The organism is Pseudoalteromonas sp. M58 (genome assembly GCF_042604605.1).
Taxonomy (GTDB): Bacteria; Pseudomonadota; Gammaproteobacteria; order Enterobacterales; family Alteromonadaceae; genus Pseudoalteromonas; species Pseudoalteromonas tetraodonis.
The window spans coordinates 806,397-864,067 of sequence record NZ_CP152390.1 but is presented as its reverse complement, the minus strand read 5'-3'; the positions used below and the strand labels follow the sequence as shown (position 1 = coordinate 864,067).

Genomic DNA, 57,671 nt, shown 5'->3' with positions numbered 1-57,671 from the left:
AAGGCGTGTTTACCAAGCAATTTTTTTAATTAGTATTGTTGCGTTTACCTTCTTATTTGCTAAAGAGGTAAAGGGCGCGGCAAACTTATTTCCGCATGTTGATAAAGTAGCGCATTTTGGTATCTTCTTTTTACTTGCCATTATTATGGATAAAGCGTTTAAACTCCCATTATATGCACAAATACTATTACTCGCTGGTTACGGTGCAGCAATAGAAATTATGCAAGATAGCCTTCCTTACAGACAAGCATCACTGGCCGATTTTGTTGCCGATTTTATTGGTGCAGCGAGCTACTTTTTAGCTAAAGCCCTGTTAACACTGCGTAAAAAGAAGCATTATGGCTAACATACTTGTTGTAGGTGATGGCGCTATTGGCTTGTTATTTAGCCATTTTTTAGCCAAGCATCACGCTATATATATACTTACTCGAAAAGGCACAGTTAATACTCGCTTTTACAGTCACAGTAACGCTGCGTCTGAAAAAATTAACGCCACTTTTATCTCACAAGAGCAGTTATCTCAAACTCCTGAATTTGATATTGTTTTATTCACGGTAAAAGCGTTTGCAGTGCAACAAGCCTATGCTCAAGTAAAACCTTATCTAGGCAATAATACCCATATTATACTGAGTCATAATGGCATGGGTAATGTTGAACAATTAAATGAACAACTAACAAAGCAGCAGTCGTTGTACTTTTTAACCACCAGCATAGCTGGATTTAAGTCAAACCCTAATATTGTGCAGCATACCGGAAACGGGCAAAGTGTATTAGGGGGCTATAATCAACTAGCTATTCAAAATATTCAACAGCTTAGTGCGCAATTACACACTATTCCGCAGTTAATTGTCAGTAACAATATTGAACAACTACGGTTTGAAAAGCTACTGGTTAATATTGCAATAAATCCATTAACCGCTCACCACAATATAAAAAATGGTCAGTTACGTGCACCGCAATACAGTAGTGCAATTATTAATTTATTAGCTGAGGCGTGCCACATTGCAACCGCGCTAAAACTCAATATTAAGCTTATAGATGCCCTAGAGCGGGCTTACAAAGTAATGAGTTTAACTGCCGAAAATTACTCTTCGATGCATCAAGATGTAATGCACAATAGACAAACAGAGATCATGGCTATTTGTGGCTATATAAGTGAGCAAGGAAAACTACACCATATTGCAACACCTTATAATGACGCCTTACTTGCTGAAATTTTGGCAAAAAAAAGCGCGGAATAAATCCGCGCATTTAGGGTCTGTTGACCTTTCAAGGTTAAATTTGCAGCAGTCTGTTTGGTATTTAGGTAAGGCAGAGCCTATGTGGTGTGGTTATTCCCCATAAATAGGCGATAACGCAGCATCAATGCCAAACAGGCGCTGCCCGAAGGGTTCTGCCTAGGGGCGATTTACTCTTTGTTGCTCGATTTTTACTTAGCCCACTAGGTTACAAACCTCGCGCCGCGATTAAACCGCCCCTAGTTTGAACAAATTATAATCCGCAAAGGTCAACAGACCCAATATCTTAAGCCATCAAGGACGATATACTTTTACGGTGTTAAAGCCTTCTTCGTGAAGAATAAGCGCTTGTAATTGGCTCATTACTCCTTTTTGGCAATATAAGTAATAATCTTTGCCTTTAGGTAAATCGCCAAACTTTGTTGCTAAGCGGAAAAACGGTAAGTGGATAACTTCAATACCTTCAATTTCCAGCGGCGCCGCATCTTCTTCTTCAGGCGAGCGAATATCAACAACAACCGCTCCTTCAGGTAACTCTGTAACTGATTCTGCCTCTTTAAGCTCTTGCTTAGCCTCAACATCAATATCGCGCACATCCATAACACGGGCGTTATCAATAACGGTATCTAACACATCAAAGTCAAACTTTTCTTCTTCTGCTTTAATCACTTCAATTTTGGCTTTAACTGTCGGCTTTTTAGAGATCACACCGCAGTATTCAGGCATCGTCTCTGCCATTTCTGCAGTGCCTATTTGGCGCGCTATATTGATGATTTCTTGCTTATCATGTTGGATAAGTGGGCGTAAAATGAGCGTTTCGGTTACGCGGTCAATCACACTTAAGTTAGCTAAGGTTTGACTAGACACCTGACCTATACTTTCACCCGTAACCAATGCTTGAATATTTAGTTTTTCAGCGACGGCACTACCCGCTCGCATCATCATACGTTTAAGGACAACGCCCATTTGGCTGTTCTCAACGTTTTCTAAGATTTCAGCAACCACTGGCTCAAAATCAACAGTAATAAACTTAACTTTGTGAGTAGAGCTGTATTGTTTCCATAGATAGTAACTCGCTTGTTTAACCCCAATTTCATGAGCAGCGCCACCTAAATTAAAGAATAAAAAGTGCGTGCGAGCACCTTTACGGATCATTTGATAACTGGCAACGCCAGAATCAAACCCACCAGACATAAGCGATAATACATCGTCTTGTGTTGGCAGTGGAAAGCCCGCCATTCCTAAATGCGTTTGCGTTACTATGTAGGCTTTTTCGTCTTTAATTTCTAAACGAATCGTTACTTCTGGGCGACTTAGCTTTACTCGAGCCCCTTCAACATGTTGATTAAGCCCGCCACCAACGTAACGCTCTAGCTCAGTTGAAGTAAAATCATGTTGACCTATGCGCTTAGCACGGACACAAAAGGTTTTACCAATAATAGTGTGACCAACTAGCTCAATAGTTTTTTGATAAATGTCATCAATCGTTTTAAAGTCTGTTTCAGTCACTTCAATAAACTGCACGATGCCAGGTATACGTTGTAAGCTGTCGATAAAATCAAGGCGAGTTTGAGCATCGTCAAGTTTTGTTACAACTGAAATGTTATCCCAGTTATTACGTACCTGTACTTTTTCGTCAACACGACGCAATACAATTTTAATGTTATTTTCTAACACTTTAGTAAAGCGTTTACGGACTGAACGGCTTTTAATGGCTATTTCAGGGTGAAGTTTGACGATAAATTTAAGCATAGTTTAACTCTTAGACTGCGGGAATTCGCGCACCCAGGTATTGGGCGCGGCGGATTATAGCAAAAAATTTAGCGCCTAGGAACTAACCAACTTAACGGGCTTAAGGATTCTGGGGAGCAGCATTTGCTAAAAGTGCGTACTTGTCTCTTAACTGATTAATTTTATTTGCGCTTTTTTCGGTGCTGTAGGCTTTAAATAAAGTCAGTACTTTTACAATACCAGGGTAAATATCTTGCTCAACCAGCACACCACTAAGCCTTCTTGCTTTCATATAGGGTGTCCAAAAGCTGACCGTTAATTTTAACGTATGAGCAAGTTCGATAGCATCTTGTTCATCAATAGCAATAATTTCGCTGTCGCGTAAGGCCAAAATGATGTTACGCACCTGCTCAAGTAACTCTTGCTGAAAATCAATGTAACCCTGTTTTAAATGACTATCGCGAGCGAGAATATCGCCAAGGTTGTCGTAAAAAAAATGATAGCGCCACATCAATTCAAATAGCGAATCTAAATAAGGACCTAGGTGTTCAAAAGCATCGTCGCCTTGATCGACCGGCTTAAAATGAGTACTTAAATGGTCACGATAAAGTGCAAATATATGGCGAATAATGTCTTCTTTATTTTTAAAGTGGTAGTACAGATTACCCGGACTCATACCTAAACTCGATGCGATATGATTAGTAGATATTGCTCTTTCACCATGTTCATTAAACAATGAAATACTGGTTTGAATTATTTTATCCTTGGTATTCATATACTCATTACTCAATTTTCGAAAATACGATGCTGCATTAAAATAATCCGCCTAGTATAAACAAATCATTGCATTTGTAACACTGCGCAGCTGCAGTTATATACAATTTACTCACAAGGCTGCTTTGCACACTAAACACTGCTACACTACGGCTAAAAATAATAACACAGTAAATATTATGAAAGTGACCGCAATCTACCCAGGCACATTTGACCCTCTTACCAACGGCCACACTGATTTAATTCAGCGTGCGGCTAAAATGTTCGATACCGTTATTGTGGCTATTGCTCATAACCCAAGTAAAAAACCGTGTTTTACTTTAGAAGAGCGCGTTGATTTAGCAAATGAGATTTTAAGCCATTTAGATAATGTAAAAGTCATTGGCTTTTCAGGGCTACTCGCCGATTTAGCCCGTGACCATAATGCTAATGTACTGATCAGAGGCATAAGAGCGGTTTCTGATTTTGACTACGAGTTTCAGCTCGCGAATATGAACCGCCGTTTAAACCCTGATTTAGAAAGCGTATTTTTAACGCCCGCCGAGCGCAATACTTTTATATCATCAACACTAGTAAAAGAAGTAGCACGCCATAACGGGGATGTGAGTGAGTTTGTTGATACCATAGTAATGAAAGCCCTGCAATCAAGGCTTGGGAAAACTAAGCATTAAATAATTTTTTCAGAAAGTAGCGTATAAATGAGACGCTACTTTTAAGCACCTAAAATAAAACGGCCTTTAAATCTTTTCACTAACCAGAGTATTTTTAACACGTCTTTATTTATGATTAAAACTACCGCCATAACACAATCACTGACAACTTGACCTATGGCATAAAGTGCCCAAAACCACCAGTAATCGGTATTATCCTGCATGCTGACATCGTAATGCATACCTAAAAACATGAGTGCATTAAAGCTAAGCCCTACAATAAGGTAATAAAAAGCAACAGGAATAATTTTGCCCTTAATAAAGTATCCCCAAATAACTAGCAAAACAATAGTCACTATATCAAACATAAACATTTTAAGATGAGGTGTTTCTGTAGTTGGATCAATGAACATGCTTGAAGTGTAAGATAGCATCATAATAAAAGAGAGAAGCAAAAGGTTTTTATTGTGATTGTTTATACTTGTCGATAAATTATACAGAAAAGCGATTACAAATAACCAAGTTATAAAAATCGACATATAATCAAAAATCGCGACTAACTGCCAAAGAAAATCAGCCATTAATAATAGCTCTATTAATTCTAATTTTTACAAGCCAATTTTTAAATTTCACTACTCTCAAAAAGTCTTTATTAATAAAGAAAATAGCTATCATCATAAAGTCCATTAGGTTAATACTCATTGAATAAAACGACCAAAACCACCACGGTGTGCTGTTATTAAAGACTAGCACGTCTATGTGCATACCAAAAAATAACAGTGAGTTTATGCTTAACCCTAATAATAGATAAGTAGATATAACATTTTTAGTTAAGAAGTTGCTTACAACCAAAATAACCAAAATTGTTACTAAATCAAAAAGTAATAATTTCATATAAGAAATATTTTGGATATCAATGAACAGGCTTGAAGAGTATGAAACCGACATTATTAGCGACAGCCATAAAGCCTCTTTTTTGGGTTTATTTATACTCGTTACTAATGAGTATAAAAAAGCCATTAAAAAACCCCATTGAACAAATGCGCCTATATAAAGAGATACATATGGACTAAGCAAAAAATCATCCATTTGAGACACCATTTTTAACCATAGGTTTTAATGCTTTTGCACCTTGATTGATATTTACATAATCTAAGTTTATTACCAAAGAAGCTATCATTAATATATCAATTAAGTTTATAGAAATAGAGTAAAAACTCCAAAACCACCACTCCTGAGTATTCCCTAGAATGTATAAATCATAATAAATAAAACCAACTAATACACTATTTATGGTTAAGCCTACAATGATGAAATATGCAGGTAAAGAGGGAGTAACCTTTACTCTTTTAATCGCAAAAGCAATAAAGGCAATGGTTAAAAAATCGTAAACTATCCAATTAAAATACACATGCTCTACTATATATAGATAATCACTTAATACATATGAACACAGCATTGTTGCAGCTAAATATAGAGAAGATTTATTTGGAGTATTTATACTTTTTACAAAACAATACAGGAAAGCCATTAGGAAGCCCCACTGAATGAATGCGCTTACATATTCACCAAGGGTATAGCTTATATACATGTTTATGAGAAGTTGTTTTCAGGTTGAATACTTGAGCCTTTGAAGAATTTGTTTTTTAATTTATGAAGACCAAGGAAGTCTCTATCTACAATTAGAACAATAATCATAATTAAATCAATAAGATTAACTGTAAATGTGTAAAGATCCCAAAAAAACCAAGGTTCTTGATTCTTATATATATACATATCTAAATACATACATAAAAAGAAAATAGAATTTATCGATAGCCCCAGAACTAAATATAAAAAAGAAGGCGTTGTTTTTCTGATAAAGATATAGACTAAGATCAAGCCTGCAATCGTTGCAAAATCATATAAAGCCCAATCAAGATACAATGTGTTTTGAATAGACAACCAAGTAAAGAAGTAATCAGATAAGGTATAAGATACCATCATCACAAATGAACTGAGCAATAGGGTTGTACCTCTTTTTACCTCTAAAGTGTATACAAACACATTAAAGAAAAAAGCCATTAGAAATCCCCACATCAAAAAAGCGGATAGGGAGAACAACCCAAAAAACTCAGTTAAAAACATCAAAGACCTTAATTATCACTTTGGTTTGACAGGAACAACAATAGCACCGCCTCGCTGAAGATCTGCACCTGCAGCATTCATTGCCTCTTGAGAGATACTTACTGTATCAGATTGTAGGGTTTTAGGGCTAGCAGTTTGTTCCATTGCAGGCTTTAATTGTTGCGTTTTATTGTATGCTTGCATTTGTACTTGGCTATTAGCTGAAATTTGCATGTGATTAATCCTTTTGAGTATTAAATTTTTATTATTGGCGTAAATTTAAATCACACCATCTGGAGCAGTTACTAAATAACTTCTGTAACGTATTGCCTTCGTTGATTAATTGACTCAACAACACACTACAGAACTATAAATGCAACCGATATGCCAACTTTAAATTCATAGCATGTTAATTTAAAAATTATTTTATTTTACTCAAAAAAAACGCATCGGGGTCACCGTGCGTTTTTTATCCTAGGGATTGCTCAAGCCACGTTTTTACAAGGGATCTCCATGCTATTACTTGGCTTTAACATATATTCCATTGCGACTTCATCACAGTTTTCTTTACGTAAACATAACTCACAATCTTTCATGACTTTTTCAGGTAGGCTCTCTTTATTACAGAAACTAAACCGCTGATTTTCGAAAAAGTCAGGTACACGAGTCAGAACGATGACACGATTGAGTGCCAATTTTTTGGCTTTTACTAATAAATGTTCTACTAGCTCTCGCCCTTGTCCTGTTACTGCGCTTTTAGGGTCAATACCTAATGAGCGTATTTCAGCTAATCCAGTGTCATAAATGTATAATGAAGCACAACCTGATACCTGACCGTTTATCTCGGTTACAGCAAACTCATTAATTGAGTGCACCATGTCACTTTTAGCGCGCGGTAAGTTTTCGCCGACTGTTGCCCAGTGTTGCACGAGTTTAGCGATTGCTTCCACGTCATCTAGGTTTGCATCACGAACTGTTATTTGCTGTTTTTTTTTCGCGTCTTTCACCGCTTTACTTACTTGTTCTAATGAGGTTCCGCCAAGTGCTTGACGTGCTTTAATACAGGCATCAATTTCAAGTACCGGATACACATCATCTTCAAACACGGGGTTTACTGATTTATACTGCTCAAGTGAAAGCTCCTCTAACGTTTTACCTTCACTAATAGCTAATTGCACCAACACGCCAACAATATGATGCCCTTCTCTAAACGGTACACCTTTGGCGACCAAATAATCAGCAAGCTCGGTTGCATTTGCGTGGCCACCTTTTGCCGCTGCTAAGGTTTTGTCTGCTTTAACTGTTACACCCTTAATACACGCTTGCGCCATATGAATACACGCAAGCCACGTTGGCATAGCGTCAAAAATGCCTTCTTTATCTTCTTGCATGTCTTTATTGTAGGCAAGCGGCAGTGCTTTTAGAGTCATCATCATTGCACTAAACGCACCAAATACCCGCCCTGTTTTACCACGAATTAGCTCTAATGCATCTGGGTTCTTTTTCTGCGGCATCAAAGATGAGCCCGATGTAACATTATCAGCCAGTTCGATAAACCCAGCTTCTCCTGAGTTATAAAAAATCAAGTCTTCAGACATGCGTGATAAGTGGATCATAGAGATAGACGCACAGCTTAATAGCTCAACCACAAAGTCACGATCAGATACACCATCAAGGCTATTTTTAGTCGCGCCTGTAAACCCTAATCCTTGTGCAAGTGCGTGACGGTCAATCGGATAGGCAGTTCCCGCAAGAGCGCCACAGCCGAGTGGACAATAGTTCATTCGTGATTGGGCATCTTGCAACCGGCTTTCATCACGCTCTAACATTTCTACATAAGCCATACACCAGTGACTAAATAACACCGGCTGTGCACGCTGTAAGTGCGTATAACCTGGCAGTATTGTGCCAAGCTCACGTTCAGCCAGACTAATAAATTCAGCTTTTAATTGTGCAATTGCTTTTAAGATATGATCGGCAGTATCGCGACACCATAATCTAAAGTCGGTAGCAACTTGGTCGTTACGGCTTCGGCCTGTGTGTAATTTTTTAGCTAAATCACCCACTTTTTCAATTAGTGCGGCTTCAACATGCGAGTGAATATCCTCAGCACCTGAGGTGGCAACAGCGTGTGGATCTGCTTTTACCTCTTCAAGTAATTCATATAATGCCGATACCAGCTTTTGGTGTTCGTCATTAGATAACACGTTCACTTGTTCAAGTGCGCCAGCCCATGCAACAGAGCCAATAATATCTTGCTCTGCTAATTGATAATCGAAGGGAAGTGAATCGTTAAATTGTTTAAACGCTTCATCTGGACCCGTAGAAAAACGCCCGCCCCATAATGCCATGAAATCTCTCCAAACCCGATAATAGCCCCTTAATTCCAAGGGGCTTAAAAAATTACTTTTTAGCTAATGCTGAAATTCTGCTTGATAGTGAGAATAAACGAATAAAGCCTTCTGCGTGCGATTGGTCATAAACATCGTCTTCACCAAAAGTAGCAAAATCTTCGCTGTATAAACTGTTAGGTGATTTTTTCTGGACCGCTGTTACTTGCCCTTTATAAAGTTTAAGTACCACTTCACCTGTCGCTAACGTAGAAAGCGCTTCTGCACCGGCTAAAATAGAACCTTTAAGCGGCGTAAACCAACGACCGTCGTAGACTAAATGCGAAAATTCACCACCGAGTACCTCTTTCCATTTACGGCTTGATTTATCAAGAACGAGCTCATCAATTGCTTGAAGCGCAGCCATGATCACTGTACCGCCTGGTGTTTCGTAACAACCGCGTGATTTCATGCCCACTAAACGGTTTTCTACAATATCAACACGACCAACACCATGCGGGGCTGCAATGTCGTTTAGTTTAACTAAACAGTCGTAAGGCTTTAATTGTTCGCCGTTTACAGCAACCACTTCACCTTCTACAACTGATAAAGTGACATGCTCAGCTTTATCGGGCGCTTGCTCTGGTGAATTAGTCCAGGTCCATACCTGCTCACTTGGCTCACACCAAGGGTCTTCAAGCTCGCCGCCTTCGTGGGAGATATGCCATGCGTTAGCATCACGACTGTAAATTTTAGTTGCTGATGCAGAACACGGAATATCACGCTCAGCTAGGTAATAAAGCAATGATTCACGACTTGATAAATCCCACTCACGCCATGGCGCAATCACCTTTAAATCAGGAGCCAGTGCTGCAAAACATGACTCAAAACGTACTTGGTCGTTACCTTTACCCGTACAGCCATGAGAAAGTGCATCTGCCCCCACTTTACGGGCAATTTCAACTTGGGCTTTGGCGATGATTGGACGTGCCATAGAAGTACCTAGTAAGTAGGTCCCTTCGTATATAGAGCCTGTTTTAAGTGTTGGGTAAATGTAATCACTTACCATTTCATCTTTCAAATCAACTACGTAACATTCAGATGCACCCGATGCAATGGCTTTTGCTTCTACGCCTTCAAGTTCTTCTGCGCCCTGGCCAACATCGGCAACAAAGGCAATAACTTCACAGCCGTAGTTTTCTTTTAACCATGGCACAATAGCCGATGTATCAAGACCACCTGAATAGGCTAAAACGACTTTTTTAATTGAACTCATAGGTGTTCCTTAACAAAATTTGGATTTAATAATGTAACAAGCAGAGCATTTTGCGCATGCATACGATTTTCTGCTTGTTGAATAATTTTTGATGCGGGGCCATCCATTACCTCAGAGGTAATTTCAAACTCACGGTGTGCCGGTTGGCAATGTAATACCGTGGTAGCCCCAGTTTTTTTAAGTAATGCCTGATTTAATTGATAAGGCATGTATTTTTCTTTCACTTGCTCAAGCGGTGTGGTGTCTCCCATAGAAACCCAGGTATCAGCGTAAACTGCGTTAGCACCTACCGCAGCCTCAACTCTGTCACTTACCATCACAGACGCCCCATTCATTGCGGCAATTTGCTCCGCTTTTTTAAGAATTTGCGAATCGGGCGAACTGCCTTTTGGCGTCACAGCAACAAAATCAGTCCCTAAAGTTGCTGCAAGTAGCATCAGTGAATGCGTTACGTTATTACCTTCACCTAAATAAGCCAACTTTAGCTGACTAACATCACCGTGCACTTCTTGAAGCGTTAAAAAATCAGCTAAGGCTTGGCATGGGTGATATAAATCACACAAACTATTAACCACCGGAACAGACGAATACTCACCTAAGGTAGTTAACGTACTGTGCTGATTAACCCGGGCAACGATACCATCAGCCCAAGTTGAAATATTCAAGGCAAAATCTTTTATTGATTCACGAGCTCCCATCGCGCCGTTTTGTTGATCAAGATAAACCGCATGACCGCCTAAACGGTTTATACCAATATCAAACGATAAACGCGTACGTAAACTTTGCTTTTCGAACAGAGTAACCACTGACTTACCAGCTAACACTTGGCTGTACTTTGCAGGGCTTTCTTTAATATCTTGCGCTAATTTTAATAAATTAAGGGCGCCTTGTTGGTCTAATTCTAGACCCGTTATAAAATCTTTAAACATATTCAACCTATGGTGTCACTTTAGTTCCGACGTGCTCGCCTTGCAGCAAAGCCGTTAAATTTTCTGGCTTTTGCCAGCTGGAAATGTACACACCGCGTCGTAAATGTTGGGCAGCGTGAAGGCTGGTCTTAACTTTGACCTCCATCCCGCCCACAATTACTCCCTCTGCAATTAAAGTATCAATGTGTTTTGTGTCAAGTTGATGTAGTGGATGCTTATTCACATCAAGCACCGCTTCTACATCTGTCATAAAAATAAGTTCGGCGTTTAAATTACTCGCAATCGCGGCTGCTGCTTCGTCAGCATTGACGTTGTACCAAAGCCCTTGCTCATCAAAACCGATGGAGCTGACTATAGGTAAACGCCCGCCACTGAGTAATTCATTAATAATAGAATCATCATTACTATGGCATTGACCTACTTGCCCTAGCGCTTTTAATTTTTGTGATGCTGTTATTCCAGCTTCATATAAACTCAAGCCAACGGGTTTGTGCCCAGCAGTCATTGCTTGCGCCATTAATTGTTTGTTTGCTGCTCCCGCTAATGCTCCTACAATATAAGGCATCTGTTCTTTAGGGCTGATACGCAAACCTTGGTGTTTAGCACTGGCAAAACCGGCTTCTGCTAGCCAATGGTCAACTAATGAGCCACCGCCATGAACAATTACAAATTGTGCATCATGTTGCTCATTAAGAACCTCAAAAAGCGCTTTAGCGGCATTTTCAGTATTGAGTACTGCGCCACCGAGTTTAATAACCCACGTTTTACTGCTCATTTAAACGCTCCTACTAAACCTGTAGTGTGAGGCAAACCCATTGACAAATTAATACATTGCAGAGCCTGACCAGCCGCCCCTTTTAGTAAATTGTCAATCGCTGCCATCACTATTAATTGTGAGTCTTGCTGCTGCCATGCAATATCAACATAGGGTTGTTTTGCTACCCCTTTAATGGAGGGAATTTTGCCACCAAGCAATCGAATTAACGGCTCATCTGCTAATACTTGATACGCTTTAGTTACTTGCTCACTGGTCACACCCGGTTTTAGCTGTACATAAATGGTTTCTAAAATACCGCGCGGGAAATTACCTAAATGAGGAGTAAATAACACGTTATGGCCAAGATACTGCTGTATCTCAGGCCCATGACGATGGTTAAACAAACCATAAGCAGCTAGCGATACTTCGCAAAAATGCGTGCCAATACTTGCTTTACGACCAGCCCCAGTTACTCCCGATACAGCATTAATAATAATCCGCTCATCACTAAGTAACCCAGCTTGCTGAAGAGGTTTTAATGCGTTTAATGCGGCAGTTGGGTAGCAGCCAGCTACAGCAACTAACTGCGCCTTTGCAATGGCCTCACTATTCCACTCTGCAAGGCCATATGCAGCTTCATTAAGAAGTTCTGGATGCTGGTGTTCAAAACCATAATAAGTGACGTAATCTTCATTACTTTCAAGACGGTAACCACCCGAAAGGTCAAATACCTTTTTGCCCATCGCTAAAAACTGAGGGGCTAAATCAACACTTACTTTATGGTCAGTGCATAAACACACATAGTCTGCTGAATGAGCTATATCACTCAATGCACTCTCATTAAGTGGTTGCAAAGGTAAGTCAAGTAACCCTAAGTGCTCAGGGTATAATTCACTGAGCAGTTTATGTTTATCTAAGCTTTGTGCTGATACATAACATGCTGATAATGTTAATGCTGGATGTTTGGCAACTAAGCTAGCCAATTCTGCGCCGCTGTAACCGCTGGCACCTATAATTACTACGTTCATTATTTACTCTTTATATAAAATTAGTGACTAAATTCCATGTTATTTACTTACACTAGGTTGCAACCTAGCTAAACTGATTAAATTAATGAGTGATAACTATCGTCGTATTATTTTCATGGCGTAACTTTAATATATTTATGCTTAAAAAGTGAATTGATATTCATCATAAATACTTTTATATTGTTATGCAATTAAATTGAATACTTATTTTGGGTTTTTTATGTCTCTGCCGTCATTTATCTCGATGTATCAGCAATTGATTGCTGCCCCCTCTATTAGCGCTATTGAAGAGCATTTGTGTATGAGCAATAAAAGCGTGATTGAACTACTCGCTCAGTGGTGTGAAAGCTTAGGTTTTACCTGTGAAATAATAGAGTTAGAAGGTGGTAAAGGCCGCTACAACTTATTAGCAAAACGCGGACAAGGCGATGGCGGGTTAATGCTTGCGGGGCACACCGATACGGTGCCGTTTGATGATAGCCGCTGGAATCAAAACCCATTTAAATTAACTGAACTTGATAACAAATTATATGGTTTAGGCAGTATTGATATGAAAGGCTTTTTTGCTTTTGTACTGCAAGCTATTAGTGAGCTAGATGAAAAGCAACAAACTCAACCTATTTTAATATTAGCGACCGCCGATGAAGAAACCACTATGGCTGGCGCACAGCAAATTTGTAAGCACCCAAATTTAAAGCCAAGCCGCTGTATTATTGGTGAACCCACTGATATGACACCAGTATTTACCCATAAAGGCCATATGACTACAGCAATCAGAGTCGTTGGTCGCTCAGGACATAGCTCTGATCCCGAACGGGGCCTTAATGCCATCGAAGTAATGCATAAAGTGATTACAAAATTACTGATCTTAAAAGAACAACTTAAGAATAAATATTCAATAAACCACTTTGAAATTCCTTATCCAACACTCAACTTAGGCAATATTCATGGGGGTGACAATGCCAACCGAATTTGTGGCTGCTGTGAAATGCACATTGATATGCGCCCTCTTCCCGGTTTAAGCGTGCAAGAGCTTCAAGCACTGGTACTTGATGCAACCTACGATATAAACCAGCAATACCCTAACTCTGTGAGCGTAATTGATTTGCATGAGCCAATTCCAGCATTTTCGGGAAGCACAGATAGCGCGTTAGTCAAATTAGCCGAAAATATAGCAGGGCAAAAAGCAGTGGCTGTTAACTACTGTACCGAAGCGCCATTTATACAGCAACTCGGTTGTGAAACCATCGTAATGGGACCAGGCTCTATTAACCAAGCGCATCAGCCCGATGAGTTTTTAGCAATGGAAAAAATCAAACCTTCTCAACAAATTATCAGCAACCTTATAAAGGCGAGTTGCTTTTAATCAGCAACAAAAAAGACGCTTAATCGCGTCTTTTTTGTCATTGCATTTGTAATTGTAGTTACATATATTTTCGTAAATACTTTTTAAACACCGGATCAGTTTGTGCCAGTTCTTTCTGCTCTTCTAATATCTCTTTTAATATAGCACCTGAGGTAAGCGGGTTTGCCAGTACCACTCTAAATACCACGGTTGGTTGGTTATCATATTGAACTGGCGTTAAACGCGTACGCGATACAAATGAGCGACCCGATTCTCGTTGGCGTTTTTGCATACTGGCAGTAAAACGATTAAGCGCGGCAAAAATGTCTAAACGGGTTTGTGCATCAGCTTGGGCTATCGCATGTTTAATTTGTTTTGGTACATAGCGATAGGTCAGTAAGCAAAGTTCTGGCTCTGATATTAACTCAAAATCTTCATCGGCTTTTATTAAATCAGCAAAATAACGCGCTTTTTTAATACTGCGATCGATAAGCATTTCATAGCCTTTACGACCAATAACACGTAAGCAAGCATGCACTAACATCGCCATCCCAGGGCGACTTCCCTCAAGAGTATGGCTGCCTAAATCTTTAGAGCCTTTTCGTAAAATATATTCAGCATGATGCTCGATGGCATCAGTTGCAGCAGGGTCTTTAAATAAGACTAAACCGGCCCCCATCGGCACATACATTTGCTTATGCGCATCAATGGTGATTGAATCTGCATGCTCAATACCTTTTAATAAATGCCTATGGGTATTAGACAGTAAAGTTGCTCCGCCCCACGCTGCATCAACATGAAAATGACAATTAATCTCTTGTGCTAAATTAGCCATATCTTCAAGTGGGTCAATATTACCGGTTTCAGTGGTTCCTGCGACTCCAATAATTGCCATCACTTTAATGCCTTGTGTTTCAAGCTCTAACGCTTTTTCTCGCATTGCACTAACATCGACTTTATTATCGGCAGAAGTTTTAATACCAATTAAATTTTCACGACCAATACCTAATAAATCAACCGATTTACCAAGCGAATAATGACCTCGTTCAGAAATTAAAACTGCCAGCCCTTTGTAACCATAGTGAAGCATTCCTGCAACTAAACCTTGTGCAGCAATACCTTTAAAATTGCCATCCGCTTTTAATAAGCGGTTTCGAGCTATCCAAAGTGCAGTAATATTTGCCACGGTGCCGCCAGAGCAAAATGCACCTAACGAGGTTTTTGCACTGTGCATCCATTTAGAATAAAAACCATCACTTTGGCCATAAGCTAAATGATGCATCATCCCTAAAACTTGACGTTCTAATGGGGTAAACGCTTTCGAGGTTTCAATTTTTACTAGGTTTTGATTTAACCCAACCATTAATTTCGATAACGGTAGTAAAAAATGAGGCAGAGCCGAGGTCATATGGCCAATAAAGCTTGGCGCTGCGGTATGAACAGAATGAGCAACCAGCTGCTCCATAATATCTTGAGCATAGCAAGACACAAACGTCGGTTCTTCAGGGATTGCCGCCGATTGAAAATCTTTTTCTATTTCATGTAATGGTTTTTCAATTGCCGCGATATTTTCGTTTAAGAAACCTGCTAAATTACTCGAAATTTCAAGCTCTATTTTGCTCAAAGTTGAGTCTGGCGCCTCTGGAACGGTGAATATCCGTTTAAGGCTTTCTTTAGAGGCGACGGCACAACGCTTTTGATCCATCTTCATACCTAGTGTGTGACTAAAACACCTGTTAGTTTGTAAAACACGCTAATATAAGGTGTTTTTTAAGCAACGGCATTTCTAAAAAATTGCGCTAACTTTACTGCAATATGACAAAAATGTCTCGTTTTAAGCCATAAAAGACAATACTAAATAGATAACATTTCACTATTTTCTAAATTTAATACAAAGGGTAATTAAAATATTGGGCATTTATAATTTTTAAGTATAATAAAATCAACAAAAATAAGGATAATACATGCTCAAAGGAAATCTAAAATTAACACGGTTGGCGCTTGGGACCGTCTTTTTTTTGGTCAGCTTAATCATTTATGGTTACTACACTTACTCTGCCATTCAAGGTGATGTAATGCGCAGCATTGACAATCGCTTAATAAATGCCGCCACCAGCGTAAAGTATATTTTAGGTAGTGATTACCACGACAAAACGTCGCAAGAAATTAGCTTTGCAAGCTATCAAAATAAGGCCGAACAGCTTTCTGCTTTAGCCAATGATTTAAATATAGATTATTTATATTCAATGATATTAATTGATGAAAATATTTATTTTACTGCCTCCAGTTACACCCAAGATGATCAAAATAACGGTAAAGTTACCCAGTATTTAGATCTTTACCCAGAAGCGACGCCAATTAATATGGCGGCATTTTTATCAACGGCCCCTATTTTTGAAGTGTCAACGGCGCATCGTGGTCATTCTAAAACGGTGTATATTCCTCATATAGCAAAAAATGGCAGAACCTATTTAACTGCAGCTGATATTAGCGTCGATAAAATCAATACGGCTTTAATAACACGTTTGAATCAAGCCCTGCTTCATTTTAGTTGCGTACTGTTCATATTGTTACTGGTTTATATTCTTTATTGTTTTGGGGTACGCCGCTCACTAATGAGGGATCATGCTACGGGGTTTGAAAATCATATTGCCTTGGAAAAGCAGCTAAAAAAAAGTAATGAGCATCATCTACAAATCGCGATTATTTTGGTTAACGAAATTGATAGTATCAGTCGCTTTTTTGGCACAAAAACAGCCGATGAAGTGATGAAAAAACTACTTAGTCACTTTAAGCAGCAAAACCGTCTGCAATCACGTATTTATCGTATTGCGACCAACAAGCTGGCCATTTTAACCAGTAAAGAAACACCTTTTGATGAGCTTTACAGCATTATTCAATCCCATAATAAAAATACACCTTTTATTACAGACCCATTTATTTATATTACACTCAACGCTGGAGTCGCAAGAGGGAATAAGTCATTACTGCTTAAGAATGCCCACATTGCTTTGCTACAATCAAGGCAAGGTGTTCAACCCATAGTAAACTACTCAGAAGCGATTAACGACGCTAAATCTCTGTATTTATACAATGTAGAAATAGCAAAGGAAATTCGTGAAGCGTTTGATGCCCATCGCGTTGTTCCTTATTTTCAACCTGTTATAGATACCAATACCAATGCCATTATTAGGTATGACTGCTCACCAAGAATAGTGACCTCACATGGGGAGATTTTAACCCCTGATACCTTTTCTAATGCAGTAAATAGGCTGCGTATGGATGGGATGTTAACACGTACCTTATTTACTCAATGCATTTCGCGCTTTCGCAAATCAGCAATCAGCTGGGGGTTAACTGTATGCGCTGAAAATATTGCAGATCCCACTATTTATGATCACATAGCGTATGAGCTTCATCGCTACCCCAACCCTGAAAACATTACTATTTCAATATTAGAGTCGCAGGTCATTACACACTACTATGAAATAAAATCATTTATTGCGATGGTGAAAAGTAAAGGGGCAAAAATCGTGATGCATTGTTGGGGTAATGAGTTTATTAATACGCTCAATACGTTAAAGATTGAGGTAGATGGCATTAAACTCGATGGTGCGATCACCAAGCAACTGGTAAATGATGAAAATACGTCGCTATTTATCGCCTATATTGCTGATATAGCCCAGCAGCTTGAACTTGAATTGGTTGTTGAGGCGGTAGAAAACAACACGGTTGCCGAGCTACTCAATAAACTAAATGTGACGCTGATGCAAGGTAGTTACCTTGGTAAACCAACGCCACATGTGACTCACTTTAAGCAACAATTGGCTATTTAAGATTTATAACAAGCCGGTGGCTTTGCTGGCCACTGGCCCAGTACTTACGTTCAAAAGGGGTAATTGCTTCGTCTGACTCAAACAATTCGGTTTCACATGGATGCCCCGCTAATTCAAGCGCTCTGGCAAACTCTTTAACATAAATATCCCAATTACTGCGCACCTCAAGTAAACCACCTAACTTTACAATAAACGGGAATATAGCCGCCCCATGCCAGCGCCTTTGTATGTGTTTAGACTTAGGCCAAGGGTTAGGGTAAAGCAAATAGTGATGCGTAGGCTGCCAATTAGCAGCCACCGCTAAACGCCAAAAGTCATTTAAGTCAGCTTGCACTAAAATGTATTGACCACTTTCACTTTGTTTATATTCAACATCATGCTTATCAAGTCGATGAGATGACTTATCAATACCTATGACTAACGCTTCAGGATGACGTTTTGCTAAATTAGCGGTGCTCTCTCCGACCCCACAACAGGAGTCTAAAATAAGCGGCCCATTAAAGGCTTGCACTTTAGCATTAACTTCATCAAATGCGGTTTGCGTATGCGTTGCAATTGGCTTTTTAAACTCAGCCTGTAAGTGTTTATTAACTATTTCATCAAGCTTTTCATGAAGTCCCGCTTGATTAGATACAATACTACGTGAATTTGCATCGCTCATTAGTGTCTTAGCCCCACACCTTTTTTAATTAGCGTCAGTGCTAAAGTAAATAGGACGCTGATAAACACCAACAACACACCCATTGCGACCGATAAATCTACATCCGAAACACCTAAAAACCCATATCTAAATGCGTTAACCATATAAATAATTGGGTTTATTTGCGACACCATTTGCCAAAAATCAGGCAGTAAAGTGATTGAATAAAACACCCCGCCTAAATAGGTCAACGGCGTTAAAATAAAGGTCGGAATAATACTTATGTCATCAAAGCTGTTTGCATAAATAGCGTTAATTAATCCACCCAAGGCAAACACCGCCGAGGTGAGAATAACAGTGGCTATAATCACAAAAATATTATGTATTTGTATATCTACAAAAAATAAAGAAACGCACGTTACGATAAAACCAACCATAATGCCACGGGTCATACCTCCGCCCATATAACCCAGTACAATGATGTAATTAGGCACAGGTGCAACTAATAACTCTTCAATACTTTTTTGAAACTTAGTTGAGTAAAAGCTAGAGGCAACATTTGAATAAGAGTTAGTTATAACTGACATCATAATAAGGCCAGGGACAATAAACTCCATATAGCTAAAACCGCCCATGTCACCAATACGCGAGCCAATTAGGTTACCAAAAATAACAAAATATAAACTCATCGTGATCGCTGGCGGTACTAAGGTTTGCACCCAAATACGCAAAAAGCGAATGCACTCTTTAATCCAAATACTTTTTAAGGCTACGCCATATTTAAACATTTATTCGCCCCGCCCTTGCTCTAATAAACCTACAAATAATTCTTCTAATCGATTCGCTTTGTTTCGCATGCTCAGCACGGTATTACCTTGTTCAGTCAATGCTGTAAACACCGCGTTTAATCCTTGAGATTTGGCCACTTCAACTTCAATGGTGTGGTCATCCCCCATAGTAAATTTGTATCCATCTAGCGTTACGGGTTTAGACGGTTGTTTTAAATCCAATACAAAGGTTTCTTTGTCTAATTTAGCAAGCAGGGCTTTAATCGTGGTGTTTTCAACAATTCGCCCGGTATCAATAATGGCGATGTTTTTACAAAGCAGTTCAGCTTCTTCAAGGTAGTGGGTTGTTAAAATAATGGTCACACCTTGTTCGTTAATTTGCCTTAAAAAGTCCCACATTGAACGGCGAAGCTCTATATCAACCCCCGCTGTCGGCTCATCTAAAATAAGTAATTTGGGCTCATGCATTAAGGCACGTGCAATCATTAAACGGCGTTTCATACCACCAGATAAGGTACGCGCTTGCTTATCTTTTTTCTCGATTAATCCAAGCTGCGCTAAGTATTTATCTGCACGTTTATGTGCTTCGCCGCGCGGTACACCGTAGTAACCTGCTTGATTAACGAGTATTTGGCTCAGCGTTTCAAACTGACTAAAGTTAAACTCTTGTGGTACTAGGCCTAAATTCGCTTTAGCCGCCTCAAGGTCGGTATCAATATCGTGACCAAATACTTCAACTTTGCCTTTGGTCTTATTAACCAGTGAAGAAATTACCCCAATAGTGGTTGATTTACCCGCCCCATTCGGGCCAAGTAATGCAAAAAAGTCACCTTCGTGAACTTGTAAATCAACCCCTTTTACTGCCTCTACCCCATTTTTGTAAACCTTGGTAAGGCCTTCAATATTTAAAGCAATATTTTGCTTATTCATTTCTTACCCTCACCATAACCCCAACGCTTTGTGAGATTATGTTCAATATTTAAATGATCTAAAATTCGCGCCACCATAAAGTCAACCAAGTCTTCTATGCTTTGCGGTTGATGATAAAACCCAGGTGCTGCAGGCATAATTGTTACACCTAAACGCGATAATTTAAGCATGTTTTCTAAATGAATTTCGCTAAATGGCGTTTCGCGTGGCACTAAAATAAGCTGGCCTCGCTCCTTTATCACCACATCGGCGGCGCGCTCTAATAAATTATCTGATGCGCCGACTGCAATGGCAGACACAGAGCCTGCGCTACATGGACATACTACCATTTTTTTCGGCGCTGCAGAGCCCGAAGCTACCGGACTAAACCAATTATCTTTACCAAATACCTTTAACTGCCCAGGTTTTGCGTTATATAACAGGCTTAATTGCTCTGTGGCCTTGTCTTCATTTGCTGATAGTTTAACATTTGATTCGGTATCAAAGACTACCCGCGCGGCACTTGAAATAAGCACATACACTTGAAACTGCTGCTCAAGCAACACCTCTAATAACCTTAGTCCGTAAGGCGCGCCTGATGCACCACTAAATGCTAAGGTGATTTTATCTTTAAATTGCACATTATTCTCCGCTGTATTTATTGGCCAAGCCATCAACAAGTTGTTGATGAAGGCCATTAAAACCACCATTACTCATAATTAAAACATGTTGATTTGGCTCAATACTTTCAAGCACTGTTTCGATAATGGCGATTGTAGAATCAAAACACTGCATACCGGCTTTTTCTGCTTGCTCCTTAAGCGACCAGCTTAAGTTTTCTGGTTCAAACAGTAGCACCTCATCCGCATCGCGTAATGAGTCTAGCAATGTAAATTGATGAACTCCCATTTTCATGGTGTTAGAGCGCGGCTCTAAAATCGCAATAATTTTGTCATTGCCCACTTTGGCGCGCAGCCCCGCAAGCGTTGTTTGTATCGCGGTAGGATGATGGGCAAAATCATCATACACTTTAATGTTATTTATATCCGCTTTAAGCTCCATACGCCTTTTTGGGCTGATAAATTCGCCTAAAGCCGCAATACTGTGCTCAATAGCTATTCCTACATGGCGCGCTGCTGCAATGGCCATCATGGCATTTTTAACGTTATGCTCACCAATTGCCTGCCAGTTAACTACACCTTGCAGTTGCGTGTTTAATAACACATTAAATTGAGAACCATCTGCTTTAAGTAGCTGATAATCCCAATCATCGCCTAATGTTTCGCTCTCGCTCCACAGCCCTTTTGCTATAACATCGCTCAGAGCCTCATCATCTTTTGGCCACAATACTTTCCCGCTTTGCGGTAGTGTACGTATCAAATGGTGAAATTGTTTTTTAATCGCATTTAAATCTTCAAAAATATCAGCATGATCAAATTCAAGATTGTTTAAAATGAGTGTTCGCGGTAAATAATGAACAAACTTACTACGTTTATCGAAAAAGGCGGTGTCGTATTCATCGGCTTCTATTACAAAAAATGGCGTTTGCCCAACCCGAGCCGAAAGACCAAAATTTTGCACGATCCCGCCAATTAAAAAGCCTGGTTTTAAACCTGCATATTCTAATATCCATGCCAGCATACTGGCAGTCGTTGTTTTACCATGGGTTCCTGCCACCGCCAGCACCCATGATTTTTGTAGTAAATTATGCTTAAGCCACTCTGGGCCTGAGGTATAAGGCAAGCCTTTATCTAATACATATTCAACACACGGATTCCCTCGGCTCATAGCATTACCTATGACGACGATGTCGGGTGCCGGTTCTAGTTGAGATACATCATAGCCTTGGGTTAGCTCGATTCCCAACTCTTCTAATTGGGTACTCATTGGTGGGTAAACGTTTTGATCAGACCCGGTAACGCGATGACCTAATGATTTAGCTATAGCGGCAATACCACCCATAAATGTGCCACAAATACCCAAAATATGTATATGCATTTACTATCCTTTCATCCTGCGCGGAATGTGCTCTAAGGCGAACTTTAATGGCGCTATAATGCCAAAATTTAGATCAAGTTACCATCAGGGTCTGTTGAGCTTTCTAGGTAAATTTGCAGCAGATGTTTGGTATTTCAACAAGACAGCGCCGATGCGATGTTTGGCGCAAATAAAAAAGCCTCCCACGGTGGGAGGCTTTTAAAGATTAATGGCTTATAGCATTAAAAAGAATATTAAGCCGATGCCTAATAACAAACGATAAATAACAAATGGCAGCATACCCATTCGTTCAATCACTTTTAAAAACATAAAAATACAGGCATAAGCTGATAAAAACGACAGCACTACACCCAACAATAAAGCAGTCCAATCAACAATATGATCGCCAAGCGCTAGCTCTGCTGTGTAATAAAGGCCCATCATTGAAATAATAGGAATAGCCAGCAAAAACGAAAAACGGGCTGCACTTTGCTTATTCATACCCAGCATTAAACCCGCGGTCATGGTAATACCTGAGCGAGAAGTCCCTGGGATCATCGCAACGGCTTGCGCAAAGCCAATGATGAGTGCGGTTTTCCAGTTAAGCTGATAAATTGTTTTTATTTGCTTACCTTTAGCATCGGCGTACCACAACAACAAACCAAATACGATGGTTGTGGTTGCAATCACCCATGCACTGCGCAAATACAGTTCAACAAAATCTTTTAGCAATAGCCCTAAAATAGCGGCAGGCACAGTACCTAAAATTATCCACCAGCCTAGTTTGCTGTCATCTGTTGTACCTTGTGCACCAAACGATTTAAACCAAGCACCGAGTATATCGGCCACTTCTTTACGAAAATAAATAACAACAGCTATTAACGTTCCTACATGAACGGCAACATCAAATGCCAAGCCTTGATCTTCCCAGCCTAAAATTTGCGACGGTAAAATTAAGTGTGCAGAACTCGATATAGGTAAAAATTCAGTAAATCCCTGAATTAGGGCTAAAACAATTATTTCTATAATACTCATGGGTTAGAAAACTCCACCTTCCATAGTTTTTGTTGAGGGTTGTTATATGCATTCCATATTTGGGCAATCGTTTTTTTTGCTACAGGGTGATAAAAATCAGGAGCCACCTCTGCTAAAGGCTGTAATACAAAGGCATTTTTGGTAATTTCGTCACGTGGTAGTTGAGCTGGGCTCTCGCAAATGACATCATCGTAAAAGAGTAAATCGAGATCCAAGGTGCGCGGGCTAAATTTTTTATCATTTGCTTTGCGACCATTATCGCGCTCTATTTGTTTTAATAACGCACACACATCTTCAAGCGCCATTTCGGTAGTGGCAGCGAGTACGGAGTTGTAAAAGTTATTACCGGCAAAACCCACCGCTTCACTTTCAAATACCGAAGAATGTTGTGTATTTTTAAAGTGTTTATTTAACGCCACTAAAGCACGCCTGATATGCTCTGCTTTATTAATATTTGACCCTAAACTAATAAATATTTGCGCCATTTAAGCCGTAGCCTTGTTACGCGTTATTTCTACACCGACGGTTTGCGCTTGTGCAACTGCAGCGGGCTTACTTACTTTTATTGTCACTTGTGGGGTATTAAATTCGGTTAAAATGATTTGCGCTAATTGCTCCACCAGTGTTTCTAAAAGCTCTACCGGTTTAGCCGTACTGTGTTCGATAACACGCTCACTTACCTTAGCGTAATCCAGTGCCAAGTTAATATCGTCGTTTTGCGCTGCGGGCTTGATGTCGCTTAACATTTCAATATCAAAGTACAGGCTTTGTTTACTTTTCTTTTCAAAATCATACACCCCGATAATCGTTTCGACATGCAATTGTGATATAAATACCTTGTCCATTGATACTCCAAATGACTGTAACAAGTCACTGAGTTAATTACATATTGTATCAATCAAATTAATACTGTATATACTTTAATCAGTGTTTAAATATACTAAAATTACTTCTACAATAGAATCGTTACAAAATTGCGAGTAATTTAAGAAGCCCGTAAATTTTGACGCCAATAATAGCTTAAAAGTAATGATTAAAAAATAAGGAAGCGCGTGTTAGTCATTTTAATGTTTGTTTTAGCCTATTTGCTCGGCTCGATTTCATCGGCCATTTTAGTGTCGCGGCTATTCAAACTCCCCGATCCACGCACGCATGGCTCCAATAATCCAGGTGCAACCAATGTTTACCGCTTAGGCGGGTCACTTCCTGCATGCTTAGTTTTAGTCTTCGATATTTTAAAGGGCACAATCCCTGTTTGGGGCGCTTATTTTTTAAAACTCGAGCCATTAGAGCTTGGTTTAATCGCCGTTGCTGCATGCCTAGGGCATATGTACCCGTTATTCTTTAGTTTTAAGGGCGGTAAGGCGGTTGCAACTGCATTTGGCTCGTTACTACCGATAGGGCTTTCTTTAGGAGGGTTATTGATTGGTACTTGGTTGCTGATTGTCGCGATTACTCGTTACTCATCACTTGCCGCGTTAGTGGCCGTTACGCTAGCCCCTTTATACACATGGTGGATAAAACCGTTATACACCTTACCGGTGACCTTTATTACGCTACTGATCATTATTAGGCATCGCACTAATATTGTGCGTTTATTTAAAGGGGAAGAACCAAAAGTAGGGACTAAACAAGCCCCTACAGATGATAAGAAGTAATAACTAACCTGAATTCTGGTTAACTATATTGCTTCTAAGCTATCGATTGGCCAGCGCGGTTTAGTTTTCATATCAAGCGTAGCAAACTGCCCCGCTTTTAAACGCTGCATACCGGCATACGCTATCATTGCACCATTGTCAGTACAAAACTCAGTACGAGGGTAAAACACTTCGCCCTTCATACCTTGCATCACACGCTCTAATTGCAAACGTAATTGCGTATTAGCACTTACGCCACCGGCTATTACTAAGCGCTTAATACCGGTTTGTTTTAATGCGCGCTTACACTTAATTACTAAAGTATCAATAACGGCCGTTTGAAATGCATGAGCAATATCTGCTTTTGTTTGCTCATCACTGTCGTTTTCACGAATAGCAATTGAAGCGGCGGTTTTTAGACCACTAAAGCTAAAATCTAAGCCAGGTTTGTCTGTCATTGGACGCGGAAAAACAAATCGCTTAGCAACACCTTGTTCAGCCATTTTAGCCAAACGAGGGCCACCTGGATAATCAAGCCCAAGTAACTTGGCTGTTTTATCAAATGCTTCACCAGCAGCATCATCTACCGACTCACCCAATACTTCGTATTGACCAATACCAGCAACTTTTACCATCATGGTATGACCGCCAGAAACCAGTAAGGCAATAAATGGGAACTCGGGGACGTTTTCCTCAAGCATTGGCGCTAATAGATGCCCTTCCATATGGTGCACTGCAACCGCTGGGATATCCCAGCCATATGCTAAAGAGCGACCAATTGAGGTACCTACTAACAAAGCCCCTACTAAACCTGGCCCTGCCGTATAAGCAATACCATCTAAATCTTCAGGCCCACAACCCGCTTGCGCAAATGCCTCATCAATAAGCGGCAATGTTTTACGTACGTGATCGCGCGAGGCAAGTTCAGGTACTACACCACCATAGTCTGCATGTACTTTTACTTGGCTATATAATTGATGGGCTAGCAGCCCTTTTTCGTCATCATAAATAGCAATACCAGTTTCATCGCATGACGATTCAATGCCTAAAATTCGCATTGTTAATTCTCCTGCCACCTAACAAGGTGTTTAAAACAAATAAATTACAGTGCTAAACCAATGTTTGTTTGGCCATCAGCAAGGACATGCTTTTTCAATGCTTTCACATTTTCAGCAGTGATACGCCCCATTGCTTCTACAAAATCAATTAGTTCACCTAATACCTCTATTTCGTATTGCATCAGTGGGTGTTCACGCACCGCTTTGTTATCGGCAACATCACCTTCAACCGTCATTTGGTACTCAATAAAGCGAGCTACGGTGGCCTGTGATATTTTACTCACATTAACAAACTCTTGCTCATCTTGTGCTAAAAGGCCATGCATTAAACTCAGTAATGAGGTGGCAGCATCGATTGCAGGATAGGTACCAAACATATCAAAATCGGCAAGTTCAGGAACATTAGGTTCTATTTTTTCAACTTGCTTTTCTAAATCAATTTTACTTTTAGGAAGGAGTATTTTTTCCCAACATACATTTAAAGCATTGCGTAAAATAACCTCATCGCCAAAGCCGGTAGCCTCACTAAATAGCCCATAATTAGGCAACATACGCTCTATTAACGCACTGGCCAATACCGCTTTTTGTAAATAATTTAACTCTCTAATACGCTGAAAATTATTCGCTTTTGTCATTCTTTAAGGTCCCACATGACCAACAAAAATCAAATGTTGATCCATTATGCTCATTACAGTTAGGGCACACCCAATCTGGAGCGGATTGTTTTACTTGCTGATAGTTTACCAATATTTCACGTGCATGGCGCTCTTTTATCGCATAAACCTGCACACTTACTTGTGTTTGTTCAAATGGGATCTCGCCCATTGCGCCTTGCAGTATTTCACCTTTTATTTGGCACTCAATTCCCGCATTAAGAATCAGTCCTTTTATTATATTGGCCTCTAAACTATTTTCTGCATTATAAAGCGTCACCCAATCAAATGATGTTACATTTGATTGGCTATTATTAGTATTTTGCAATATCCACCTCATTTACTTTATGTGTACAATAAGCCCGCGTAACCTAAAGCAAATAATATGATTTAAGGACACATTATGACGCTAACTACCCCAGGTTTACTTTTTCCAGCCATCTCATTGTTATTACTTGCCTATACAAACCGATTTTTAGTACTTGCGCAACTAATACGAGAATTGAATGCCCGTGAAGGTGAGTCTATTCGTCCTGTTGTAGTGGCGCAAATAACTAATCTTAGAAAGCGAATAAAACTAATAAGGACCATGCAAGTATACGGAGTGGCCTCTTTTTTATTATGTACGTTATCTATGTTCGCATTATTTATAGAATTTAATACCACGGGCATTATTTTATTTGGTGTCAGTTTAAGCTGCTTGAGCTTATCTTTGCTTACTTCATTATTTGAAATTCATATTTCTTGTGATGCCATAGAAATTGAATTACAAAACATTGAAAATAAGCCTTTAAGTAACCGAGTTAGTAAAAACTTTATTGAGCCTAATCCCAAAAGTAAAAACAGCAATTAACAAGCTGAGAGTTTAATAAAGCTGTTATAAAATTGCACAAATTAGGCTAATGATAAAACCCAACAGTTACTTAACATTACCCAAAGGTATAACAACATTTTGCAACTATTCTCTTTAAATACGATTAAAAGAAAGTTAATCTTAATAAGTAGTTAAAAACCTTATTTCAACTGATCTGTAGGGATATAAAGTCAGTATTAAATCTGTAATTCCCCTAGCTTACCTATAAAAAAGGACTATATAGTGAGATTTGAACAATTAGAACAGTTTGTAGCACTTGGCCTGCTTCGTCATTTTAGGCAAGCTGCTGAACAAACCCAAATTAGTACATCTGCATTAACCCGTAGCATTCAAACTCTTGAAACGGAGCTTGGCTACGAACTTGTCACCCGCTCTACTCGCTCGGTTAAGTTAACTCAAGCAGGCGAACTTTTCCTCGACTTTGCTAAAAATACGCTCAATGAGCTAGAACAAATAAAGCATCGCGCTTTTCAATCAATTAATGGCACAGAAGAAAAAAAATTAGTGATTGGCTACACCACAACAACCAGCAGCATAGTACCAATCACCTGCGGCGAATTTTTGAGTCAGTACCCGCATATTAAAATTGAAATGCAGCTGCAAAATAAAACTGAGCTTCATAGAAAACTGCTTCAAGGGGAAATTGACATTAGTGTATGCTCGCAAATAGTCAATAGCATTGGTAGCGATATACAATTACCTGATCAGCTTATTTTATTTTGTTCAAAACAACACCCTTTAGCAAATAAAAGCGATATTAGTAAAAAAGAGCTCGAAAGCTATCCAATGTTCAGTTGTTTTTCGCAGTCAAAACAAGTGCAATCAATGCTTAATGAAGTAATAGACTCGTTAAATAAAGTTTCAACTATTAAAGTAGGTAGTATTGAGCAGGTAATGGCTGGACTTGAAAAGTCAGATCATTTTGCTATTGCAGGTATTGAACACACCAGCTCTGTGGCAGAAAACCATAACTTAATCCAGCTTAAAACGAATAACGATATTAGCCATGAACAACTTGTGGTGCAAACAAGCCAGCAGATAGAGGCAGGTGAGCATGTTGACCACCTACTCTCGCTAATTAAGAAAGTTTCAAGAGCATAAAAAATGACTCCATGCGTTTTATAACAACTATAAATTAGTGGCATTAAAGTTTTTTTTCACTACACTAACGCTCCCTTATATTATGACTAGCGTTAATGAATAACTTTACAGCTGCTAAAATTTACCTAGAGCACATTGAAACGCATGGCTATGCCATTATTGAAAACGCCATTGATAGTGACTTAATATCAGAGTTGATGGCTGATTGCTATAGAATAAATCCTCACTTTAGCCTTGCCGGTATTGGACGATTAAACAATTTACAAATTGATGATTCCGTTCGTAAAGATAAAACCTACTGGTTTGATGGCAGCTCAAATGCACAGCTTAGCTATCAACAAATAATGGAAGCTGTTCGCACTACCCTTAATCGTAACTTTTTCATGGGCTTGTTTGATTATGAATGTCACTATGCAAAATACACGCAGGGTGATTTTTACAAAAAACATGTAGATGCGTTCAAAGGTCGTTCAAATCGAGTTTTTACTACCGTATTGTATTTAAACTCTCCTAAGAAAGGCGGGGAGCTGGTTATTTACAAGCCTAAAAGTAAAGACATAGAAGTGGTTATAAAACCCACTGCAGGCACTTTGGTATTATTTGAAAGCGAATGCTTTGTGCATGAAGTACTTCCGGCTTTTGATAACCGCTATTCGATTGCTGGTTGGTTCAGAAAAAATGCGTCAATTAGTGGTATTATCGACCCACCCCGTTAAGAAAAAACGGGGTAAGAAAATAATAAGCCTATAAATACAGTAAGTCCCACATAATGATTATTCAAAAACGCTTTAAAACAGGCATCTCGTTGACGTAAATGAATCAAACGCTGTTGATACAATAATAAAGCCGCAGCAACCGCTAACCCTAACCAAAAGCTTGCTCCAACTTGGCTAATAAAGCCGATCAATGTCATTAATACTAAGAATATAACGTTAAGCAACCCTATAATATGGCGATCGTAACTGGCGAATAAAATAGCGGTTGATTTAACCCCTATTTTTAAATCATCATCTCTATCAACCATGGCATACATAGTGTCATAAGCCACCGTCCAGCAAATATTAGCGACAAATAATAGCCAAGCTTGCACAGGCAATGAGTTTGTTGATGCCATAAATGCCATAGGAATTGCCCAACCAAAAGCAGCCCCTAATACAACCTGTGGAAGTTGTGTGTAACGTTTCATAAAGGGATAACAAAACGCGAGCCCAAGCGCCCCAAACGATAACAAGATAGTATTGGTATTTAGCATTATTACTAAAATAAAAGCGATACTAACCAGCAGCAAAAACAAACTAACTGCTTCCCCACTACTCACAGCCCCAGTTGCTAAAGGGCGCTGACAGGTTCGTTTTACTGAGCCATCTATTTTCCTGTCAGCAAAATCATTGATAACGCATCCTGCGCTACGCATAACTATTACCCCAAGGGTAAACACAATGAAGTTTGTTAGGCTTGGTATCCCTTCATTTGCTATCCACAGCGCCCAATAAGTTGGCCAAAGTAATAATAAGGTGCCTATGGGCTTATCTATTCGCATTAACTGAACGTAATACGGTACATGGTTTACCGATAAAGGGGCTAGTTTCATGAGTATAAATAGGCTCCTGGTAAAAAAACTTCACAAACTAAAAATTTGTAGTCATGCAAAGAGAACACGCTTCGTCGCCCTAATAATATGTGTATGGGTAAATTAAGTTCGCTCACCAATGATTGCAATGAGTGGTTATCATCAAAGCGAGCAATTTCAATATCAGCGCGCTTTAACGCAGGGTCTTGAAATATGACATCACCCAACGGACGTTCACCCATATTATGCAGCTGATTATTTGTATTGTTGTTTGATATTGGCAACCAGCTTTGAGCATATACAACCGGTTTGTCATCACACAACAATAAAACCTCACGGTTAAGTACGGTGTTCACCTCATTACTTAATAAAGCTTGCTGAGGTTGCGAGAGGTTAACTTTTTGCTCGCTTAGCACCTTTACAGCAAAACGCTGTGACTGGCTTTTTAATTTAGCCGTTAAAGAATGCGGTTCAAATAGCCACTCTTGCTCAGCGCTAGATAAGCCACAGACTTGAGAAGTACTCTGCCAATCAGCAGATAAAGAAAGAGGAAACGTAATCACAATAGCTCTACTTGATAAAAATCAGCAAGATCATAACATTGCTAAGAGATTTGAAAAAGCGCGATTTACTCACTACCAAGCACACCCTGTTATTATAAAAAGCTAATCAACATTTGACTCTCGCTATTGCCTATCCCAAACTTGAGTACAGAGTGCCTTTACATAACTCAACAAATAACAGCATCTTGCTGTATCTTATTTACTAATAAGTATAAACTATTTGTAACCAGTTTACGGAAACGCTTTTGAAATGAAAAAAACAGTATTTACAGGCCTTTTTATTCTTCTAGTCAGCTTAACTAGCTTATCAGCACGTGCTGAGTCTACTGTCGGTTATTTTGGGTTTGAGCCAGATATTATTACCAACTACATTGGCCCATCGAGTAAAAAAATGGGCTATGTACGTGTCACTGTTGATTTAATGCTTAATAAAACATCAGATATTGCAATCGTGGAACACCACACGCCGTTACTTCGTGATGCGTTAGTAGAGATTTTATCTAAAGAGCCTGAAAACAAAATAAAGTCTTTAACAGGACGCGAGCAAATACGCCTTAAAAGCGCAGAAAAACTAAAAAGCCTTCTTAAAGAAGAAACAGGGCATGAGATCATCCGTGATCTCTTATTTACTAAATATTTATATCATTAGGCACTTTTTGTTTTAAAAAACTGAGCGGTATAGGCAAAAGCCATACCGCTAACGAGCCCACCTAAGTGTGCCCAATTAGCCATTCCAACAAATAATACATCTGCAAAACCAAGTACTAACCATACCAGCATAAATCCAACAATTGCAGTTGTAACCAGTGCAGGCTGTTTAGGGTTAAGGGTGCTGTAAATCCAACAAAAGCCTAACAACCCATATACAACACCGCTAAGCCCACCAAAGTTAGGCCCGACCATTAAGTACTGTGCCCAATTACTTATTAAAGCGGTAACTAAAAAAAGTCCGATTAGACTCGACTTACCACATTGCTTTTCAATATTGTCACCCAGTGAAACCCACCAGATTAAGTTAAATACAATATGCATGGCGCTAAAATGCACAATAGCCGGGGTTAACCAAGTAAGTGGTGACGCAGGGTTAAACTGCAACGCCATGTAAATAGGTTCAAACGCACCAAATAAAAAGGCAATATAAACAACAATACTCAGTATGCTAACACTTTGATTAAGCCAACTTAAGGCTTTAAACCGCGCGACTAAATTAAGCGACTGGCCTTGATATTTTAATGGTGATTGCGTGCTGCCTACTTGCCATGACGCTTGTTGATAACGTTCATGGTTAGGGTTTTTAGCAAATTCATTCCACAAAGGTTGAACCGCATGAAAGTCCTCAGGTGCCACACTAATGACAAGCGTATGGCCATCCTCAGTACGAATTTGCCCGCTAAACCCTTGGCTTTTTAAGTAATCTATAAAGCCCTGTGCAGCGCGAGGATTAGTTAAGCTGCCTAGCTCTATCATCGTGATACTTTATCCTTGTAAGCGGCTTCCCATGCAGTAAAACCGCCATCCATACTGTAAACATCTTCAAAGCCTTGCTCTACTAAGTAGCTGGCAGCGCCTTGTGAGCTCATACCGTGATAACAGACAATAATAATCGGCTGGTCAAACTCTTTTTCCATCATAAATTGGGCAATGTTCGCATTAGATAATGCCTCTGAACCCGGAATATGACCCGCTTGATAAGAATTAGGATCGCGAATATCAGCAATCACTACATCTTCTTTATCGAGTAGTTCAAGGGTTTGTGCGATTGATATATGTTTAAATGCCATAGTACTCTCTTATAATTACAAAAAAGGCGACAAATGCCGCCTTTAATTCTCTTAACAAGGGGTAATTAATCCCAGTTAAGAATTACTTTACCCGATTGGCCTGAAATCATCATATCAAAGCCAGCTTGGAAGTCATCTATTGAATACTGATGAGTAATAATTGGTTTTAAATCAAGCCCTGATTGAATCAAACTGGCCATTTTGTACCAAGTTTCAAACATCTCACGACCGTAAATACCTTTGATCACTAAGCCTTTAAAAATAACTTGATTCCAATCGACCGCCATATCTGAAGGTGGAATTCCCAACATGGCAATTTTGCCGCCATGATTCATGTTATTTAGCATGGCATTAAATGCACTCGGAACACCTGACATCTCTAAGCCAATATCAAAGCCTTCGGTCATACCTAGATCTTTAGCTACATCTTCAAGCTTTTCATTTGCAACGTTTACAGCACGCGTTGCGCCCATTTTACGCGCTAAGTCTAGGCGGTATTCATTTACGTCGGTAATAACCACATGGCGTGCACCCACATGCTTAGCCACAGCTGCAGCCATAATACCAATTGGGCCAGCACCGGTGATCAAGACATCTTCACCGACTAAATCGAACGATAAAGCCGTGTGTACTGCATTGCCAAATGGGTCAAAAATAGAGGCAAGTTCATCGCTAATATTATCTGGGATTTTAAACGCATTAAATGCAGGAATCACTAAATACTCTGCAAATGCGCCTTCGCGGTTTACACCGACCCCTGTTGTATTACGACATAAGTGAACGCGCCCAGCACGACAGTTACGACAATGGCCACAGGTTATATGACCTTCACCTGATACACGGTCGCCAACTTCGAAACCGCGAACTTCTTGTCCCATGTCAATTACTTCACCCACGTATTCGTGGCCAACCACCATAGGCGTCGGAATGGTATTTTGTGCCCACTCATCCCACTTATAAATATGCACATCGGTGCCACAAATAGCCGTTTTACGAATCTTAATTAACAGATCGTTATGACCCACTTCAGGCTTTGGTGCATCTGTCATCCAAATACCTGGCTCTGCTTTTAACTTTGATAATGCTTTCATAATTCACACTCAATTAAAAAATCGCGACTTTAGCCGCGATTTAACAAGAAAATTAAATAACACCAATCTCTTTACCAATACGGGTAAATGCTGCAATGGCTGTATCAAGCTGTTCTTTGCTGTGCGCTGCAGAGATTTGGGTACGAATACGCGCCTGCCCTTTTGGTACAACAGGGAATGAAAAGCCGGTTACATAAATCCCTTCAGCCAATAACTTATCAGCCATAAGTGACGCTACTTTGGCGTCTCCTAGCATCACAGGAATAATCGCATGATCTTTACCTGCACAGGTAAAACCAGCCGCTTCCATTTGCTCACGGAAGTATTTAGCATTTGACCATAGCTTAGCGCGAAGCTCACCGCCATTTTCAAGCATTTCTAACACTTTAATTGACGCCGTTACAATTGAAGGCGCTAACGAATTTGAGAATAAGTAAGGACGAGAACGCTGACGTAACCATTCAACAATTTCTTTTTTACCTGAGGTATAACCACCCGAGGCTCCACCTAGTGCTTTACCTAAGGTACCAGTAATAATATCAACACGATCAAGCACGTTGCAGTACTCAGGTGTACCTTTACCGTTTTCGCCAACAAAACCAACTGCATGTGAGTCATCAACCATAACAAGTGCATCGTATTTATCAGCTAAGTCGCATACGGCTTCTAAGTTACAAATAACGCCATCCATTGAGAATACGCCATCGGTTGCAATTAATTTAGTTTTAGCACCGGCTTCATCGGCTGCAATTAATTGCTTTTCTAAATCAGCCATATCGTTATTTGCATAACGGAAACGTTTCGCTTTACATAAACGTACGCCATCAATAATAGAAGCATGGTTTAATGAATCAGAAATAATCGCATCGTCTGCACCTAATATGGTTTCAAACAACCCCGTATTGGCATCAAAACACGATGAGTACAAAATGGTGTCTTCAGTTTCTAAAAATTGACTGATTTTTTTCTCGAGCGTTTTATGAATATCTTGTGTACCACAAATGAAACGCACAGACGCCACACCAAACCCATGGTCATCTAAGCCTTGTTGCGCTGCTTTAATAAGCTCTGGGCTGTTAGCTAAACCTAAGTAGTTGTTAGCACAAAAATTAATAACTTTTTCGCCTGATGCCACTTCAATTTGAGCTTGCTGCTGCGAAGTGATAACACGTTCATTCTTGTACAAACCTTCCGCTTTAACGTCTTCGATTTGCTGTTGTAATTGGCTAAAAAAAGCAGATGCTCTCATCTGTGATCTCCATTTGGTTGAACGGGTTAAACAGCAGACGTGTTGCTGCTATTTATAATGCAGGTATTGTAAAAGTTTAAGCGCCAAATTGCACTGTTTGTCATTCGTCGCAAATTGCCTAACTGGCAGGAAAAGCTGCCAGTTTACAGGCTTGAGGTGTGTACTACGTTAGATCAGCAAACAAAGCCGGAAGGTCGTTGATTGAGTCACAAACATAGTCAGCAAAATTTACAGCTTTGTCATCAAATTTTTGCCCTGAACGTACCAGTACTTTGGTACGCACATTAGCGCTAATGGCAGCATGCATGTCACCTAATTTGTCACCCACCATCACACTAAGTGCAGGATCGATATGATGATCTTTTATTCCTTGAAGTAACATGCCAGGCGCTGGTTTTCTGCAATCGCACTCTTTTAAATAATCTGGTAATGCGTTTTTAGGATGATGAGGACAAAAATAAACGTCCGTAATTTCAATTTGATGAGCGCTAAACTGCGCTTTCATCCACTCGCTAAGCGCTAAAAATTCGCTCTCAGAATAATAACCACGGCCAATGCCTGACTGATTAGTCACTATAATTATTTTATAGCCCGCATCATAAAACGCTTTGCATGTTGAAAACACACCGTCTATAAATTCAAACTCTTCGCTTTTAAACACATAACCATGGTCAACATTTACTACGCCATCTCGATCTAAAAAAAGCGCCTTGTTAGTGTTTTCTTGATTCATAACAGTGACTCTTTTTTAACAACATGATCAAACATTTGTTTTACTGCATCGGTGGTTATTTGACTCATTAAATCATCGCCTTTAACACGAGTACCCCAAGGCAATTGCTCGGCGGTTTTACCTGTTTGCTTTACTAAGTTTTGATGGTAAACCTCAACCACGTAGTCTTGGTATAAATAAGGCCCCGTACGCGCTGGGTTTGAATGCGCATATAAGCCAATAACCGGTGTGCCCACAGTCACCGCCATATGAGCTGGGCCTGTGTCAGGTGCCAGTACTAAGTCTGCACGCTTAAGTACGCACAATAATTCTTTGAGTTTTGTTTTACCCACCAAGTTCAGAATGGGTGAATCAGAGTGTTTAATGATGTTATTTGCTAAATTAATTTCCAGTTCAGTCGGTCCACCAGTTAATATTATTTTAAACCCCTGTGTATGTGCATAATCCGCAAGCGCAGCATAGCGATCGGCTAACCAGTTACGCTGTGCTTTACTTGCTGCTGGCGAAATAACAAATAGCTTATTTGATAAATAATCGTCACCTAACAGCTCATCAGCTTTAGCTTGATCTTTGTTGGTAAAGGGCATATTCCATACAGGGACATAATCATCAACACCAATCGCTTGGGCAAAGCCTTTAAATCCCTCTAAAACATGCGCCTGGGATTGGGCTTTAATGCGTTTATTAATAAATAAACTGTGTAGCTCTTTTGAACGAGCCCAGTCAAAACCAATTTTAACTTTGGCAGGAATACAGCGAGCAACAAAACCTGCTCTTAAAGCCACTTGCATATTAAGCAGTACGTCAAAACACTGCCCTTTAAAGGTTTGCTTTAACTGTTTCAGTGCCGCTTTACCTTGTTTTTTATCAAATACAACAAGCTCAACGCCAGGCAAATCTGCTAACAGCATCGCCTCGACCTTCCCTATCACCCATGTAATTTTGGCATTTGGGTGTGCTTTTTGAATAGCTTGTACCGCACTTACTGCATGGCATACATCACCAATAGCAGAAAGACGTAAAATACAAATTGAAGTGTAAGTAGGCGCTGAAGTCACACGTATCCTTGGGCATAATATAATAAAACCCGATCTTAAATTATAATCGCGTCATTGCAAGTACTTATCCTTAGCCTGAAAACACGTTAATATGTGCACATATTAAAGCGAATCCTATGAGCTATGTTTAATCAACACATCAAAAATAACCATGTCATTTTAAGCCATCCTCAATATAGCACGCAGATATCGCTAGATTGGTTTAGCCCCGACTTTTGGCAGCAACAGCAAAAAATTGTTGGCGCTAAAAAGGGACGTGCAACCGCATGGTTTTTTAAACACACAGATTTAACGGCTGTGTTGCGCCATTATTGGCGTGGCGGCCTGATAGGAAAGCTACTCAGTGATCAGTATTTGTACTGGGGGCTTGAACATACCCGTGTTTATAAAGAGTTTAGCTTGATGACACAATTAATAGAGCTAGGTTTAAATGTACCAAAACCTATTGCCGCTAAAGTGAGCCGCCATGGTTTTATTTACCGAGGTGATATTATTACTGAAGCAGTTAGCGGCGCTAAAAGCGTATTAGATATACTGATTGAACGCGCATTGAATGATATTGAAATAAAAAAAATAGCCAGCACAATTGCGTTATTTCATAATAAAGGGGTTTATCACGCTGATTTAAATATTAATAATATTTTATTTGATGACAGTGGCAACGTTTTTATTATCGATTTTGACCGCGGCGAAATAAAAACACCCGATAAAAAATGGCAACAAAGCAACATGTCTCGCCTACAGCGCTCATTTTTAAAAGAGCAAAGCCGCAATAGCAGCTTTCATTGGCAAGAAAACGATTGGCAAAGTTTAAATAAACACTACCATAATGGGTTAACCTAATAAAAACTAGTTTGCTAACGCTAAGTATTGCTCTGTTACTCTATCGGCACACACCTTTTCTAAAATAGCTGCGTTGGTTACATTTGGGTTATCTGCGAGCACTTGCTTAACTGCGAGCGCTAGGAGCTCACCTTGGCCAATAGGTACTAGATATTTACTTAGTTCACCCGTAAGTATTTCACTTGGACCATGAGGGCACTCAGTACTGACAGCAGGCGTACCTACTGCTAAAGCCTCGACTAGCACATTACCAAACCCTTCAAAGTCTGAACTTAACAATAAAGCCTTTGCCTGCTTTATCCAGTTATATGGGTTTTGTACAAATCCCGGAACAATAAGCTGATTTTCAATACCATATTCTTTGGCTAACTTTAATGCCTTTTCTTTTTTGTTACATAACAGCACTAATTTGTATTTTTTATCTAACTTGGCAAATGCAGAAAATAAAATATCATGGCGTTTTTGTTTAGCTAAACGTCCCACATGAATAAGATAGGGAGAATCGGGTATATTTGTATTCACCTCATTAGCTTTATCATTGATTGTTTTAAAATTGAATGGATTATAAATAGTGGTAATAGCACTTGGGGTTATTAAGCTGCCTTGTTGTATTTCTTCTTCAACCCCTTTGGACACGCAGATCAGTGATTTACCATTAAGATTTTGTTTACTCTTTTTAAGATATAAGTATGAAAGTGGGCCTAGTTTTTTTTGCCTAGCGAGCTCTGCATTAACTGAGTTATGAACAACAAAATGGGTATTTTTTATTTTACTCTGCGCTAATAAGTTATTACTACGATCTAAATTAGAAAGTACTATATCAATAGACCCAAGTTGCCGTAACTTTTGCTCAAACCATGTCTCTAACACTCTGATATTCTTTTTTATCTGCCAAAATCGATCTACTTTTGTTGCTCGACCTGAAAATAAACTTTCAACGTTCAAAGTGGTTGGAATGTCATATTCAATATTTTGCGCCAATGACAAGATAGTCACATTGTGGTCTTTTAATACCATCTCTTGCGCTAATGTAAGCATTACCTTTTCAGCGCCACCACCAACAAGAGAGTCAATTACAATGACAATATTCATAGCTTATTCCCCTGCAACAGTACTTTTACACCATTCGTTATAACATCAAAGCTATGTACATTTTCTAACAACATATATTGGCTGAGTGTATTGTTATAATTTGGCTCAGTAAGTAGCTCTTGCACTTTTTGAGTGATGTCTAAAATATCAAGCTCAGCTTGTTTAACAACGCCAGTGGCTGCACAACGTGCGACTCGATCACTCTGATCTTTTGAAATAGCACAAGCAATGGTTGGGGTTTGCAAAGCAATAGCTTGTAGTAAAGTATCACCCGCGCTCAGTAATGCAATTTTAGCCTGACTGAGTAAGGCTAAAAATTCAGTTCCCTCTTGGCTTGGCAAACAAATTAACTCATTGGTTTTAGGTAGCGACTTAGTGTAATTAGGGCCAAATACCACCACGCCTTTCAAGCCTGTTTGTTTAGCAATAACAAGCCCTGCTTGAAAATATATATCTGCGCAATTTACGCCATTAACTGTATGACCACCAGAGCCCGCGTTAACAATAAAGAATTCTTTTTCTTTCAAGTGATAACGGTTTAGTGCATCGCATTTTTGTTGCGCTGATGCAAATACTGTAAATGGCCCAACATTAGCAGGATAGGCCAAAGGCAACATGCTCAATTTTAGCTTTTCATACCACGAAAGAGGTTCAATACAGTAATCCGGTTGTACAACCCAATGAGTATCAATAAGACCAGTCCTATTAAGCTTTAAACCTTTTGCCCGCTTTTTTGCATGCTGCGAAATAAAAACAACTTTAGCACCCACTTTTTTTGCCGCTTTCATTTGCTCAGCGCGTCCTGCGCAATCAAAAAGTACCGCATCTGGTTTGTATTGATCAATAAACTGACATACGTGCGTATTTTCTTTTGTTGCCGATTGGTTTAAGAGTAAGCTAGAAAACGGGCAGCTTTTAGCATAAGCCGTATGCTTATTTAAGATAAAATGAATATCTAACTGCTTGCCATACTCAGCCTTTAAAGTTTGAGCCAGCTGTAATGAGCGCATATATTCACCAATACCTTCTGGTGATGACACAGGAATAAATAAAAGTCGTTTTTTGCTCATTACAATCTCACTGGCTTATTTGACCTGCAGTATACCAATGGCAACTTTTTAGCGATAGATGGTAAGCATTTTTCTATATGATTTAACATACCAATTTAGATTTAATTACTGCAATAAGATGCTTAGATTGCTAAACTTACCGGCAATTTCAATCACAAGGATCTGAGCTTTGCGAAACAAAATTTTTATACTTTCTTCGCTTTTTTGTGCAATGAGTACCCCTGTTTATGCTGAACCCTGGGTTAAACCTGATGATTTTGGGTTAAGAGCTGATATCCAGCAACTTGCCGATGCAGGTGTTATTTTAGCCCCGGTAACTACCTACCCGTTAATGTGGAAAAGCTTTATTGCTGATATCGATAATGCCGGACTAGAGCAATTACCACCTCGCTTACAAGATGCGTTATTGCGTGTAAAACATCGTTATAAGTCAGAAAACAGTGGTTCACATAGTGTTCAACTTTCTGCATTTGCCAGCTCAGACCCATTAGCGACCACCAGCTTTGGTGCAACGAATACCCAAGAGTCAGAATTAACAGCAGCCTATGCTTACCTAGGACATAACTTTGCAGCCAAAATTGCGCTTAATCACCGCAGTGATGGTAAAAAGTGTTTAATCAACGGTAAAACAACAGACGATATAGTTAACAATGAGCAAGCACTGACTGACTGCAATGATACCTCACTTGATGATAGCTATTTAGCGTATCGTTTGGGTAATTGGATATTTAGAGCCGGTGCGGTTGAACAGTTTTGGGGCCCAGGCGTTGATAACAGTCTAATTATGTCCGTTAACGCCAAACCACTTCCTGCAATAAGTATCAGCAGAGAGCAAAGCAGTGCATTTGAAACACCTTGGCTGAGTTGGATTGGTCAGTGGAGCTTTACTGCACAAATGGCTAAACTTGAATCAAACCGCGTTATTCCTGATGCGTTATTATGGAGCACTCGTGTTAACTTTCGCCCCGTTCAACAATTAGAAATAGCATTAAGCTGGACAGCACAATGGGCAGGGAAAGGACAACCAAGCTCGGCTAGTGACTTTATCGATATGATTGCCGGTGATACAGAATGCGTTGATGGCACCAGTAATTGTGATAGCCAGTTACAGTCAAAAATTGGTAATCAATTAGCCGGTATTGATATTCGCTGGTCTGATACGTTGTTCAATCAACCTTATGCTATTTATGCAAGTACCATTGGTGAAGATGCGAGCTCACAATTTAAACCAGCAGATAGAGCGTATTTATTTGGCTTACAAACAACACATCGCGTTTACGAGCAGAATTTACTAGTCAACTTAGAATATATTGATACAGGTGTCTCTTGCTCTGCGGGGTCAACGACCGAAAACTGCTATTATGAGCACACAGATTATCAATCAGGCTATCGCTATCATGGCCGTCCTATCGGCTCTACTTATGATAATGATACGCAGTCACTAGTACTTACTGTACTTGGGCAACTTTCTAACGGAACTGATTGGCAAGTAAAACTGCGTGATATTGACTTCAATAGCGACAACCGCGACCGTTACCCTAATAATCCAGATTTAGGTAATTCGATTACTAAAACAGGCTTTAGTTCTCAACAACTTGAAGTACGCTACAGAATGCTTGCCATGGGGGGGCGCTTAACCCTTGGCGGACTTGCCTCTAATAACGATGGAGCAGAAAACGATACCTCTGCATTTGCTAAGTTCGAATACAACTTTTAGTTTCATTAATAACATTAAAAAAGGGGATAAACTGCAGTTTATCCCCTTTTTTTGATTAGCGAACTAGCTTTTTATTTTGCTAATCACTTTTGATGTTGAACAGCCATCTAAAAACTCAAGCACTTCGACTTTTCCGCCATGGCGCAGCACATGCTCCGCACCGGCTATTTGTTCTACCGTATAGTCGCCGCCTTTGACAAGAATATCAGGGCTTATTTGCTCGATAAGTTTTGCTGGCGTGTCATTTTCATCAGCACTCCCAAACGGGATAACCCAATCAACGGAGGCAAGTGCACTGAGGACCATGGCGCGCTCATCTAATGGGTTTATTGGGCGTTCAGGGCCTTTCAAACGAGCAATAGATTCATCATTGTTTAAACCAACCACTAATCTGTCCCCACGGGCTTTAGCTTGCGCTAAATAACGCACATGCCCTGCATGCAAAATATCAAAGCAACCATTAGTAAATACAATCGTTTCACCATTTTGCTTAGCAAATTCAATATGCTGCAATACATCATCAAACGGGGTTTGATAATGCTCGCCAGTTGCTTGTAAATATTGCCCCAGTTTTCGGCTTAACTCTTCTGGAGAAACTGTAGCCGCGCCCAATTTACTTACCGCAATACCGGCTGCTAAGTTTGCAATTTCGACTGCATCTTTGGCAGTCATGCCCGCACCTAACATAACGGCAAGGGTTGCAATAACAGTATCCCCTGCGCCAGTTACGTCACTGACCTCAAGCTCTTGAGCTGCAAAATCATATTTTTCAGTGGCATTTATAAGCGACATACCTTGCTCTGAACGGGTAAGTAACATCGCCGTTATACCCGCATCACTAATGAGGTTTCGTGCACTACTTGCAAGCGTCTCTTCTGAGCCCACTTGCCCGCCTGCTAATTTAAATTCATTTAAATTAGGGGTTATATAATCAGCACCGCGATATAACTGTAAATCTGATGATTTAGGATCAACAAGTACCGTTTTACCTGCTTTTTTGGCCACACTTATCATCTCTTTTATCAGCGATAGCGAGCCTTTGTTGTAATCAGAAAACACTATAAAATCGTAATCATTTAGCACAAGCTCTAATCGATTTAATAAAAGCTGGCTATGTGATTCGTTAAAAGTTTCTTCTAAATCTAAACGTACCACTTGCTGATGACGGCTAATTACACGCATTTTAGAAATAGTCGGTAAATCACACACGCTGACAAGCTGTGAATTTATTTTTTCACCTTCTAAAATATTTTCTAAAATTTGCCCACTTTCGTCCTCACCAATAAGGCCTAACAACCCCACTTTACCATCTAAACGGGCTATATTTTTAGCCACGTTAGCCGCACCGCCAGCCTTGTCTTCAAATTTACTTACTTTAACAACGGGCACTGGCGCTTCTGGTGAGATACGGCCTGAGTCACCATACCAATAGCGATCGAGCATCACGTCGCCCACCACTAAAATACGTGCTGCTGATAAGTTCTTTAGTAAAGATAAATCCATTACTGCTGCTCCGCAACAACCATATCCATGGCTTCACATAACCAATGGCCAATAAACATGTGTGCTTCTTGAATACGCGCGGTTTCGTCGTTTTTAATAATAATAGGTAACTTTGCAATATCTTTTACTTGCCCGCCGTCACGGCCAGTAAATGCAACCGTGAATGCCCCTATTTTGTTAGCAGCTTCTAATGCTAAATTGATATTTTTACTGGTACCTGATGTAGTTAAACCAATCACGATATCTTCAGGTTTACATAGCGCCTGTACTTGGCGCTCAAACACAGTATCAAAATGATAATCGTTGCTGTGCGCCGTTAAAATAGACGTGTCTGTGGTTAAAGCAATAGACGCTAATGGGCCTCGCTCTAATTTATAACGCACCACAAACTCTGCAGCTAAATGCTGAGCATCGGCAGCACTGCCGCCATTACCAAACCAAACAACCTTACCACCAGCTTGTAAAGCACTATGACATGCTTCTAGCAACTGCATTACCTCTTGATGATACGCCTCCATTGTTTCAAACAATACTTGATGACGGTTTAAACTTTCTAGGTAGCTGGTTGCCACTGAATCTATAATTGACATGAGATATTCCTCTTGGAACTGAAATGGCAGGAAAAATTAATTTCATTATTCCATAATTTTATAGCCAAATCACCTCTATATAACTAAATTAGATGTTTCACAGAAACTAAAATCAAAGGCTTACTGCATGGAAATCGTTTTTGTTATAAAAGTAACCATAAGCATTTCCTAAAATCATGTAACTGATGCAATAGCGTGATTTGAATGACATTGATTTAGTTTATACCCTAGTAAATGAACTCAAACCAACTTTTATACTTTGTATGTTTAGAAATAAGCCGTTTCACGATAAACTAGCTACAATTACCTTAAACAAAGCTCAGTATGGCACGAACTTTTTATTCACTTGCACTAATCATTATTAGCCCTTTGATCATATTTTATTTATATGTATTACGTGGTAAAAAAAATTCGGGTTATCGCGCGCATTTTAAAGAACGTTTTGGGTTTGTACGTCGCTGTTTATTTTCTAATAAAACTAAACCTGTAGTTATTCATTGTGCTTCTGTAGGTGAGGTATTAGCAGCAACGCCATTAATTAAAGCGTTGCAAAATGAGCACCCGCAGCTAAATATTTTGATCACTTGTAATACCCCAACTGGCCGCGCACAAATAACAGCACAATTTAAAGATACCGTCGCTACTAGTTATTTACCTATCGATTTTCCTTTTGCCACTGCTCGATTTTTAAAACGCGTAAAACCGCAGTTACTGTGTATTTTAGAAACTGAATTGTGGCCAAATATTATGGCTAATGCGCATAACAAAAAAATCCCGGTATTGGTTGTTAATGCGAGACTTTCTGAAAAGTCGCAGCAGGGTTATCAAAAGGTTGCGCAGTTAACTCACCGTATTATGCACTCTATTACTGCGTTAGCCAGTCATAACAAAACAGATGCAGAGCGTTTTATTGCACTTGGGCTTGAGCCTTCAAAAAGCCATGTTACAGGTTCAATCAAGTTTGATATTAGCCCTACTCAAGAGCAACTAACAAAGGTGAGCGCGCTCAAACAGTACTATAATAGCCAAGAACGTTTTATATGGGTGGCAGGTTCTACTCACCCTATAGAGCATGAATTAATACTCGATGCCCACCAGCAGTTGTTAAAAAAGCAGCCTGATGCTTTATTGATTATTGCCCCGCGACACCCCGAGCAATTTGATAAAGTGGCTGAACTACTCACACAAAGTACTTTAAGCTTTAGTCGTCGTAGCCAAAATAATTACCAAAACGAACACGTTTTACTTGCCGATACGCTAGGTGAATTACAGTGTTTATACGGCGCGGCTAGTGTTAGTTATATTGGCGGTAGTTTGATTCGTCGTGGTGGTCATAACCCGCTTGAGTCAGCCGCATTTTCGGTCGGTGTAATAACAGGCCCTCACACGTATAACTTTGATCATGTCTATCCTGAGTTAACAAAGCTTAAAGGGGCATGCGTGGTAGAAAATACAGATGAACTGGCACAACAACTCATTACTTTTAGCCAAAATAAAAAGGCATGCCAAACGCTCGGCACAAAAGCGGCGCAATGTGTTACTAAAAACCAAGGCGCCATAAAAAAAACACTCACTATTATTAATCAATACTTAGAGCCAAAACAGTGACTAACATAGCTATTAGCCAAACCCGAGAATGGGTTTCATCCGTTATTGTAAAATATAACTTTTGCCCGTTTGCCCGTAAAGAAGTCGAAAACAACTGTATTCATTACATTGTAAGTAACGCCAATACTATCGATGATGCTGTAATGGATATGCTTGAGCAATGTATCGAGCTTGACCGCGAGAGCGAACGAGAAACCACGCTAATCATGTTCGATAACGGTTTTAGTGACTTTGAAGACTTTTTAGATTTAGTCGATTTAGCAAATGCGCTATTGGTTGCACAAGGCTTTGAAGGTAAATATCAAATTGCAAATTTTCACCCCGATTATGTATTTGCCGATAGCGATGAAACCGATCCGGCCAACTACACAAATAGAGCGCCGTTTCCTACCTTGCACCTGATTCGTGAAGCAAGTATGAGTGAAGCACTTGAAAATTATGACGAACCTGAGTCTATTCCTGAGCATAATATAAACTTAGCACGCCGAAAAGGCATTGATTTTTGGCAACAATTATTAGAAAACTGTAAAAAACCGAGCGTATAAGCTCGGCTTTTAATACCTTTAGTTAACCCATTAACTTTATTTTTTGACCCAGCTACCGTTTACTTCAATGTAGTGGCCGCTTTGCGTTTTTTCGATTGTTTTTGCCGCTGCCAATGCCTCAACTTGTGCAAGTGACAAGTTATTCTTTTTAGCTAATTTTAAGTACTGTGCCTTACGTTTTTCGTTAACGTCATCAACAACCGCTTTTGCTTCTGTATTTTGTACAACTAATCCAAGGTAGCCTGAGCTGTTTTCACCAACTAAGCCTTGGCTTTTAGCTTCATCTAAACTCATAGCCCAAACTGAAAATGACATACAAACGGCACTGATTAGGGTTACTATATTTAATTTATTTTTAATATTCATATTCTAGCTCCTTAAAATAACTCACTGTCATCGCTAAATAAATTATCGAGCTCTTTATCTACTTTGACACGAATTTCATGATCAACCTTAACATTTAAATTAATAGTGATTGGCTCTTTAGCCGACACCTCAACACGATGCGTACACGCACTTAGCGCTGATATTGCTGCTAACGCGAGCAGCACTTTTATCGATAACGACTGTCTCATTGCCCATTTCCTTTTTGTGAAAATTGTTGCTCAACTTTTTGTGTAATTTCATCACTTAAACGCAGTGCCCGTAAAAGCGTAAATATGTTTTCTTCATGGTTGTAATTAAAGTTAACTTGCTGCTGCGCTTGCTGATTATAACCTTGTAAATTAACTCCAAGCTTTAACCAACCATCATTTTTAAGTACAACGCTGCTATTGAGTTTTTGAATATCTAAATCAGTCAATAACCCCAGTACAGGTTGCAACTCTTGCTGTTGCTGCATCACAGAATCAAATGCAGCATTATTGCTAATTTTTAAATTGCCCTCACCTTGGCTAAACAGACTGCCTTGGCTAATGTGCACACCATTTTTATTAACGCTCACCGGCAGTGTACCAGCCAAACGTCCTGTTAAAGTAATACCCGACTTATCATCAAGGGTGATCAGCTTACTTGCATCAATATTATTAAACGTTACAGTGCTAACTTGGGTTTCTTGTCCAAGCGTATAGTTATCTAATAAAAATGTACCGCCAAGCACATTACCTTCAACATTACTAACAAGCACATTATTGTTATTGACGAGCCATTGCCCTTTAAGGCCTTTGATAACTGCGCCCGCTCTAAACTCATTTAAATGAAAGGTAGTCGGTTTTACATTAAGCCTACCTGAATTAAACTCCCCGCTAAATACACTACTAAAATCACTTGCAAGGTAGTCATTATAAAGCCCACTTAATTGGCGAATATCTATATTAACGGATGCCCTTTGTAAATTGACATCGCCACTAATATTGCCGTTAAAAGTACCTTTTGTCAGCTTAGCAAGTGGATAAAACTGATTAATAAAGGTGTTTAATGGCAACACACTTTGCGCTGGCACAATTACCTCAAACGGATGTGCCTGTGACGATATATGATGATTTACCACCAACTCAATATCATCTATAAACGCATGGTGCGACGCTTTAAGTGCACGGCTTTGTAATCCACTCGAGTCTATTTTTATATTATGCAGTCTTATATCAGCGCTATTAAGAGCCTTAATTTGCGTTTTCGCAGTTAAATGAGCAAATAACTCACCTACACCTAGGTTTGCTTTTGCCGTGAGACTATTATTTATATTGGTAAGTTTAAATTCTTTATATGCCGCATTTTTTAACTGATTAGTTAATGTAATTTCTGCATTTAATTGTTTATCCATTTTCGCGGTTAAACTACCTTGATAATGCACTGCTTTTACATCAAAAGCTTCAAAGCTAGCAACGGAAAATTTACTCTGTGTGTACCCGACAGGTTTTGAGTCAATAAATTCACTTAATTCAAAGTAACCACTGAAATTAAGCGCATTAGCAGTAACAGGGATAAATGCGGGTAGCCTTTCAAGCTCAACGTTGTAATCACCTTTAACTTTAGTACCATTTAACTGAGCGCTTATATTAATGCTGTTTATATCTGGCGTGTTTATTTGAGCAGACACCTTTGCCTGAATATTATCAAGCAAAGCGTTAATAGTGAGGGCGGTATCTGTTATTAAAATATCAAAGTGTTTATTACCTTCACTCATCACATTAATTACTGGAATACTCAGCTCCCCCTCTTCTATGCGAAGAGCTTGAGAAAGCTTAACCTGCCAATTTAAAGGAACTTGTTTGCTTACAAAATCTGCGTACTTACTTGGTGGAATTAACTCAGTACAGCGAGGGGTTAAATTAATTTTGTTATTAAGTGAACCGGTATCTAGGATTAACGCTTGGTTATTTAAATTAAAGCGAGTAGCCATCTGGCCAGTGGTTAATAAATTAAATTGGCATTGCTCAAACGTATGAGCAAATTGAGCGCTAATCCCCCCGTTCAACTTAAGCTCAATCCCGTCAAAACTAAACACTTGTTGAGTATTAAAGTTAACAGCATCGAGTAAGGTGTTTTTAGTGTTTATTACCTGTTTTAACAAAATGTCATCAACTGCTAGCTGACCACTTATTTTATTGGAGGTTAAAATCGCACGCGCATTTATATCGCCCGTTACATTAAATTGATTTAGCGCAGGTTCTAATACACTAACTTTTAATGGTTTATTGAGCTGATTACTGTTTACTACAAGCTGTTTAATATTAATGAGTGGGCGATTTGAAGGTAGCGCTATCTCAAGCTGTTTAGCCGGTTGATTAGCGTTATCACTTTTAGGTAATGGATTGAGCGTTAATATTGCACTTTGAACACTGACATGCTTTGTATTTGCTGTAATATCAGAAAGTTGTAATTGTTGGTTTTGATAATTTAAACACATAGTGTCGGCATGTATATTTAACTTTGAGGTAATTGAAAAATCGAGGCAGCTTAATGTGACACCTGCTTTTTTAAGTTCAGGGGCAATGGCCCATTGTAGTAAAGGCAAGCGAAATACATACCCGAGTAATAATAGACTCAGTAAAAGAGTGCCAACAATTAAACCAATGCGCTTAAACATATTATCCTTACATGTTTTTTAATCACTATAATCAAAAAAGGCTGCACAAGGCAGCCTTTTTTATTTTACATCCAGATCATGAATCTAGTGTGTATATTAACCTACATTTTTACGCGCATTACGGAACATACGCATCCATGGGCTATCCTCTTTCCACTCATCTGGGTGCCAAGAGTTAGCAACAGTACGAAATACACGCTCTGGATGTGGCATCATTACAGTTGCACGGCCATCTGTTGATGTAATACCTGTGATACCTTCTGGCGAGCCGTTCGGGTTCGCTGGGTATTGCGTTGTAGGGTTGCCGTAGTTATCAACAAATTTAACCGCTACAGTACCACTTGCAAGTGCTGCTTTTGTTGCTGCTTCGTTTGCAAACTCTGCATGGCCTTCACCATGAGATACCGCAATTGGCATCCGCGAGCCCGCCATACCATTAAAGAATACCGATGGATTCTCTTGTATTTCAACTAAGCTAAAGCGTGCTTCAAAACGCTCTGACTTGTTCGTTACAAAGCGTGGCCAATGCTCAGTACCTGGGATCAACTCTTTTAATGTTGATAGCATTTGACAACCGTTACATACCCCTAAGCTAAAGGTGTCTTCACGGTGGAAGAAACTTTGGAATTGATCGCGTGCCATGTCATTAAACAGTATTGACTTAGCCCAACCTTCACCCGCACCAAGCACATCACCGTAAGAGAAACCGCCACACGCCACTAAGCCTTTAAATTGCTCAAGTGTTAAGCGCCCTTCTAAAATGTCGCTCATGTGCACATCAACCGCTGCAAAGCCCGCACGGTTAAATGCAGCTGCCATTTCTAAATGAGAGTTTACACCTTGCTCACGTAAAATAGCCATTTGCGGTTTAGCACCAGTTGCAATATATGGAGCTGCAACATCTTCATTTAAATCAAAGTTAAGTTTTACATTTAAGCCAGGATCTTTTGCGTCAAACTTAGCGTCAAACTCTTGCTTAGCACAATCTGGGTTATCACGACGCGCTTGCATTTGATACGTTGTTTCGGCCCAAATTGTACGAAGTTCAGTACGAGTATGATTAAGTACTGTTTGCTCACCACGATTAAACACGATGTTATCGTCGTTATTTAGCGAGCCAATCACATGACTAATTGCGGCAACTCCATGCTGCTCAAATACCGCATTTACAGCCTCTAAATCGCTATTCGCTACTTGAATTACAGCACCTAGCTCTTCGTTATAAAGCGCTTCAATATCAGAGCCGGTCAAAGTCGCTAAATCAACGGTAACACCGATGTGACCGGTAAACGCCATTTCAGCGATAGTGGTAAATAAACCACCGTCTGAACGGTCATGGTACGCAAGCAACTTGCTATCAGCGACTAGCGCTTGCATTGCGTTGTAAAAACCTTTTAGTAGCTCTGGGCTATCTACATCAGGTGTTGTATCACCTAATTGCTTATAAACCTGAGCAAGGCTTGATGCGCCCAGTCGGTTTTTGCCCGCGCCTAAGTCAACTAAAATAAGCGATGTATCGCCTTTATCTGTTCGTAACTGTGGGGTCACTGTTTTACGTACGTCTTCAACACGACCAAACGCAGTAATAATAAGCGATAACGGTGATGTTACAGATTGCTCTGTAGCATCATCTTCGTTCTTCCATGTCGTTTTCATCGACATAGAATCTTTACCTACAGGAATTGTTAACCCAAGTGCCGGACATAACTCTTCACCCACCGCTTTTACCGCTTCGTATAAACCGGCATCTTCTCCTGGGTGTCCCGCTGCGGCCATCCAGTTTGCAGATAACTTAATATTTTCAAGAGAGCCAATGTTTGCACAGGCAATATTCGTTAACGATTCTGCCACTGCTAAACGCGCTGAAGCGCCATAGTTAAGTAGTGCTGCAGGCGTACGTTCACCCAGTGACATTGCTTCACCATGGTAAGTGTCATACGTTGCTGCGGTTACTGCACAGTTAGCTACTGGTACTTGCCATGGGCCTACCATTTGATCGCGTGCTACTAAACCTGTTACCGAGCGATCGCCAATAGTAATGAGGAAGGTTTTTTCAGCAATGGTTGGTAAACGTAATAAACGTTCTGCAGCATCAGCAGCACTGATATTTTCAACGTCGAGTGCTTTACCTAACACTTGTTGTGATGTTACATCACGATGCATTTTAGGTGCTTTTCCTAATAAAACATCGAGCGGTAAATCAACAGGATTATTTTCAAAGTGACTATCAGCAACCGTTAAATGAGGCTCTGCAGTTGCTTCACCAATAACCGCATATTGCGCTCTTTCACGCTTACAAATAGCTTCAAAACGATCAAAATCTTCAACAGCGACAGCGAGTACATAGCGCTCTTGCGATTCATTACACCAAATTTCGTGTGGTGCCATGCCCGGTTCATCATTTGGGATATTGCGAAGCTGAAATTTACCGCCACGTCCACCGTCACTAACAAGTTCAGGGAATGCGTTAGATAAACCACCTGCACCCACATCATGAATAAACGCAATTGGATTTGCATCACCTAGCTGCCAACATTTGTCGATGACTTCTTGGCAACGACGTTCCATTTCTGGGTTTTCACGCTGTACAGAGGCAAAATCTAAATCTTCATTTGATTGACCCGATGCCATACTTGATGCAGCGCCACCGCCTAAGCCAATGTTCATTGCAGGGCCGCCTAGTGCAATGAGTTTTGCACCAACTGGAATATCGCCTTTTTGAACATGATCAGCACGGATATTACCTAAACCACCGGCAAGCATAATTGGCTTGTGGTAACCACGCACCTCTTCACCATTGTGACTGGTCACTTTTTCTTCGTAAGTACGGAAATAACCTAATAAATTAGGACGGCCAAACTCGTTATTAAACGCAGCACCACCTAATGGGCCTTCAGTCATAATATCTAGAGCATTAACAATACGGCCAGGCTTACCAAAATCACTTTCCCAAGGCTGTTCAAAACCAGGAATACGTAAATTAGATACAGTAAAGCCCACTAAACCCGCTTTTGGTTTTGAACCACGACCAGTTGCGCCCTCATCGCGAATCTCACCGCCCGACCCTGTTGCCGCACCAGAGAAAGGAGCAATAGCCGTTGGGTGGTTATGGGTTTCAACCTTCATTAATATTTCAATGTCTTCTTGGTGATACGCATATTCACCTTGTGCATTCGGGAAGAAGCGACCCGCCTTTGAGCCTTTCATTACGGCTGCATTATCTTTATAAGCAGATAATACATTTTCAGGGTTATGCTCAAAGGTGTTTTTAATCATTTTGAACAACGACTTTGGTTGTTCAATGCCATCAATAGTCCAATCAGCATTAAATATTTTATGACGACAATGCTCTGAGTTCGCTTGAGCAAACATAAACAGTTCAATATCGTTAGGGTTACGCCCTAACTTAATAAAGTTTTCAACTAAATAATCAATTTCATCATCAGCTAGTGCAAACCCTTGCTCTATATTTGCTGCGGCTAATGCTTCACGGCCGCCACCTAAAATATCAACTGATGACATTGGACGAGGTGCATCGCTGCGAAATAACTGCGCGGCATCTTCTAATTTACTGTGAGTAGCTTCAGTCATGCGGTCATGAAGAAGTGCTGCAACTTGTGCTAACTGTTCTGCACTTAAATCACCTTCAACATAGTAAGCAATACCGCGCTCTACGCGATGAACTTGTTTAAGCCCACAGTTATGAGCGATATCTGTCGCTTTTGAAGCCCATGGCGAAATTGTACCAGGACGAGGCGTCACTAATACCAACTGACCTGCTGGCGCATGCTCAGCAATTGTTGGGCCGTAGGTTAATAACTTTTCAAGTTTGGTGTGCTCATCAGTGTTTAATGGCGATGTTAAATCGGCAAAGTGAGCGTATTCGGCATATACATTGGTGACAGGAAGTTGCGATTGTTGGCAACGCGCTAAAATTTTATTAACTCTGAACTCTGAAAGTGCTGGTGCACCACGAAGGATCAACATAAGTAATTTCACCCGGGGTTAGGGATTGAACGATATTTTAGGCGCGTATTATAGTCCAAATTACTCTCAGATTTAACTCAAAAATGCGCTTTTCATTAAATTAACTTTTTCTTTTTGTTTACACCTATTTTTTACTCACTGCGATTAAACGATAAGTGACGTAATCAGTAAGTTTTGTTATAACAGGAGATACGATGCTAAAGAGGCGAATATGTTGAAGATAAAGCTAATAACAACCATTACGTTAGTCATACTTTTGTGTGCATGTAATACACAAGAGCAATCAACACAGCTTGCCCAAATCAAATCTGAAAACAAAATTCGTATTGGTACACTTGCCAGTGCAAGTAATTACTATCAAGCCGTTCAAGGGGAACAAGGATTTGAATTTGAGCTCTCTCAAGCGTTTGCAGACTACTTAGGGGTAGAGCTTGAAATTGTACCCTTTTTTAATTTATCCGAAATGTTTGCGCGTTTGGACAGTGGTGACCTCGATTTAATTGCCTCAGGTCTTACTTACAATAAAGTACGTGCTGAGCGCTATCGCTATGGCCCTACATACAGAACAATTAGCCAAAAATTAGTCTTTAAACAAGGCCGTGAACGCCCTCGTGATTTTGATGATTTAACCGGAAACTTCACCGTTATCGCTAAAAGTAGCCATTCATTAACATTAGAAGAAATTCAACAAACCAACCCAAACTTAAGCTGGAATGAAACCGAAGAGTTTGATGAAGAAGAATTACTGCAAGCAGTTATTGACGGCGAAATAGATTACACCTTAGCGGATTCACATACTTTAGCGCTATTTCGTCGCTATCACCCTAATTTAAGTATTGGCTTTTCAGTTACCCGAAATGATTCAATTGCATGGATACTAAGAAAGTCGAATGATGATTCCCTATACGCATTATTAGTCCCCTTTTTTGGTGAAGCAAAACAAAATAATCAACTTTATGTGCTCGAAGAAAAATACTTCGGTCATGTCCGCCAATTTAATTACGTTAATACCTTGGCCTATATAGACGCAATTAAAGAAACACTGCCTAAATATCAACCTTGGTTTATGCAATATGCAGGTAGCCTAGATTGGCGCTTACTGGCAGCATTAAGTTATCAAGAGTCGATGTGGAACCCGCGTGCTAAATCACCAACCGGTGTGCGTGGTATTATGATGCTAACAAGACGCACAGCAAAACAAGTCGGTGTAACAAACCGCTTAGAACCAGAGCAAAATATACGCGGTGGTGCACAATACCTAGCAAAATTAATTAAACGCGTCCCGGATCGAATCCCTCAACCGGATCGTACTTGGCTTGCACTTGCCGCCTATAATGTAGGTTGGGGACACGTTAACGATGCCCGTATTATTACCGAGCAACAGGGAGCTAGCCCTGATAAATGGGCCGACGTTAAAAAGCGCTTACCATTGTTAGTAAAAAAACGTCACTATCGTAATACCCGTTATGGCTATGCTCGCGGTGATGTAGCAGTGACCTATGTTGATAATATACGCCGCTATTACGATGCGCTTGTTTGGCTTGATGAAAATAATGCAATGGCGCCAATCACCTCAACAAATGAAACAGAAGAGAAAATCGTTAAACCAGATGATTCAGAGCAACGTACAAGTAATGCCGCTGAAGAAAAAAAATAAATACGCAGCTTAGTAATTAACTGAACATCAGAAAATCAAATAGTTGTTTACTTGTAATCAATTATTCAATAATCTGGCTTAATTGTATAAAATTTTGTGTCATTACCAAGCACATAAGGATAAGTCATGCTTAAACGTAGACGTACACATCAACTTAAACGTTGTATAAAGCACTCAACCGCCACTCGTCGTCGAGTGATGTTAAGAAATTTACATAAAAAAATAATTTGGCGCCGCCGCATGTTTGCTATGCAGCAAATGGCTGAATTAGACGCCTTAATAGCAGCAGCTGACTAATCGCTGTTACTATTACGAGCGGCTTGCTTTGCCGCCTTTATTTGTGCTCGGCGACGCTTAAAAAAACTAGAAATAGTCTCTGCACATTGTGTTTCTAATACCCCACCCGTTATTTCTACCTGATGGTTTAAACGAGGTTCTTGTAAAAGGTTCATAATTGAACCGGCAGAACCCGTTTTAGCATCGGCTGCACCAAATACTAAGCGTTTAATTCGGCTATGTACTAATAAACCTGCGCACATAGAGCATGGCTCTAGCGTGACGTAAAGAGTACAGTCAATTAAGCGGTAATTATTAAGTACTTTTCCTGCTTCACGTACCGCTATCATCTCAGCATGAGCCGACGGGTCGTTATCAGTAATTGAACGATTATAGCCTGCGCTAATAAGCTGATTATCTTTAACAATTATAGCCCCTACCGGGATCTCATCTAGCTGCTCCGCTTGTTTTGCATACACAAGCGCTTGTTCCATCCAATATTGGTCGTCAAATGGCTCTGTCATTATTATTACTTAACTATTTTTTATGCCGTAATTATACCAACTTAGCGCAATAAAATGCGTCATTGATCACTTTATTGCAAAAATAAAACAAATTTAAGTGGTTTGTCATGGCTCATAAGGCAGGATTTACGCTATAATCTCACGCTTTTTTTATTTAGCTCACAACACGGGTAGCAAATGAAATTTCCTGGACGCCGCAGGCATAAACATTATTTTCCAGTGGAAGCCAAAGATCCACTGACCAATCAACTTAACGCCACTGAGCGATTACACCGCAGCTATATTACGGGGATCGATCAAATCGTTGTTGATATAGAAGCTAAGGTTGACCAAGCTTTTCTCGATGAATTTCAATTGCGCCGAGGGATGTCGCAAGTTATAGATAATGACATCACCAATGCTTTATACGATCGCTTAAAACTAAACGACATGGTCGATTACGAATTCGCAGGCGGAACCGTTGGCAACACGATGCACAACTATTCCGTACTTGCTGATGACCGTTCGGTGCTATTAGGTGTAATGAGTGAAAACATAAAAATAGGCAGTTATGCTTATCGCTTTTTATGTAATAACTCAAGTCGCGTAGACTTAGACTACTTACAGCCTGTAGATGGTCCTATAGGCCGCTGTTTCACATTGATTGATGAAACAGGTGAACGCACCTTTGCCATTAGTGCTGGCCTAATGAATTATCTAAAGCCTGAGTCAATTGATAAAGAGCTAATCGAAGGCTCATCGGCATTAGTGATTAGCGCTTATTTAATGCGTACTCAAGGCGATGAAACCATGACCGAAGCGACCATGCAAGCAATCAAGTATGCTAACGATGCAGATGTACCGGTTGTATTAACACTCGGTACTAAGTTTCTTATCGAGCAGGATCCGACATGGTGGGCTAACTTTGTAGAAAAGCATGTTGATATCCTTGCTATGAACGAAGAAGAAGGCCAAGCAATTACTGGATTTGAAGATCCATTACTAGCTGCCGACAAAGCATTAGACTGGGTTGATTTAGTAATTTGTACTGCCGGTGAAAAAGGCTTATTTATGGCCGGTTTTGTTGATGACAGTTTCAAACGCGAAACAGAGTATCCACTTTTGCCTGGTGCTATCCCTGATTTTAATCGTTATGAGTTTTCACGTGCAATGCGTAAAGTTGACTGTGAAAACCCAATAAAGGCATATAGTCATACTGCTCCGTTTATGGGCGGGCCTGACTCGATTAAAAATACCAACGGCGCTGGTGATTGTGCTTTAGCCGCTGTATTGCATGACTTATCAGCGAATGTTTATCATAAGTTGAACGTTGCTAATTCAGCAAAACATCAGCAACAAGCGATTACCTACTCTTCGCTCGCTCAAATCAGTAAATACGCCAACCGTGCAAGTTACGAAGTGCTGGTTCAACATTCTCCACGCTTATCACGTGGCTTACCAGAGCGCGAAGATTGTTTAGAGCAAGTGTATTGGGATCAATAAAATCCCAATGCACTCAGCGTATTTAAAATATAGATATATCAAGCTTTTTAGATAGCAGCTCTAATGCTGCTATTCCTGCCACCGAGTTACCAAAAGAGTTTAATCCTGGGGAATACACTGCCACAGTAAACCTATTCGGTAATACCGCCAATATAGTCCCAGAAACCCCTGATTTTCCAGGCATCCCCACTCGATAACCAAAATCACCCGCCGCATCATATAAACCACTGGTAAATAACAACGAGTTTAGTTGCTTATTTTGACGGCTAGAAAGCACTCGTTTAGAAGAGCTGAAGTCTATCCCTTTATTAGCTAAAAAGTTGTAAGCCTTAGCAAGTTCAATACAATTAAGTTCTATGGCACAAAAATTAAAGTATGACCACAGTACATCATCCACTTCATTTTCAAAGTTACCGAATGATTTCATTAAGTGTGCCATTGCCGCATTTCGATGCCTAAACTCATACTCTGAATTAGCCACTTGTTTATCTATTACGATACTTCGATTACCAGATAAATCGCGAAATGTTTCCAGCATAGAGTGCATGGGTGCTGATAAACGACTATATAAAGCATCACAGGTAACTATGGCACCAGCATTAATAAATGGGTTACGGGGTATGCCTTTTTCAAACTCAAGCTGGGTCAGTGAATTAAATGCTGTTCCTGAGGGCTCTTTACCCACTCTACTCCATAGTTCATCGCCATAACGTTGCAGCGCTAATGTCAGAGTCATTACTTTAGAAACAGATTGAATAGTAAAACGCTGTTCACAATTACCCGCGCAAAATATCTCCCCCTCAGTGGTGTAAATGGCAATAGAAAACTGCTCAAGATCAACTTCAGCAAGAGCAGGGATATAATCAGCAACCTTACCTTGGCTCAATAAAGGTTTAACCTCTTGAGTTATCTCATTTAGCACTCGTTGATAATCACTGGTTGGCAATAGACACCTCAATAATATGCAAAGTTAAAATCAAATTTTAACACGTAGGATCTATAACTGCATGAGAATGTTAAGTCTATAAGTTA

General features: G+C 39.8%; 59 protein-coding genes (1 of these 59 only partly in view). 17 read left to right on the top strand and 42 right to left on the bottom strand.

Features of this window, described 5'->3' with window-relative positions; genetic code table 11:
• Both AAGD16_RS04000 and AAGD16_RS03995 read left to right on the top strand, forming a co-directional pair.
• Positions 1-346, top strand: partial view of a VanZ family protein gene (locus tag AAGD16_RS04000; protein ID WP_008466003.1) — the 3' portion only. The gene continues 5 nt to the left of window position 1, outside the view; only the last 346 of its 351 coding nucleotides appear in the window; the start codon falls outside the window, past its left edge; the stop codon is at positions 344-346.
• The gene (locus AAGD16_RS03995) at positions 339-1,241 is read left to right on the top strand and encodes a ketopantoate reductase family protein (protein ID WP_013464313.1); all 903 of its coding nucleotides are present in this window, start codon (positions 339-341) and stop codon (positions 1,239-1,241) included. Before AAGD16_RS04000 ends, AAGD16_RS03995 begins: the two co-directional genes overlap by 8 nt.
• Positions 1,242-1,532: 291 nt before the next feature.
• Here the strand turns inward: AAGD16_RS03995 and thiI are convergent, their stop codons facing one another.
• Together thiI and AAGD16_RS03985 are read right to left on the bottom strand one after the other, a co-directional pair.
• Positions 1,533-2,990: a tRNA uracil 4-sulfurtransferase ThiI gene (gene thiI, locus AAGD16_RS03990; RefSeq protein ID WP_013464312.1), complete on the bottom strand. Its 1,458-nt coding sequence runs from the start codon at positions 2,988-2,990 to the stop codon at positions 1,533-1,535.
• Between the two features lie 100 nt (positions 2,991-3,090).
• Entirely contained in the window at positions 3,091-3,744 is a 654-nt protein-coding gene (locus tag AAGD16_RS03985; protein ID WP_013464311.1) for a TetR/AcrR family transcriptional regulator, read from the bottom strand.
• A 178-nt stretch (positions 3,745-3,922) separates the two neighbouring features.
• Between AAGD16_RS03985 and coaD the strand changes: the two genes are divergently transcribed.
• Entirely contained in the window at positions 3,923-4,414 is a 492-nt protein-coding gene (gene coaD, locus AAGD16_RS03980; RefSeq protein ID WP_024601870.1) for a pantetheine-phosphate adenylyltransferase, read from the top strand.
• Between the two features lie 41 nt (positions 4,415-4,455).
• Here coaD and AAGD16_RS03975 read toward each other — a convergent pair whose 3' ends face one another.
• The 10 genes from AAGD16_RS03975 to argC form a co-directional block, all read right to left on the bottom strand.
• Positions 4,456-4,974, bottom strand: a complete 519-nt coding sequence (locus AAGD16_RS03975; RefSeq protein WP_138686988.1) for a hypothetical protein — start codon at positions 4,972-4,974, stop codon at positions 4,456-4,458.
• Positions 4,967-5,482 carry a hypothetical protein gene (locus AAGD16_RS03970; protein ID WP_138686987.1) on the bottom strand — a complete coding sequence of 172 codons (516 nt, stop codon included), beginning with the start codon at positions 5,480-5,482 and terminating at the stop codon, positions 4,967-4,969. Before AAGD16_RS03970 ends, AAGD16_RS03975 begins: the two co-directional genes overlap by 8 nt.
• The gene (locus AAGD16_RS03965; RefSeq protein ID WP_377113774.1) at positions 5,475-5,924 is read right to left on the bottom strand and encodes a hypothetical protein; all 450 of its coding nucleotides are present in this window, start codon (positions 5,922-5,924) and stop codon (positions 5,475-5,477) included. Before AAGD16_RS03965 ends, AAGD16_RS03970 begins: the two co-directional genes overlap by 8 nt.
• A 62-nt stretch (positions 5,925-5,986) precedes the next feature.
• The gene (locus AAGD16_RS03960; RefSeq protein WP_377113771.1) at positions 5,987-6,520 is read right to left on the bottom strand and encodes a hypothetical protein; all 534 of its coding nucleotides are present in this window, start codon (positions 6,518-6,520) and stop codon (positions 5,987-5,989) included.
• Positions 6,521-6,535: 15 nt separating this feature from the next.
• Entirely contained in the window at positions 6,536-6,733 is a 198-nt protein-coding gene (locus tag AAGD16_RS03955; protein WP_055013186.1) for a hypothetical protein, read from the bottom strand.
• A gap of 251 nt (positions 6,734-6,984) precedes the next feature.
• A complete protein-coding gene (argH, locus tag AAGD16_RS03950; RefSeq protein WP_377113768.1) occupies positions 6,985-8,850 on the bottom strand; it encodes an argininosuccinate lyase in 1,866 nt (621 codons plus the stop codon).
• Positions 8,851-8,902: 52 nt separating this feature from the next.
• Positions 8,903-10,105, bottom strand: a complete 1,203-nt coding sequence (locus tag AAGD16_RS03945; RefSeq protein ID WP_377113765.1) for an argininosuccinate synthase — start codon at positions 10,103-10,105, stop codon at positions 8,903-8,905.
• Positions 10,102-11,034, bottom strand: a complete 933-nt coding sequence (locus AAGD16_RS03940) for an ornithine carbamoyltransferase (RefSeq protein WP_016900252.1) — start codon at positions 11,032-11,034, stop codon at positions 10,102-10,104. Before AAGD16_RS03940 ends, AAGD16_RS03945 begins: the two co-directional genes overlap by 4 nt.
• 7 nt (positions 11,035-11,041) lie before the next feature.
• Positions 11,042-11,809 (bottom strand): acetylglutamate kinase, encoded by a 768-nt coding sequence (gene argB, locus AAGD16_RS03935; protein WP_096038244.1) that lies wholly within the window; start codon positions 11,807-11,809, stop codon positions 11,042-11,044.
• On the bottom strand, positions 11,806-12,819 hold the full coding sequence (gene argC / locus AAGD16_RS03930; RefSeq protein WP_013464302.1) for an N-acetyl-gamma-glutamyl-phosphate reductase: 1,014 nt from the start codon (positions 12,817-12,819) through the stop codon (positions 11,806-11,808). The genes argB and argC overlap by 4 nt, the downstream gene beginning before the upstream one ends.
• A gap of 220 nt (positions 12,820-13,039) precedes the next feature.
• On the opposite strand from argC, the gene argE reads away from it, so the two are divergent.
• Positions 13,040-14,185: an acetylornithine deacetylase gene (gene argE / locus AAGD16_RS03925; protein ID WP_377113760.1), complete on the top strand. Its 1,146-nt coding sequence runs from the start codon at positions 13,040-13,042 to the stop codon at positions 14,183-14,185.
• Positions 14,186-14,243: 58 nt separating this feature from the next.
• On the opposite strand, the gene panP is transcribed toward argE, so the two are convergent.
• Positions 14,244-15,869 carry a pyridoxal-dependent aspartate 1-decarboxylase PanP gene (gene panP, locus AAGD16_RS03920; protein ID WP_377113757.1) on the bottom strand — a complete coding sequence of 542 codons (1,626 nt, stop codon included), beginning with the start codon at positions 15,867-15,869 and terminating at the stop codon, positions 14,244-14,246.
• Positions 15,870-16,128: 259 nt separating this feature from the next.
• Between panP and AAGD16_RS03915 the strand changes: the two genes are divergently transcribed.
• A complete protein-coding gene (locus AAGD16_RS03915) occupies positions 16,129-18,000 on the top strand; it encodes a GGDEF domain-containing protein (protein ID WP_377113754.1) in 1,872 nt (623 codons plus the stop codon).
• Here AAGD16_RS03915 and AAGD16_RS03910 read toward each other — a convergent pair.
• The 8 genes from AAGD16_RS03910 to folB all read right to left on the bottom strand — a co-directional run bounded on the left by AAGD16_RS03910 (position 17,993) and on the right by folB (position 24,194).
• Positions 17,993-18,661: a tRNA (guanosine(46)-N(7))-methyltransferase TrmB gene (locus AAGD16_RS03910; RefSeq protein ID WP_058154275.1), complete on the bottom strand. Its 669-nt coding sequence runs from the start codon at positions 18,659-18,661 to the stop codon at positions 17,993-17,995. The genes AAGD16_RS03915 and AAGD16_RS03910 overlap by 8 nt on opposite strands.
• Entirely contained in the window at positions 18,661-19,428 is a 768-nt protein-coding gene (locus tag AAGD16_RS03905; RefSeq protein WP_008466038.1) for an ABC transporter permease, read from the bottom strand. The genes AAGD16_RS03910 and AAGD16_RS03905 overlap by 1 nt, the downstream gene beginning before the upstream one ends.
• Positions 19,429-20,358, bottom strand: a complete 930-nt coding sequence (locus AAGD16_RS03900; RefSeq protein WP_013464297.1) for an ABC transporter ATP-binding protein — start codon at positions 20,356-20,358, stop codon at positions 19,429-19,431.
• Entirely contained in the window at positions 20,355-20,978 is a 624-nt protein-coding gene (locus AAGD16_RS03895) for a flavin prenyltransferase UbiX (protein ID WP_024601858.1), read from the bottom strand. The genes AAGD16_RS03900 and AAGD16_RS03895 overlap by 4 nt, the downstream gene beginning before the upstream one ends.
• Position 20,979: 1 nt before the next feature.
• A complete protein-coding gene (mpl, locus tag AAGD16_RS03890) occupies positions 20,980-22,335 on the bottom strand; it encodes a UDP-N-acetylmuramate:L-alanyl-gamma-D-glutamyl-meso-diaminopimelate ligase (protein WP_368485399.1) in 1,356 nt (451 codons plus the stop codon).
• A gap of 213 nt (positions 22,336-22,548) precedes the next feature.
• Positions 22,549-23,349 (bottom strand): undecaprenyl-diphosphate phosphatase, encoded by an 801-nt coding sequence (locus tag AAGD16_RS03885; protein WP_024601856.1) that lies wholly within the window; start codon positions 23,347-23,349, stop codon positions 22,549-22,551.
• On the bottom strand, positions 23,346-23,834 hold the full coding sequence (folK, locus tag AAGD16_RS03880; protein ID WP_013464293.1) for a 2-amino-4-hydroxy-6-hydroxymethyldihydropteridine diphosphokinase: 489 nt from the start codon (positions 23,832-23,834) through the stop codon (positions 23,346-23,348). Before folK ends, AAGD16_RS03885 begins: the two co-directional genes overlap by 4 nt.
• Positions 23,835-24,194 carry a dihydroneopterin aldolase gene (folB, locus tag AAGD16_RS03875; RefSeq protein ID WP_262976678.1) on the bottom strand — a complete coding sequence of 120 codons (360 nt, stop codon included), beginning with the start codon at positions 24,192-24,194 and terminating at the stop codon, positions 23,835-23,837.
• A 207-nt stretch (positions 24,195-24,401) separates the two neighbouring features.
• Between folB and plsY the strand changes: the two genes are divergently transcribed.
• On the top strand, positions 24,402-25,007 hold the full coding sequence (plsY, locus tag AAGD16_RS03870) for a glycerol-3-phosphate 1-O-acyltransferase PlsY (RefSeq protein ID WP_008466051.1): 606 nt from the start codon (positions 24,402-24,404) through the stop codon (positions 25,005-25,007).
• A 23-nt stretch (positions 25,008-25,030) separates the two neighbouring features.
• On the opposite strand, the gene tsaD is transcribed toward plsY, so the two are convergent.
• Genes tsaD through AAGD16_RS03855 form a run of 3 tightly spaced genes read right to left on the bottom strand, consistent with a single transcriptional unit; the run spans position 25,031 to position 27,025 of the window.
• Positions 25,031-26,044 carry a tRNA (adenosine(37)-N6)-threonylcarbamoyltransferase complex transferase subunit TsaD gene (tsaD, locus tag AAGD16_RS03865; protein WP_013464291.1) on the bottom strand — a complete coding sequence of 338 codons (1,014 nt, stop codon included), beginning with the start codon at positions 26,042-26,044 and terminating at the stop codon, positions 25,031-25,033.
• Between the two features lie 44 nt (positions 26,045-26,088).
• Entirely contained in the window at positions 26,089-26,679 is a 591-nt protein-coding gene (locus AAGD16_RS03860; protein ID WP_008115608.1) for a YjaG family protein, read from the bottom strand.
• Positions 26,663-27,025, bottom strand: coding sequence for a DUF2007 domain-containing protein (locus tag AAGD16_RS03855; RefSeq protein WP_008466062.1), 363 nt, complete (start codon positions 27,023-27,025; stop codon positions 26,663-26,665). Before AAGD16_RS03855 ends, AAGD16_RS03860 begins: the two co-directional genes overlap by 17 nt.
• Before the next feature lie 75 nt (positions 27,026-27,100).
• Between AAGD16_RS03855 and AAGD16_RS03850 the strand changes: the two genes are divergently transcribed.
• The 3 genes from AAGD16_RS03850 (at position 27,101) to AAGD16_RS03840 (ending at position 29,388) form a co-directional block, all read left to right on the top strand.
• A complete protein-coding gene (locus AAGD16_RS03850; RefSeq protein WP_008466063.1) occupies positions 27,101-27,550 on the top strand; it encodes a DUF2721 domain-containing protein in 450 nt (149 codons plus the stop codon).
• A 243-nt stretch (positions 27,551-27,793) separates the two neighbouring features.
• The gene (locus tag AAGD16_RS03845; protein ID WP_008468191.1) at positions 27,794-28,672 is read left to right on the top strand and encodes a LysR family transcriptional regulator; all 879 of its coding nucleotides are present in this window, start codon (positions 27,794-27,796) and stop codon (positions 28,670-28,672) included.
• A 95-nt stretch (positions 28,673-28,767) separates the two neighbouring features.
• Entirely contained in the window at positions 28,768-29,388 is a 621-nt protein-coding gene (locus AAGD16_RS03840) for a 2OG-Fe(II) oxygenase (RefSeq protein ID WP_013464290.1), read from the top strand.
• Here AAGD16_RS03840 and ubiA read toward each other — a convergent pair.
• Entirely contained in the window at positions 29,385-30,263 is an 879-nt protein-coding gene (gene ubiA / locus AAGD16_RS03835) for a 4-hydroxybenzoate octaprenyltransferase (protein ID WP_013464289.1), read from the bottom strand. The genes AAGD16_RS03840 and ubiA overlap by 4 nt on opposite strands.
• On the bottom strand, positions 30,260-30,805 hold the full coding sequence (locus AAGD16_RS03830) for a chorismate lyase (RefSeq protein WP_013464288.1): 546 nt from the start codon (positions 30,803-30,805) through the stop codon (positions 30,260-30,262). The genes ubiA and AAGD16_RS03830 overlap by 4 nt, the downstream gene beginning before the upstream one ends.
• Positions 30,806-31,055: 250 nt before the next feature.
• Here AAGD16_RS03830 and AAGD16_RS03825 point away from each other — a divergent pair, with 250 nt between their 5' ends.
• The gene (locus AAGD16_RS03825; protein WP_008468199.1) at positions 31,056-31,454 is read left to right on the top strand and encodes a flagellar basal body-associated protein FliL; all 399 of its coding nucleotides are present in this window, start codon (positions 31,056-31,058) and stop codon (positions 31,452-31,454) included.
• On the opposite strand, the gene glpG is transcribed toward AAGD16_RS03825, so the two are convergent.
• From glpG to AAGD16_RS03795, 6 genes are all read right to left on the bottom strand, one after another.
• Positions 31,451-32,272, bottom strand: coding sequence for a rhomboid family intramembrane serine protease GlpG (gene glpG / locus AAGD16_RS03820; RefSeq protein WP_013464287.1), 822 nt, complete (start codon positions 32,270-32,272; stop codon positions 31,451-31,453). The two genes, AAGD16_RS03825 and glpG, sit on opposite strands and share 4 nt — an antisense overlap.
• On the bottom strand, positions 32,269-32,586 hold the full coding sequence (gene glpE, locus AAGD16_RS03815) for a thiosulfate sulfurtransferase GlpE (protein ID WP_008468201.1): 318 nt from the start codon (positions 32,584-32,586) through the stop codon (positions 32,269-32,271). The genes glpG and glpE overlap by 4 nt, the downstream gene beginning before the upstream one ends.
• A 65-nt stretch (positions 32,587-32,651) precedes the next feature.
• Positions 32,652-33,677 carry an L-threonine 3-dehydrogenase gene (gene tdh / locus AAGD16_RS03810; protein WP_013464286.1) on the bottom strand — a complete coding sequence of 342 codons (1,026 nt, stop codon included), beginning with the start codon at positions 33,675-33,677 and terminating at the stop codon, positions 32,652-32,654.
• Positions 33,678-33,729: 52 nt separating this feature from the next.
• On the bottom strand, positions 33,730-34,926 hold the full coding sequence (locus AAGD16_RS03805; protein ID WP_008468203.1) for a glycine C-acetyltransferase: 1,197 nt from the start codon (positions 34,924-34,926) through the stop codon (positions 33,730-33,732).
• Between the two features lie 163 nt (positions 34,927-35,089).
• Positions 35,090-35,659 carry a D-glycero-beta-D-manno-heptose 1,7-bisphosphate 7-phosphatase gene (gene gmhB / locus AAGD16_RS03800; RefSeq protein WP_368485397.1) on the bottom strand — a complete coding sequence of 190 codons (570 nt, stop codon included), beginning with the start codon at positions 35,657-35,659 and terminating at the stop codon, positions 35,090-35,092.
• Positions 35,656-36,717, bottom strand: a complete 1,062-nt coding sequence (locus AAGD16_RS03795) for a glycosyltransferase family 9 protein (protein ID WP_368485396.1) — start codon at positions 36,715-36,717, stop codon at positions 35,656-35,658. Before AAGD16_RS03795 ends, gmhB begins: the two co-directional genes overlap by 4 nt.
• Positions 36,718-36,840: 123 nt before the next feature.
• Between AAGD16_RS03795 and AAGD16_RS03790 the strand changes: the two genes are divergently transcribed.
• Complete coding sequence (locus tag AAGD16_RS03790; RefSeq protein ID WP_090494215.1) at positions 36,841-37,560, top strand: 3-deoxy-D-manno-octulosonic acid kinase; 720 nt, start codon at positions 36,841-36,843, stop codon at positions 37,558-37,560.
• A gap of 6 nt (positions 37,561-37,566) precedes the next feature.
• Here AAGD16_RS03790 and AAGD16_RS03785 read toward each other — a convergent pair whose 3' ends face one another.
• Together AAGD16_RS03785 and AAGD16_RS03780 are read right to left on the bottom strand one after the other, a co-directional pair.
• Positions 37,567-38,652, bottom strand: a complete 1,086-nt coding sequence (locus tag AAGD16_RS03785) for a glycosyltransferase (protein ID WP_090494218.1) — start codon at positions 38,650-38,652, stop codon at positions 37,567-37,569.
• Positions 38,649-39,722, bottom strand: coding sequence for a hypothetical protein (locus AAGD16_RS03780; RefSeq protein WP_036956742.1), 1,074 nt, complete (start codon positions 39,720-39,722; stop codon positions 38,649-38,651). Before AAGD16_RS03780 ends, AAGD16_RS03785 begins: the two co-directional genes overlap by 4 nt.
• 169 nt (positions 39,723-39,891) lie before the next feature.
• On the opposite strand from AAGD16_RS03780, the gene AAGD16_RS03775 reads away from it, so the two are divergent.
• Positions 39,892-41,439, top strand: coding sequence for a capsule assembly Wzi family protein (locus AAGD16_RS03775; protein WP_377113732.1), 1,548 nt, complete (start codon positions 39,892-39,894; stop codon positions 41,437-41,439).
• 63 nt (positions 41,440-41,502) lie between these two features.
• Here AAGD16_RS03775 and hldE read toward each other — a convergent pair whose 3' ends face one another.
• Positions 41,503-42,942, bottom strand: coding sequence for a bifunctional D-glycero-beta-D-manno-heptose-7-phosphate kinase/D-glycero-beta-D-manno-heptose 1-phosphate adenylyltransferase HldE (hldE, locus tag AAGD16_RS03770; protein WP_028835522.1), 1,440 nt, complete (start codon positions 42,940-42,942; stop codon positions 41,503-41,505).
• Positions 42,942-43,532: an SIS domain-containing protein gene (locus AAGD16_RS03765; protein ID WP_028835523.1), complete on the bottom strand. Its 591-nt coding sequence runs from the start codon at positions 43,530-43,532 to the stop codon at positions 42,942-42,944. The genes hldE and AAGD16_RS03765 overlap by 1 nt, the downstream gene beginning before the upstream one ends.
• 324 nt (positions 43,533-43,856) lie before the next feature.
• Here AAGD16_RS03765 and waaA point away from each other — a divergent pair, with 324 nt between their 5' ends.
• Both waaA and AAGD16_RS03755 read left to right on the top strand, forming a co-directional pair.
• A complete protein-coding gene (waaA, locus tag AAGD16_RS03760) occupies positions 43,857-45,140 on the top strand; it encodes a lipid IV(A) 3-deoxy-D-manno-octulosonic acid transferase (RefSeq protein WP_368485394.1) in 1,284 nt (427 codons plus the stop codon).
• On the top strand, positions 45,137-45,685 hold the full coding sequence (locus AAGD16_RS03755) for a DUF1415 domain-containing protein (protein ID WP_377113727.1): 549 nt from the start codon (positions 45,137-45,139) through the stop codon (positions 45,683-45,685). The genes waaA and AAGD16_RS03755 overlap by 4 nt, the downstream gene beginning before the upstream one ends.
• A gap of 36 nt (positions 45,686-45,721) precedes the next feature.
• On the opposite strand, the gene AAGD16_RS03750 is transcribed toward AAGD16_RS03755, so the two are convergent.
• The 4 genes from AAGD16_RS03750 to purL form a co-directional block, all read right to left on the bottom strand.
• Positions 45,722-46,051, bottom strand: coding sequence for a YdbL family protein (locus AAGD16_RS03750; protein ID WP_008468219.1), 330 nt, complete (start codon positions 46,049-46,051; stop codon positions 45,722-45,724).
• Positions 46,052-46,062: 11 nt separating this feature from the next.
• Entirely contained in the window at positions 46,063-46,260 is a 198-nt protein-coding gene (locus tag AAGD16_RS03745) for a YnbE family lipoprotein (RefSeq protein ID WP_028835526.1), read from the bottom strand.
• Positions 46,257-48,713 carry a YdbH domain-containing protein gene (locus AAGD16_RS03740; protein ID WP_377113722.1) on the bottom strand — a complete coding sequence of 819 codons (2,457 nt, stop codon included), beginning with the start codon at positions 48,711-48,713 and terminating at the stop codon, positions 46,257-46,259. The genes AAGD16_RS03745 and AAGD16_RS03740 overlap by 4 nt, the downstream gene beginning before the upstream one ends.
• Positions 48,714-48,809: 96 nt before the next feature.
• A complete protein-coding gene (gene purL, locus AAGD16_RS03735) occupies positions 48,810-52,700 on the bottom strand; it encodes a phosphoribosylformylglycinamidine synthase (RefSeq protein WP_377113719.1) in 3,891 nt (1,296 codons plus the stop codon).
• A 211-nt stretch (positions 52,701-52,911) separates the two neighbouring features.
• Between purL and mltF the strand changes: the two genes are divergently transcribed.
• Positions 52,912-54,357 carry a membrane-bound lytic murein transglycosylase MltF gene (gene mltF, locus AAGD16_RS03730; RefSeq protein WP_368485390.1) on the top strand — a complete coding sequence of 482 codons (1,446 nt, stop codon included), beginning with the start codon at positions 52,912-52,914 and terminating at the stop codon, positions 54,355-54,357.
• Positions 54,358-54,483: 126 nt separating this feature from the next.
• Positions 54,484-54,654, top strand: a complete 171-nt coding sequence (locus AAGD16_RS03725; protein ID WP_008468235.1) for a hypothetical protein — start codon at positions 54,484-54,486, stop codon at positions 54,652-54,654.
• Here AAGD16_RS03725 and tadA read toward each other — a convergent pair.
• Entirely contained in the window at positions 54,651-55,157 is a 507-nt protein-coding gene (tadA, locus tag AAGD16_RS03720) for a tRNA adenosine(34) deaminase TadA (RefSeq protein ID WP_013464271.1), read from the bottom strand. The genes AAGD16_RS03725 and tadA overlap by 4 nt on opposite strands.
• A gap of 177 nt (positions 55,158-55,334) precedes the next feature.
• Here tadA and AAGD16_RS03715 point away from each other — a divergent pair, with 177 nt between their 5' ends.
• A complete protein-coding gene (locus AAGD16_RS03715; RefSeq protein WP_013464270.1) occupies positions 55,335-56,639 on the top strand; it encodes an inosine/guanosine kinase in 1,305 nt (434 codons plus the stop codon).
• 22 nt (positions 56,640-56,661) lie between these two features.
• On the opposite strand, the gene glsB is transcribed toward AAGD16_RS03715, so the two are convergent.
• Positions 56,662-57,585, bottom strand: coding sequence for a glutaminase B (gene glsB / locus AAGD16_RS03710; RefSeq protein WP_377113714.1), 924 nt, complete (start codon positions 57,583-57,585; stop codon positions 56,662-56,664).
• Positions 57,586-57,671 lie beyond the last annotated feature (86 nt).

Bases quoted from the DNA above. Each gene is read 5' to 3' on its own strand.
- AAGD16_RS03995 (WP_013464313.1), top strand. From the start codon at position 339: ATGGCTAACATACTTGTTGTAGGTGATGGCGCTATTGGCTTGTTATTT.
- thiI (WP_013464312.1), bottom strand. From the start codon at position 2,990: ATGCTTAAATTTATCGTCAAACTTCACCCTGAAATAGCCATTAAAAGC.
- AAGD16_RS03985 (WP_013464311.1), bottom strand. From the start codon at position 3,744: ATGAATACCAAGGATAAAATAATTCAAACCAGTATTTCATTGTTTAAT.
- coaD (WP_024601870.1), top strand. From the start codon at position 3,923: ATGAAAGTGACCGCAATCTACCCAGGCACATTTGACCCTCTTACCAAC.
- AAGD16_RS03975 (WP_138686988.1), bottom strand. From the start codon at position 4,974: ATGGCTGATTTTCTTTGGCAGTTAGTCGCGATTTTTGATTATATGTCG.
- AAGD16_RS03970 (WP_138686987.1), bottom strand. From the start codon at position 5,482: ATGGATGATTTTTTGCTTAGTCCATATGTATCTCTTTATATAGGCGCA.
- AAGD16_RS03965 (WP_377113774.1), bottom strand. From the start codon at position 5,924: ATGGCTTTCCTGTATTGTTTTGTAAAAAGTATAAATACTCCAAATAAA.
- AAGD16_RS03960 (WP_377113771.1), bottom strand. From the start codon at position 6,520: ATGTTTTTAACTGAGTTTTTTGGGTTGTTCTCCCTATCCGCTTTTTTG.
- AAGD16_RS03955 (WP_055013186.1), bottom strand. From the start codon at position 6,733: ATGCAAATTTCAGCTAATAGCCAAGTACAAATGCAAGCATACAATAAA.
- argH (WP_377113768.1), bottom strand. From the start codon at position 8,850: ATGGCATTATGGGGCGGGCGTTTTTCTACGGGTCCAGATGAAGCGTTT.
- AAGD16_RS03945 (WP_377113765.1), bottom strand. From the start codon at position 10,105: ATGAGTTCAATTAAAAAAGTCGTTTTAGCCTATTCAGGTGGTCTTGAT.
- AAGD16_RS03940 (WP_016900252.1), bottom strand. From the start codon at position 11,034: ATGTTTAAAGATTTTATAACGGGTCTAGAATTAGACCAACAAGGCGCC.
- argB (WP_096038244.1), bottom strand. From the start codon at position 11,809: ATGAGCAGTAAAACGTGGGTTATTAAACTCGGTGGCGCAGTACTCAAT.
- argC (WP_013464302.1), bottom strand. From the start codon at position 12,819: ATGAACGTAGTAATTATAGGTGCCAGCGGTTACAGCGGCGCAGAATTG.
- argE (WP_377113760.1), top strand. From the start codon at position 13,040: ATGTCTCTGCCGTCATTTATCTCGATGTATCAGCAATTGATTGCTGCC.
- panP (WP_377113757.1), bottom strand. From the start codon at position 15,869: ATGGATCAAAAGCGTTGTGCCGTCGCCTCTAAAGAAAGCCTTAAACGG.
- AAGD16_RS03915 (WP_377113754.1), top strand. From the start codon at position 16,129: ATGCTCAAAGGAAATCTAAAATTAACACGGTTGGCGCTTGGGACCGTC.
- AAGD16_RS03910 (WP_058154275.1), bottom strand. From the start codon at position 18,661: ATGAGCGATGCAAATTCACGTAGTATTGTATCTAATCAAGCGGGACTT.
- AAGD16_RS03905 (WP_008466038.1), bottom strand. From the start codon at position 19,428: ATGTTTAAATATGGCGTAGCCTTAAAAAGTATTTGGATTAAAGAGTGC.
- AAGD16_RS03900 (WP_013464297.1), bottom strand. From the start codon at position 20,358: ATGAATAAGCAAAATATTGCTTTAAATATTGAAGGCCTTACCAAGGTT.
- mpl (WP_368485399.1), bottom strand. From the start codon at position 22,335: ATGCATATACATATTTTGGGTATTTGTGGCACATTTATGGGTGGTATT.
- AAGD16_RS03885 (WP_024601856.1), bottom strand. From the start codon at position 23,349: ATGAGTATTATAGAAATAATTGTTTTAGCCCTAATTCAGGGATTTACT.
- folK (WP_013464293.1), bottom strand. From the start codon at position 23,834: ATGGCGCAAATATTTATTAGTTTAGGGTCAAATATTAATAAAGCAGAG.
- folB (WP_262976678.1), bottom strand. From the start codon at position 24,194: ATGGACAAGGTATTTATATCACAATTGCATGTCGAAACGATTATCGGG.
- tsaD (WP_013464291.1), bottom strand. From the start codon at position 26,044: ATGCGAATTTTAGGCATTGAATCGTCATGCGATGAAACTGGTATTGCT.
- AAGD16_RS03860 (WP_008115608.1), bottom strand. From the start codon at position 26,679: ATGACAAAAGCGAATAATTTTCAGCGTATTAGAGAGTTAAATTATTTA.
- AAGD16_RS03850 (WP_008466063.1), top strand. From the start codon at position 27,101: ATGACGCTAACTACCCCAGGTTTACTTTTTCCAGCCATCTCATTGTTA.
- AAGD16_RS03840 (WP_013464290.1), top strand. From the start codon at position 28,768: ATGAATAACTTTACAGCTGCTAAAATTTACCTAGAGCACATTGAAACG.
- ubiA (WP_013464289.1), bottom strand. From the start codon at position 30,263: ATGAAACTAGCCCCTTTATCGGTAAACCATGTACCGTATTACGTTCAG.
- AAGD16_RS03825 (WP_008468199.1), top strand. From the start codon at position 31,056: ATGAAAAAAACAGTATTTACAGGCCTTTTTATTCTTCTAGTCAGCTTA.
- glpG (WP_013464287.1), bottom strand. From the start codon at position 32,272: ATGATAGAGCTAGGCAGCTTAACTAATCCTCGCGCTGCACAGGGCTTT.
- glpE (WP_008468201.1), bottom strand. From the start codon at position 32,586: ATGGCATTTAAACATATATCAATCGCACAAACCCTTGAACTACTCGAT.
- tdh (WP_013464286.1), bottom strand. From the start codon at position 33,677: ATGAAAGCATTATCAAAGTTAAAAGCAGAGCCAGGTATTTGGATGACA.
- AAGD16_RS03805 (WP_008468203.1), bottom strand. From the start codon at position 34,926: ATGAGAGCATCTGCTTTTTTTAGCCAATTACAACAGCAAATCGAAGAC.
- gmhB (WP_368485397.1), bottom strand. From the start codon at position 35,659: ATGAATCAAGAAAACACTAACAAGGCGCTTTTTTTAGATCGAGATGGC.
- AAGD16_RS03790 (WP_090494215.1), top strand. From the start codon at position 36,841: ATGTTTAATCAACACATCAAAAATAACCATGTCATTTTAAGCCATCCT.
- AAGD16_RS03785 (WP_090494218.1), bottom strand. From the start codon at position 38,652: ATGAATATTGTCATTGTAATTGACTCTCTTGTTGGTGGTGGCGCTGAA.
- AAGD16_RS03780 (WP_036956742.1), bottom strand. From the start codon at position 39,722: ATGAGCAAAAAACGACTTTTATTTATTCCTGTGTCATCACCAGAAGGT.
- hldE (WP_028835522.1), bottom strand. From the start codon at position 42,942: ATGGATTTATCTTTACTAAAGAACTTATCAGCAGCACGTATTTTAGTG.
- AAGD16_RS03765 (WP_028835523.1), bottom strand. From the start codon at position 43,532: ATGTCAATTATAGATTCAGTGGCAACCAGCTACCTAGAAAGTTTAAAC.
- waaA (WP_368485394.1), top strand. From the start codon at position 43,857: ATGGCACGAACTTTTTATTCACTTGCACTAATCATTATTAGCCCTTTG.
- AAGD16_RS03750 (WP_008468219.1), bottom strand. From the start codon at position 46,051: ATGAATATTAAAAATAAATTAAATATAGTAACCCTAATCAGTGCCGTT.
- AAGD16_RS03745 (WP_028835526.1), bottom strand. From the start codon at position 46,260: ATGAGACAGTCGTTATCGATAAAAGTGCTGCTCGCGTTAGCAGCAATA.
- AAGD16_RS03740 (WP_377113722.1), bottom strand. From the start codon at position 48,713: ATGTTTAAGCGCATTGGTTTAATTGTTGGCACTCTTTTACTGAGTCTA.
- purL (WP_377113719.1), bottom strand. From the start codon at position 52,700: ATGTTGATCCTTCGTGGTGCACCAGCACTTTCAGAGTTCAGAGTTAAT.
- mltF (WP_368485390.1), top strand. From the start codon at position 52,912: ATGTTGAAGATAAAGCTAATAACAACCATTACGTTAGTCATACTTTTG.
- AAGD16_RS03725 (WP_008468235.1), top strand. From the start codon at position 54,484: ATGCTTAAACGTAGACGTACACATCAACTTAAACGTTGTATAAAGCAC.
- tadA (WP_013464271.1), bottom strand. From the start codon at position 55,157: ATGACAGAGCCATTTGACGACCAATATTGGATGGAACAAGCGCTTGTG.
- AAGD16_RS03715 (WP_013464270.1), top strand. From the start codon at position 55,335: ATGAAATTTCCTGGACGCCGCAGGCATAAACATTATTTTCCAGTGGAA.